We start from the raw sequence: 51,969 nt of genomic DNA on the forward strand, positions 1-51,969 counted from the left end.
CAACAAGATCGCCGCCACCCTGGCGAGCACCGGGACTACCGCTTTTTTCGTACACCCCGCCGAAGCCAGCCATGGCGACATGGGCATGATCACCCGGGACGACATCATCCTGGCACTGTCCAACTCCGGTACCACCAACGAAATCGTGACCCTGCTGCCGCTGATCAAGCGCCTGGGCATCCAGCTGATCAGCGTGACCGGCAACCCGGACTCGACGCTGGCAAAAGCCGCCGAAGTGAATTTGAACGTGCACGTTGCCCACGAGGCCTGCCCACTGAACCTGGCACCGACCTCCTCCACCACCGCTGCCCTGGTGATGGGCGACGCGCTGGCCGTGGCCTTGCTGGAAGCCCGCGGGTTTACCGCTGAAGACTTCGCATTTTCCCATCCAGGTGGCGCCCTGGGCCGTCGACTGCTGCTGAAAGTGGAAAACGTGATGCACGCCGGCGACGAGCTGCCACAAGTCGCGCGCGGCACCCTGCTTAAAGATGCCTTGATGGAAATGACCCTCAAGCGCCTGGGCATGACCGTGATTCTGGAGTCCGACGGGCGCCTGGCCGGGGTTTTCACCGACGGTGACCTGCGCCGCACCCTGGACCGCAACCTCGACATCCAGACAGCAACCATCGACGAAGTCATGACGCCCCACGGCAAGACCGCACGCCCTGACATGCTCGCGGCCGAAGCGCTGAAGATCATGGAAGACCATAAAATTCTGGCGCTGGTGGTGGTCGATAGCGACGACCGCCCGGTAGGCGCCCTGAACATGCACGATTTGCTGCGTGCAGGAGTGATGTAAATGACCACCGACCTGTTGCAACGGGGCAAGCACATCAAGCTGGCGATTTTCGACGTCGACGGTGTGCTGACAGATGGCCGCCTGTACTTCCTGGAAGACGGCAGCGAATTCAAGACGTTCAACACCCTCGACGGCCAGGGCATCAAGATGCTGATGGCGGCGGGCGTGCAAACCGGCATCATCAGCGGTCGCAAGACGCCAGTTGTGGAACGCCGCGCACAAAACCTGGGGATTCCTCACCTGTATCAGGGCCGCGAGGATAAACTGGTGGCTCTGGACGAGCTTCTTGGCCAACTCAACCTAAGCTATGAGCAGGTTGCCTACCTTGGTGACGACTTACCCGACCTGCCGGTGATTCGCCGGGTCGGCCTGGGCATGGCTGTGGCCAACGCGGCGGCGTTCGTTCGCGAGCATGCCCATGGTGTGACGACAGCCCGCGGCGGCGAAGGCGCCGCCCGCGAGTTCTGCGAACTGATTCTGCGCGCCCAAGGCAGCCTCGAAGCGGCCCATGCCGCCTACCTATAGAGCGTTTTATGCTGAGTAAAAAGATTCGCAATTTTCTGATATTTGCCATCATCGCCGCCGTATTTCTCGCGGTCGGTTACTGGAATATCAGCCCGGAGCGCTTCCTCGACAAGCCGGTTGCACAGGTTGACGAGAGCGCTATCGACTATTACGCCATCAACGCCCACAGCATTCAGTACCTGCCGGATGGCAAGGTTCAGTATGAAATGACCTCCGACAAGGTCGAACACTTGAAGGCATCCGAGGTCACCTTATTGACCAAGCCGGACATGAACCTGTATCGCGGTGCCGAATTTCCGTGGCACGTCACCAGCGAACGTGGCGAAGTCAACCCGGACGGCACCCAAGTGGAATTGATTGACTCGGTTCGCGTAGCCCGTACCGACGCCAAGGATCGCGCCACCATTATTACCAGCAGTCGCATGACCGTATTCCCACAGAAGCAATATGCGCAGACCGAGCAAGACGTTAGAATTGACGGCGCTGGCGGTGTATCGACTGGCAAGGGAATGAAAGCGTATTTGAAAGAAAGCAGGATACACCTGCTATCGAACGTAAGAGGACAGTATGAGGCTCGTTAAAACCCTCCCTATTTTGCTCGGCCTGGGCGCAGCACTGGGAAGCGTGAGCGCCTGGGCTCTGCCGAACGATAGCCAGCAACCGATCCACATTCAGGCTGACGATGCGCAGCTGGATGACAAGCAAGGTATCGCGACCTACACCGGCAGCGTGATCATCACCCAAGGCTCGATGAAAGTGACGGGTAATACCGTGACACTGACTCGCACCCCGGCAGGCGATATCGACGTGGTCACTTCGGTCGGCAACCTGGCGTACTTCGAACAACTGCAGAAAGTCGGCGACCCTACTCCGGTCAAAGGCTACGGCAAGACGATCCAGTACCACGCCCAGCAAAACCGTATCGTGCTGATCGACCAGGCCCGCGTCATCAATGACGGCAACACCACCGACGGCGAAAAAATCGTCTACGACACGGTGAAGCAGATTGCCCAGGCCGGTCGTGCCACCGGTTCGAAAATCAGCACGCCGAAGCCGCGTATCGACATGGTTATCCAGCCGAAGCAGAAACCGGGCGCAGCCCAGCCGGCGCCGAAACCTGACGCGAAGAAGGCGAATTAATGGCAACCCTGAAAGCCCAGCATCTGGCCAAGGCCTATAAAAGCCGTCAGGTCGTGCGCGATGTCAGCCTGTCGATCGACAGCGGGCAGATCGTCGGCTTGCTCGGCCCCAACGGTGCCGGCAAGACCACCTGCTTCTACATGATCGTCGGCCTGGTACAGGCCGATCAAGGCCGCGTCCTGATCGACGACCTGGACGTAAGCCACCAGCCTATGCACGGTCGTGCACAGGCGGGTATCGGCTATCTTCCCCAGGAAGCATCGATCTTCCGCAAGCTGTCGGTTTCCGACAACATCATGGCCATCCTCGAGACCCGCAAGGAACTCGACCGCGCCGGGCGCAAGAAAGAGCTGGAAAGCCTGCTGCAGGAATTCCACATCAACCACATTCGCGACAACCTCGGCATGAGCCTTTCCGGCGGCGAGCGTCGTCGTGTGGAAATCGCCCGCGCCCTGGCCACTGCGCCGAAGTTCATCCTGCTGGACGAACCTTTCGCCGGTGTCGACCCGATCTCGGTCGGTGACATCAAGCAGATCATCCATCACCTCAAGGCCAAGGGCATCGGTGTATTGATCACCGACCACAACGTCCGCGAGACCCTCGATATCTGCGAAACCGCGTATATCGTGAACGATGGACAGCTGATTGCCGAAGGTGACTCCGCCACTATCCTGGCCAACGAACTGGTCAAGGAAGTGTATCTGGGTCACGAGTTCCGCCTGTAAACACGGTGGTATCAGGCCATTCGCCATGGAGTGCGGTAGTCAATAAAAACCTCATTATTTTTATTGTTACCGCGCTCTAGGCAAAGCCCCCGATATCAGGCATATAATTTGCTTATGTTTGGCGCTCACGCGCCCTGTCGTGGATGGCGCATTGCGCCGGCGAATAAGGTGTTAAGCCCCTGCCATGAAACCATCGCTAGTCCTGAGAATGGGCCAGCAGCTGACGATGACACCTCAGCTGCAACAGGCCATCCGCCTGCTCCAATTGTCGACCCTGGACCTGCAACAGGAAATCCAGGAGGCCCTGGAGTCCAATCCGATGCTCGAACGCCAGGAAGAAGGCGACGACTTCGATAATGCAGACCCGCTGGCCGACAACATCGAGCAAAAACCCAATCCCGACGTACAGGAACCCTCCTACCAGGAAACCGCCCCCACGGTGGATAACCTTGAGGAAGGCGAATGGAACGAACGCATTCCCAACGAGCTTCCCGTGGACACCGCCTGGGAAGACGTCTACCAGACCAGCGCCAGCAGCCTGCCGAGCAACGATGATGACGAGTGGGATTTCACCACCCGCACGTCCGCCGGCGAGAGCCTGCAGAGCCATTTGCTCTGGCAACTGAACCTGGCCCCGATGTCCGACACCGATCGCCTGATCGCCGTGACCCTGATCGATTGCATCAACAATCAGGGCTACCTGGACGAGACCCTTGAGGAGATCCTCGAGGCCTTCGACCCGGAACTGGACATCGAACTGGACGAAATCGAAGCCGTCCTGCACCGCATCCAGCAATTCGAGCCAGCCGGCATCGGCGCACGCACCCTCAGCGAGTGCCTGTTGCTGCAACTGCGCCAATTGCCGGCCAAGACCCCTTGGCTCGCCGAAGCGCAGCGCCTGGTTACCGACTACATCGACCTGCTGGGCAGCCGCGACTATAGCCAGCTGATGCGCCGTATGAAGCTCAAGGAAGATGACCTGCGCCAGATCATCGAGCTGGTGCAGAGCCTCAATCCGCGCCCGGGCTCGCAGATCGAGTCCAGCGAAGCCGAATACGTCGTGCCCGACGTCATCGTGCGCAAGGACAACGAACGCTGGTTGGTGGAGCTGAACCAGGAATCGGTGCCGCGCCTGCGGGTCAACCCGCAATACGCAGGTTTTGTACGCCGCGCCGACACCAGCGCCGACAACACCTTCATGCGCAACCAATTGCAGGAAGCCCGCTGGTTCATCAAGAGCCTGCAAAGCCGCAACGAAACCCTGATGAAAGTCGCCACCCAGATCGTCGAGCACCAGCGCGGCTTCCTGGAATACGGCGATGAGGCGATGAAGCCGCTGGTACTGCACGACATCGCCGAGGCGGTGGGCATGCACGAATCAACGATTTCCCGGGTGACCACGCAAAAATTCATGCATACCCCACGGGGTATTTATGAACTGAAATACTTTTTCTCCAGCCACGTCAGCACCTCCGAAGGCGGCGAATGCTCGTCCACGGCGATCCGCGCGATCATCAAAAAACTGGTTGCCGCGGAAAATCAGAAAAAGCCGTTGAGTGACAGCAAGATCGCTGGTTTACTGGAGGCACAAGGCATTCAGGTCGCCCGTCGAACCGTCGCCAAGTACCGCGAGTCCCTTGGGATCGCGCCTTCCAGCGAGCGTAAACGTTTGATGTGACGGGCGGGCCATAGCGTTCCAGTGGCGGGTATTCCTACCCGTCGCTTTATGCACTGGCAACGAAGGAGAAGCTGTATGCAAGTCAACATCAGTGGACACCATGTAGAAGTCACCCCTCCATTGCGCGAATACGTCGAGCTGAAGCTGAGGAAGCTTGAGGGCCATTTCGACAAGATCACCAACGTGCAGGTCATCATGAAGGTCGACAAGCTTCAGCAGAAAATCGAAGCGACACTTCAGATACCTGGTGGCGAAGTGGTCGCCAATGCCGAACATGAAGACATGTATGCATCAATCGACTTGCTCACAGACAAGCTTGACCGCCAACTTAAAAAGCATAAGGAAAAGCAGCAGAGCCTTCTTCAAGGCACTGGCCGCTAACACTCCCCACCCATGATCCGACTTGAAACCATCCTGACCCCCGGCCGTTCCCTCGTGAACGTGCCGGGCGGCAGTAAAAAGCGCGCCCTCGAACAAATTGCCAACCTGATCGGCCGCGAAGTGCCCGAAATGGATACGCAAGCTGTGTACGAGGCCCTGATTGCCCGTGAAAAGCTCGGCTCGACCGGCTTTGGCAACGGCATCGCCATTCCTCACTGCCGCCTGCAAGGCTGTGAGTCTCCAGTCAGCGCCCTGCTGCACCTGGACGCCCCTATCGATTTCGACGCCATCGACGGCGCCCCGGTTGACCTGCTGTTTGTACTGCTGGTCCCGCAAGCCGCCACCGATGCGCACCTGGAACTGCTTCGGCAGATCGCCAGCATGCTCGACCGCAAAGAAGTACGCGACAAACTGCGCAGTGCCCCCAGCAATGAGGCGCTCTATCAGGTTGTCCTGGATGAACAAAACGGGCAGTAATCATGCGTTTGATCATCGTCAGCGGCCGTTCCGGCTCAGGTAAAAGCACGGCTCTCAATGTCCTTGAGGACAACGGCTTCTATTGCATCGACAACCTGCCCGCTGGCCTGCTGCCGGAACTGGCGGAACGCGCACTGATTCACACTGAGCTGGCGCAACCGCTGGTCGCCGTATCGATCGACGCCCGCAACCTGCCCAGCCACCTCACCCGCTTCCCGGAGCTGCTCGAAGAAGTGCGGGCCAAGCACATTCATTGTGATGTGCTGTACCTGGACGCCGATGAAGAGACGCTGCTCAAGCGCTTCTCCGAAACCCGTCGACGCCACCCGCTGAGCAGCCCGCATCGTTCGCTGGCCGAAGCCATTGAGGACGAGACCAAGCTGCTGGGGCCGATCATTGACCTGGCCGACCTCAAGATCAACACCACCAGCCTGAACCTGTATCAACTGCGGGATGCGATCAAGCTGCGCCTGCTGAATCAGCCGGAGCCGGGCACCGCTTTCCTGGTGGAGTCGTTTGGCTTCAAGCGCGGCATGCCGGTGGATGCCGACCTGGTGTTTGATGTGCGCTGCCTGCCCAACCCGTACTGGAAGCCGGAACTGCGCGATCAGTCCGGGCTGGACCAACCGGTGGCCGATTACCTGGCGGCGCAACCGGATGTGGAGGAAATGTTCCAGGACATCTCCAGCTACCTGCTCAAGTGGCTGCCGCGTTTTGCGGCGAGCAATCGGGCTTATGTCACCATCGCCATTGGCTGCACCGGCGGCCACCACCGTTCCGTCTACCTGACCGAACGCCTGGGCCAGGTGCTGCAACAAACCCTCAAGAACGTCCAGGTTCGCCACCGCGACCTCAGCTGAAAGGAACACCTCCGCGATGCCCGCTCTGGAAATTGAAATCATCAACAAGCTGGGCCTGCACGCCCGGGCCTCGGCCAAGTTCGTCGGCGTCGCCGGGCAATTCCCTTGCCAGATTCGCGCGGGACGCACCCCCGAATCCATGGTCGACGGCAAAAGCATCATGGCCATGATGATGCTGGCTGCGGGCAAGGGCACGAAGATTCATCTGAAGACCGAAGGCGAGCAAGAGCAGGAAGCGATGGATGCGCTGGTGAAGTTGATCAATAACTACTTCGATGAAGGCGAGTAAACCCGCCTTCATGTGACCGAGTGAAGCCGGATGCGGCTTCACCCCAATGCTGTATCCATCACCATCATCAAGCAGAACCCGATACACAGCCCCAAGCTGGCGAGTTTGTCATGGCCATTGCGCCGCGACTCGGGAATGACTTCGTGAGTCACCACCAGCAGCATCGCCCCCGCCGCCAGTGCCAGCCCCAACGGCAACAGCACCTCCGCCAGGCTTACCAGCCAGGCACACAGCACCGCAAACACCGGCTCTACCAAGCCTGACGCCGCGCCGATCAGGAACGCCTTGACCCGCGACATCCCTGCCCCAGCCAACACCAACGCAATCACCAGACCTTCCGGCACATCCTGCAAGGCAATGCCCATGGCCAAGCTGTCAGCGTCAGGCATACCACCGCCCGCCGAGACCCCCACCGCCATGCCTTCGGGAATGTTGTGGGCAATGATGGCGAACACAAAGAGCCAGATGCGCGGTGGTATCACCGGATGCTCCGGACTGCCCACCAGCATTTCCGGGCTGGCGCCAGAGACCTTGCGATCCACCAGATACAACCCGAATGCGCCCAGCATGATGCCGAAACTGATCAAGCCGCTGGCGGCCCAAGGCGTCAGGCCGAGGCTTTCTGCCGCCGCGATACCCGGTACGATCAGCGAAAACGCGGTCGCCGCCAGCATCACCCCGGCACCGAAACCGAGCAGCGTGTCATTCACCGCCAATGGCATCCGGCGAATCACCAGTACCGGCACGGCGCCCAAGGCGGTGCCAAGCGCGCAAATCGCACCACCTTGCAAGGCCCGCAGGATGCGGGGTTCCAGGTCCAGCCAGGCCAGCCCTTGGGCCACCAGCAATGCAGTTCCTGCCAATAGCAGCAGCGAGCCAAACGCATAGCGAAACATTCGCACGCTGCTGATCGCCAGTGTTTCAGTGCCCATAGTCGGCCTTAGATCTTGTTATAGAGGAGTTTCAGCCCAGCGCAGCCTGGTAGCGTCCGGCAACTTCCGGCCAGTTGATGACGCTGTAGAACGCGTTGATGTATTCCGGACGACGGTTCTGGTACAGCAGGTAATAAGCGTGCTCCCAAACATCCAGGCCGAGGATCGGCGTATTGCCGTTCATCAGCGGGCTGTCCTGGTTGCCGCTGCTTTCCACCACCAGGGTCTTTTGCGGGGTAACGCTCAACCACGCCCAGCCACTGCCGAAACGGGTCAAGGCGGCTTTGGTGAACGCCTCTTTGAAGGCGTCGAAACCACCCAACTGCTCGTCGATGGCTTTGCCCAGCGCACCGTCCGGTTTGCCGCCGCCCTTGGGCGACATAACGGCCCAGAACAACGAATGGTTGGCGTGACCGCCACCCTGGTTGATCACCGCCGCCCGGAGTTTTTCCGGCAATTGCTGCACACTGGACACCAGTTTCTCTACAGGCCAACCGGCAAACTCGGTGCCTTCGACAGCCGCGTTGAGGTTGTTGATGTAGGTCTGGTGGTGCTTGGTGTAGTGAATCTCCATGGTTTGCGCGTCGATATGCGGTTCAAGGGCATCGTAGGCGTAAGGCAGGGCCGGCAAGGTGTAGGACATATCAATGAGCTCCATAAAAAGGGCTGTTGCGGGTCGACGCATCCGATGGCGCCACGTTGCTGCCCAGCAGGCGGTGGGTACGTGGGTACTCACCGTGATCGCTGATGAAATTCAGCAGTTCGACGTAGGTCTTGCTGCTCTGGCGCAATGCCGCTTCCCGCAATAGCGGGTTCAGGCGGGTGTCCTGCATGGTCTGCAACAGGCGCTGGTGAATGGCGCAGAGGTATTCCGCGCTTTCTTCCGGCTGGTTCAGGCGCAGGTGCAGGTCGGCCAGGTTGTGATGGGAAATGACGCAAGCCGCCACCGCTTCGTCGGCGTCCGCCCAGCGCTCAAACAACACTTGAGCCAGGGCCAGGGCTTGCAGATAGGCCTCGCGGGCATCTACCAGCTCACCCGCCATAAAGCAGCGATTGGCCCGTTCGATCGTGCGTTTCCAGTGCTCCATGGTGAGCCTCCAAAGCAGGGTCGGTGATTACACGCCGCCGGCCGTGAGCTTTTCCGGATCCAGCAGGATTTCCAGTTGGCTGCGGGGCAAGTCGGTGTGTTCGAGCGCCACGTCAATCACCGGGCGGCCTTGTTGGTAGGCCTTCTTGGCAATTTCGGCGGCCTTTTGGTAACCGATGATCGGGTTAAGTGCGGTCACCAGGATCGGGTTGCGCGACAGCGCTTCCTTGAGCTTGGCTTCGTTGACCTTGAAGCTGGCAATGGCCTTGTCGGCCAGCAGGCGGCTGGAGTTGGCCAGCAATTCCAGGCTGCTGAGCAGGTTCTGGGCAATGATCGGCAGCATCACGTTGAGTTCGAAGTTGCCGGACTGGCCAGCGATGGTGATCACCGTGTCATTGCCGATGACTTGTGCGGCAACCATGGCGGTGGCTTCCGGGATCACCGGATTGACCTTGCCCGGCATGATCGAGGAGCCCGGTTGCAGCCCTTCCAGCTCGATTTCACCGAGACCGGCTAATGGGCCGGAGTTCATCCAACGCAGGTCGTTGGCGATTTTCATCAAGGATACGGCGGTGGTCTTGAGCTGCCCCGAGACTGCGACGGCGGTGTCCTGGGAGCCGATCAGGGCAAACAGGTTCTTGCCCGGGGTGAACTGGACGTGGGTCAGATTGCTCAGTTGCTGGCTGAAGCGCGCCGCAAACTCCGGATGCGCATTGATCCCGGTGCCGACGGCAGTGCCGCCCTGGGCCAGCGCCTGCAAACTTGGCAGCAGGTCTTGCAGGTGGCCGATATTGGCCTTGAGCTGCTGCGCCCAGCCATTGAGTACCTGGCTCATGCGCACCGGCATGGCGTCCATCAGGTGAGTGCGCCCGGTCTTGACGAAGCGGTGCACCTCTTCAGCCTTGTGTTCGATCACCTGTACCAGGTGCAGCAGTGCCGGGAGGGTTTGCTCATGCAACACCAGCGCCGCGCTGACGTGAATGGTGGTCGGGATGATGTCGTTGCTGCTCTGGCCGCAGTTGACGTGATCGTTGGGGTTGACCGGCTCCCCCAGCAAGCGGCTGGCGAGGGTCGCAATCACTTCGTTGGCGTTCATGTTGGAACTGGTGCCAGAGCCGGTCTGGAAAATATCCACCGGGAAGTGCTGCATGAAGTCACCTTCCAGCAAACCCTGGGCAGCATCGACGATGGCCTTGCCCTGGGCTTCGCTCAGTTGTTTCAGCTCGACGTTAGCCTTGGCCGCCGCAGCCTTGGCCAGGATCAGCGCACGAATAAATTGCGCCGGCATACGCTGGTGACTGATGGGAAAGTTGTTCACCGCACGCTGGGTTTGCGCGCCATACAGGGCCTCGGCGGGCACTTGCAGTTCGCCCATGCTGTCGCGTTCGATACGGGTGTTACTCATCGGAAGATCCTTGCACCAGGTCAGAAACAGAAATGGACGGCAGCAATTCGCAGGTCGCCAATTGCCAGGCAAAGGTCTGCCAGCGCTTGAGGCGGCAGGCACAGTGGGACAGTTTTTCCAGGTCACGCAACGGGCGCCAGGCCTGGTCCAGGCACATGGACCGCCAGTGCCAGGGCAAGGCGATGTCGGAGGCGGTGTCGAGCAGCAAGCGGAATGAGGTTTCGCCGATAGTCCACGGGTGGGTCGCGGTGCAACAGGCGAGGTACCGGCCTTCGGCCAGGTAATGTTCGATCAGGCGGGGCTCGTCGGGATCAAGGCCGCAGCGAATCTGACGACTCATCCAACGCCAGCTTTCCAGGTAGGGATCCTCATGCAGGACGGAACTCATGATCCACACTCACTCGGTAATGATATTTATTATTAAATGATATTGAGAATCAAAACAAGAGCCTGAGCAAATCCCTCGGAATTCCAGGCACAAAAAAAGGCGCGCCATCCAATGGATGGCGCGCCTTTTTTACAGCGTCTTTCGGCGGGTTAGCTGCCGGCGACGGTCATCTTCTCGATCAACACCGAGCCGGTGCGGATGTTGCTACGCAGTTCCAGGTCATTACCCACTGCGACAATCTGCTTGAACATGTCGCGCATATTGCCGGCGATGGTCACTTCCTGCACGGCGAACTGAATCTCGCCGTTTTCTACCCAGAAACCCGCCGCGCCACGAGAGTAGTCGCCCGTAACCATGTTCAAGCCATGGCCCATCAACTCGGTGACCAGCAAGCCACGCCCCATGCGCCGCAGCAGCGCCGCCTGGTCTTCATCGCCATGGGTGATGAACAGGTTGTGCACGCCGCCGGAGTTGGCGGTGCTTGGCAGGCCGAGCTTGCGACCGGCGTAAGTACCCAGCACGTAGGACACCAACTCACCGTTCTCGACGAACGGCTTGGCATAGGTCGCCAGGCCATCACCGTCAAACGACGAGCTGCCCATGGCGCGCATCAGGTGCGGGCGCTCATCGATGGTCAGCCATTCCGGGAACAGCTTCTGGCCAATCGCACCCTCGAGGAACGACGACTTGCGGTACAGGTTGCCGCCGGAAATCGCCCCCAGGAAACTGCCGAACAAACCGCCGGCCAGTTCCGCCGAGAACAACACCGGCACTTCACAGGTCGGTACCGGGCGTGCGCCGAGGCGGCTGGCAGCACGTTGCGCGGCACGCTGGCCGATACTCACCGGGTCCGCCAGCAAATCGCCCTGGCGGTTCACGTCGTACCAGTAATCACGCTGCATCTGGCCATTGGCTTCGGCAATCATCACGCAGCTCAGGCTGTGACGCGTCGAGGCATAACCGCCGATGAAGCCGTGGCTGTTGCCATACACGCGGCAACCCTGATGGGTGCTCAAGGTGGTGCCATCGGCATTTTTGATCCGGCTGTCGGCATCAAATGCCGCCGCTTCACAGGTCAGTGCCTGCTCAATCGCCTGCTCCGGGGTGATGTCCCAGGCATGAAACAGGTCAAAATCCTTCAAGTCCCGAGCCATCAGCGCTGCATCTGCCAGGCCCGAGCTTTCATCTTCAGACGTGTGCTTGGCAATCGCCAGTGCTGCAGCGACGGTTTCGCGAATCGCTTCCGGGCCACTGGCGGAGGTGCTGGCCGAGCCTTTGCGCTGGCCCACGTACAAGGTGATGCCAAACCCCTGGTCGCGGTTGAACTCAACAGTTTCCACTTCCCGCTGGCGTACCGATGTCGACAACCCCTGCTCCAGGGACACCGCCACTTCACAGGCACTGGCCCCCTGGCGCTTGGCCTCGGCAATGATCTGCTCGACTTGTTCCTGCAGTGCCGGTAACGCTTGCGGACCGACGCTTTGGGTTGCACTCATGGTTTTCTCCACTCAAATTCTGCTTTCGGTTAAGGCCTTCTAGCGACCGGGCCGGACAAGCGGCCCCCGACTGGTTATCATGGCGGCGTTTCTTTGCGGACTGCCACCATGGTTGATTCTTACGACGACTCCCTCGATGGGGAGAAAAGCAAATCTCAGGTCAAACGCGAGCTGCATGCTCTGGTTGACCTTGGCGAGCGCCTTACAACACTCAAGCCTGACTTGTGTGCAAAACTGCCATTGACCGACGCCCTGCGCCGGGCTCTGAACGATGCGCCCAAGCACACCGCGAATATCGCGCGTAAACGGCACCTCATGTTTATCGGCAAACTGATGCGCGACCAGGACACTGACGCCATTCTGACTTTGCTCGATCAACTCGATGCCTCCACTCGCCAGTACAACGAGCGTTTCCATAACCTGGAACGCTGGCGTGATCGCTTAATCGCCGGCGATGACGCGGTACTGGAGAAGTTCGTCATCGAGTACCCGGATGCCGATCGCCAACAATTGCGCTCCCTGATCCGTCAGGCCCAGCACGAACTGGCGCAAAGCAAGCCACCGGCCTCCAGCCGAAAAATCTTCAAATACATCCGTGAGCTGGACGATAGTCAACGCGGCCTGCGCTGACCCTCTTCCCCGGGTGGCGACCTTCGCCACCCGAAGCTCCCGTTCTTACGACCCCGTGCCACCCACGGTGATCGCATCAATTTTCAAGGTTGGCTGGCCGACACCCACCGGCACCGACTGGCCATCTTTCCCGCACGTCCCCACACCGCTGTCCAGCGACAGGTCGTTACCGACCATCGACACCTTGCTCATGGCTTCAGGGCCGTTGCCAATCAACGTTGCCCCTTTGACCGGCGCAGTAATCTTGCCGTCTTCGATCAAGTACGCCTCGCTGGTGGAAAACACGAACTTGCCGCTGGTGATGTCCACCTGCCCACCACCGAGGTTGGCGCAGTAGATACCGCGTTTCACCGAGGCGATGATTTCGGCCGGGTCGCTTTCGCCACCGAGCATGTACGTATTGGTCATGCGCGGCATCGGCAAGTGCGCGTAGGACTCGCGACGACCGTTACCGGTGCGGGCCACGCCCATCAGGCGGGCGTTGAGCTTGTCTTGCATGTAGCCCTTGAGCACACCGTTTTCGATCAGTGTGGTGCACTCGGTCGGGGTGCCTTCGTCATCGACGCTCAGCGAACCACGACGCCCGGCCAGGGTGCCGTCATCGACGATGGTGCAGAGCTTGGACGCAACCATCTCGCCCATGCGCCCGCTGTAGGCGGAACTGCCCTTGCGGTTGAAGTCACCTTCCAGGCCGTGGCCCACGGCTTCATGCAGCAGCACGCCGGACCAGCCGGACCCCAGCACCACCGGCAACGTACCGGCCGGCGCGGGGATCGCTTCCAGGTTAACCAGCGCCTGGCGCAGCGCTTCACGGGCATAACCTATGGCGCGGTCTTCGGTGAGGAAATAACGGTAGTCGGTACGCCCGCCGCCGCCATGGCCACCGCGCTCGCGGCGGCCGTTCTGTTCAACGATCACGCTGACATTGAAACGCACCAGCGGCCGCACATCCGCCGCCAGGCCGCCATCGGTGGAGGCCACGAGAATGCGTTCCCACACGCCGGCCATGCTTACGGTGACTTGCTGGATACGCGGGTCCAGGGCGCGGGTCGCGGCGTCTACACGCTTGAGCAGCTCGACCTTTTCGGCGCGGCTGATCACTTCCAGAGGGTTATCCGGCGCATACAACTGGGCCACGTCCTGGGTGCTGAACGCCTGCACCGTACCGTTTTGGCCGGCGCGGGAGATCGAACGCGCCGCGCGAGCCGCCAGGCCCAGGGCTTCAAGGGTGATGGCGTTGCTGTAGGCAAAACCGGTTTTTTCACCGGACTGCGCACGCACGCCCACACCTTGGTCGAGGTTGAAACTGCCTTCCTTGACGATCCCGTCTTCCAGGGCCCAGGACTCGGAAATCTGCCCCTGAAAATACAGGTCGGCAGCGTCGATGCCTGGCCCGGCCAGATCACCGAGGACCGTTTGCAAGCTTTCGATGGTCACGCCACCGGGCGCCAGGAGGTGTTCACTGACTGAGGACAACAACTCGCTCATAGGTTTGGCCTTAAATTCATCGTTCTGAAGCAGGTCGCTGCGCGCCCTGCGAGAAAAAGCGCCGGTGGCCCGCCACCGGCATGCGCGTCCGTATCGACGCCTGTTCACTGCTATCGCGCTCGGCCAACAACACCGCTTCGCCTTGATCCTGTTGTGCCAGCACGCGCCCCCAAGGGTCGATGATCGCTGCATGCCCGAAGGTTTCCCGGGGCCCCGGATGCACGCCACCCTGGGCGGCCGCCAGCAGGTAGCACTGGGTCTCAATGGCCCGGGCACGGATCAGCACTTCCCAGTGCGCAGCCCCCGTTACCGCCGTAAAGGCCGAGGGCGCGGTGATCAGTTCGGCACCCGCCGCGCGCAATTCGCTGTACAGCTCCGGGAAGCGCAAGTCGTAACACACTGTCAGCCCCAGACGGCCGACTGGCGTATCCGCCACCACCACCTGGCTACCATGAGCATAGTCATCGGATTCACGATAACGACCCCGGGCATCGGCCACGTCGACATCAAACAGGTGCAGCTTGTCGTAACGGGCAACGATTTCGCCCTGATCATCGATCAGCAACGAGCAGGCATTGGACTTGGCGTTGGGTTGATCCTTTGGAGGCAGCGGCAAAGTGCCGGCCACTATCCATAAGGTGAGGTCGCGGGCGGTCTGTTTCAACCATGGCAGGATAGGACCTTCGCCCAAGGCCTCGGCGCGACCGATATCGGCCACATCGCGACGGCCCATGGCGGCGAAGTTTTCCGGGAGTACCGCAAGCCTTGCACCACCCGCCGCCGCTTGCTCCAGCAGGCGCCGGGCCTGGGCCAAGTTGGCCAGCACATCGCTTTGGCTGACCATTTGGATTACCGCAAAGGACATGGGCCTACACTCCAGAAAAGGCATGAGGCCATGCTACTCCACAGGTACTCAGTTTGGCTTTTCAAATGGCTTGTCGAAGGTGATTTTCGGGTCCTTCCACGGGCCTTCTACCTTGTACTGCACGCTGGCGAAACGCGAAACACGGTCGCCAATCAGCTTGTCGATCAGGAACAGCGCACCGCCAATGGCCGGCGCGCCGACGATCAGCGCGGCAATCGGCAGGTTGTTGGTGACCGGCAGCGTCACCAGCAGCTTGGCATCGACACGATCAGCCACCAGGTCCAGGGTGCCGTTGATCTCGAGGTTGCTCGACGGGCCGGTCATGGTGATCGGCTCACGGGTCACAAACACGCCATTACTGGCCGCCAGCAAGCCCTTGACCCGGTCATAACTCAAGCCTTTGCCGAGCAAGTCCGAGAAGTCCAGGCGCAGCCGGCGACCGATCGAGTTGAAGTTCAGCAAACCAAACACTCGCAGCGCCTGGGCACCACCATCCACTTCGACGAATTGGCCTTTGCGAAAGCTTGCATCCAGGCTGCCGGAGAAGCGTTTTGGACCGACCCAGGCCGGCGAGCCTGGCCAGCGGCCGTCCACGTCCACATGAAACTCTTCACTGGTCACGCTCGGTGCAAACCCCCAGCCCTTGAGCACGTCCCCAATGTTCTTGCCGTCCAGGCGGCCCTTGTACCAACTGTTGCTGGCCCCGGGAGCGCCCTCCCAACCGCCGGCGCCCTGGAGCAACATGCCCTTGAGGCCCAGATTGAGGCTGTTGAATGCCATGCCTTTGGCCGTCGGCCGCACTTTCAACGACCAGGCACCCACCAGGTCCGGCCCCTGGAACAACTGGTTGATCGCGATATCCAGTGCCGGAATATCCTTGGGATCAACATCAGCCAACGGGTCCGGCGCATTTTCGTCCGCCTGCACCGTCGGATCCACCGCAGGCAATTTTACGTACTGCAAGTTGATCGCAATCGGCGCGCCCTTGGCGTCCGGTAACCCCACGGTGCCCTTGGCCTGCTGGCTGTCGAACTGCAAGCCCCAGGCGGCGGGTTTGCGATCCAGCTGTAGGTTGACCTGATCAAACTGGGTGCCGAAGCCGGTCAGCTTGCCGACCTTGAAGTCGGCCCCGTTCAACAGCTGCTTGGCACTGCCACCCGGATCGTTGCCGGCGTAGCGGTCCACGAGTTTTTTCCAGGGATCAATATCCAGCTCCGACAACACACCGCGGATACGCAGGCCCTTGCCCGCCGGTAACACCGCAGCGCCGTCCCCCAGGAATAGCTCGCCACGGCCATCGGCAAAACTGTCAGCCGGAGCGGCGAAGGTGAAGCTGCCCAGCTCGCCATAATCGAACCAGTAACGGCGCTCCTTACCCTGCAAGGTCATGCGGAACACACTGTCACGGCCCTGGCTCGCCGGCATGCCGAACGGTGCCGGCAGGTCCACGGCCACGCCCTTGAGGTTGGAGCTGACCATCAACTGGCTGTCGGCGCCGTCGAGGTTGAGCTGCAACTGGTAGGGGATATCACCGGACACCGGCAACGGCTGGCTGACCTTCAGCCAGTCAGTCAGGCGCTTGACGGTCACCTGCCCTTTGGCAGTGACACGGGTGTTGAGATCGCCTTGCTTGCCATCGGCAAAAATCTGCGCCGTGATGGGACGATCAAAGGCCTGGGCGCTGATGTTCTGGCCACTCAGCCCCTTGACGCTGTCGAAGCGGAAGTCACCCTTGAGCTGGGTCAGGTCCAATGTCGGCTCAGCCAGTTGCAGGCGAGCCTTGTCGGTCTTGAAGTCCACCACAATCTTGGGATCGGTGCCCTTGGCCAGGGGAACATCCAGGTCCAGCTTGCCTTGCAGATCGCCCTCGCCTTTCCAGCCGGCAAAGGTCGAAGCGGTACCAATCGGTGCTTCCTGAAGGATTTTCAGGCCATCGCCCAGGCCGCCGGCAAAGTTGCCAGTGAGCAGCAGGTGACTGTCCTTGCCTTCCGGCGCATGGGGAATGTTGACGTAGATGTCGTTGACCTTGGTATCGAGTAACTGCCCCTTGCTGGCCAGGATGCGCACGCCGCTCTCCTCGACAAACACTTCACCCTTGACCTTGCTGACGTGCGGCCAGCCCGGCTGGAACGCCAGCTCGGCATCATGCACCTTGAAGAACAGGCTGATATTGCGTGAGGCGGGCAGCGCATCGTGATTCAGCGAGCCTTGGTACTGGAAGAAGCCCTCGTCCACCGCGCCCTTGAGGATCGCGGTGCGCAGCCACTCATCGAGTGCCGGGCTCAATACGGCCGGGAGGTATTTGGGGGTAAAGCGGCCATCGCCATCGACCATACCAACCCGCAGGTCCATGTAGTCTTCCTGGCTATGGTCGAAATGCAGGCGAATCAGGAAGTCGGCTGCAACTTTGCCCTCCTCCCCCAGCACCTTGATGTATGGCGCGATGAGGGTGAAGCCTTCTTTATCCAGCTTCCACGTCAGGCGGGCATTGGCCTGGATGTATTGCCAGGGCTTGGCGAAAATCGGAAACAGGTGCAAGGAGAAATCCTTGCTGTCCATACGCAACTCACCCTTGCCCAGGTCACCGCTGATGCTGCCGCTGACATTGCGCGCGGCCGGTGCGCCGAAGTACGCATCAAAGCCGATACGGTCGAGGTTGGCTGCAAAGCTCACGCGCTGGTCGGTGGTGTCTTGGGGACGGTAATCCAGCAGCACGTTACGCAGCGTACCGGTGGCCTTCAGATGATCCAGCGTGGTGGCCACAGCTTCCGGCAAGGGTGCCAAGGCGTGCAGCAATGGCGTGATCGGCGTCAGGTCGAGGCGATCGGCCTGCAGGTTCCAGACTTCCTGGGCCTTGTCGGTCGCCAGGGTTTGCTGCAGCTGCAGGCGCGATTCCCAGCGGGTTTCGCCGAGGCTCATCGCCAGCGAGTCAAACAGCACCTTGAGGCCGCTGTCACTGCGTTGCAGGTACGCGGTAAGCGCCAGGTTCTCGATGTGCGTCGGCTTGCGATCGGCATAGCTGCCCGTGAGTTGCGGGGCGTTGAGGCGCACGGCAGCACTTTGAACGGTGCCCTTGGCCCAGGTCAGCCAGAATTCGCCGCCGGCTTTGAGCTCGGTGAGCTTCCATTGTTGGGTCAGTTTCGCCGGGATCCATTTTGCCCAGTCACTCTGGGGCAAGCTCAGGTAGGCCTGGGCTTCGCCGTCCTTCCACTGGCTGGCGCGGATTCGGGTCTGCAGGTTCAGCGCCAGGGGCTGGCCGTCGGGCAGGGTCAAGCGCGCATCCAGACGCTGGCGGTTGGCGCCGGTCTGCAGGCTCACGCCGACATAGGTCAAGGTCAGTGGCGCCTGGTCGAATGGCTGCAGCGTCACCTGGCTGTCGAGCAATGAAACCTGCCCGACCATTTGCATGCGCGTCAGCAGTTGTTCGGGATCAAGCGGCTGGTCGTCCTGCACCGGCAGACCTTGCAGCGCCCAATGGCCGTCCTTGTCTTCCTTCACGCTGACTTGCAGGCCGCTGACTTCCAGGTGGGCAATGCGCACTTCGCGCGCGAGCAGGCTGGCCCAGATGTCCGGCACCACTTGTACCTGGTCCAGGCGCAGGGCGCTGGCGCCCTCGCCGACCATCACGTCGTGAGCCATCAATACCGGGGCAAAGCCGCTCCAGCGCCCTTCCAGGCTGCCGATGCTCAGGGGCATATCCAGCGCTGTGCGAGCCTTGGCTTCGATTTCGCCACGGTACTCCGCCACCAGCGGCGTCAATTCACGGCCAAGGCTCACGTACACCGCTGCCAATACCAGCAGCAAGGCGCACAGGCCGAGGCCCCAGCGGGTCAATGCGGCAAAAAAGCGTATCAGACGCTCCATGTCAGGCGACCCTCAAAGGCAATAGTCGGACGGCAGATCAAGGTCTGCCCGTCTCGTTGATAAGAGCTAACGCGAATCAGAGCAGCACCACGTCATATTGTTCCTGTGAATACATGGTTTCGACCTGGAAGCGAATAGTGCGCCCGATAAACCCCTCCAGCTCGGCCACGTTGCCGGACTCTTCATCCAGCAAGCGGTCGACCACCTTCTGGTTAGCCAGAACTCTATAGCCCACGGCCTGATAGGCGCGTGCCTCCCGTAAGATTTCCCGGAAAATCTCGTAGCAAACCGTTTCCGGAGTCTTCAACTTGCCGCGCCCCTGGCAACTGCTGCACGGCTCGCACAGCACTTGCTCCAGGCTTTCGCGGGTGCGCTTGCGGGTCATCTGCACCAGGCCCAGCTCGGTAATACCGATGATGTTGGTCTTGGCGTGATCGCGCTCCAGTTGCTTCTCCAGGGTACGCAACACCTGGCGCTGGTGCTCTTCGTCTTCCATGTCGATGAAGTCGATGATGATGATCCCGCCCAGGTTGCGCAGGCGCAGCTGGCGGGCAATCGCGGTGGCCGCTTCGAGGTTGGTCTTGAAGATGGTTTCTTCGAGGTTGCGATGGCCCACAAAGGCACCGGTATTCACGTCGATAGTGCTCATGGCTTCCGCCGGGTCCACCACCAGGTAGCCACCGGACTTGAGCGGCACTTTGCGCTCGAGGGCTTTCTGGATTTCGTCTTCGACGCCATACAGGTCGAAAATCGGCCGCTCGCCCGGGTAGTGCTCCAGGCGATCAGCGATTTCCGGCATCAATTCGGCAACAAATTGCGTGGTGCGCTGGAAGGTTTCCCGCGAGTCGATGCGAATTTTCTCAATCTTTGGGCTGACCAGATCGCGCAAGGTGCGCAGGGCCAGACCGAGGTCTTCGTAGATCACGCTGGGTGCGCCGATGGTCTTGATCTGCGCGCCGATCTGGTCCCAGAGGCGACGCAGGTAGCGGATGTCCATGAGAATTTCGTCGGCACCCGCGCCTTCAGCGGCGGTACGCAGGATAAAGCCACCGGCCTCCTTGATGCCTTCCAGCGCCACGCAATCGCTGACCACCTTTTTCAGGCGCTCGCGCTCGGCTTCGTCTTCGATTTTCAGGGAAATGCCAACGTGGGCAGTACGCGGCATGTACACCAGGTAGCGCGAAGGGATCGACAGTTGCGTGGTCAGCCGCGCGCCTTTGGAGCCAATCGGGTCCTTGGTGACTTGCACCACCAGGCTCTGCCCTTCATGCACCAGGGCGCTGATGCTTTCAACCGCCGGGCCTTCGCGCAGGGAGATTTCCGAAGCGTGGATAAACGCGGCACGGTCCAGGCCGATGTCAACGAAAGCCGCCTGCATCCCCGGCAACACACGCACGACCTTGCCTTTATAGATATTGCCGACGATCCCGCGCTTTTGGGTGCGCTCGACGTGCACTTCTTGCAGAACACCGTTCTCTACCACCGCCACGCGCGATTCCATCGGCGTGATATTGATCAGAATCTCTTCACTCATGGCTGGGTCTCGTTCAGGCGTTTTCACAATAGTGACCGATCGCTTAAGGCTTGGCGCTGGAATACGGCGTTTAGCGCACGGTAAGGTTTTGCCAACAGGGTATGCCGAATTGGCCCAGCAGTTCTGCGGTTTCGCAGACGGGCAGGCCAACAACGGCGGAGTAGCTGCCATTGAGCCCGGCGACGAACACCGCCGCCAAGCCCTGGATAGCATAGCCGCCCGCTTTGTCCTGGGGCTCGCCGCTGTGCCAATAAGTGGTGGCTTCATCCGCTGAAATCTTGCGAAACCGAACGCGACTGCTGACCAGCCGCGTTTCGCAACGCTGGCCGTCAATCAGGGCGATGGCGGTAAGCACTTCATGTTCACGATCAGAAAGGGCCAGCAACATGGCCAGGGCATCGGCTTGGTCCAGGGGCTTGCCGAGGATTTGGCCGTCGAGGATTACCGCCGTATCAGCCCCAAGCACGCAGACCCCAGTGGCTTCGGCCAGAGCCGCGCGACCGGCCACAGCCTTGCCGCGCGCCAGGCGTTCTACGTAGGACGCGGGCGATTCATGTGTGAGGGGAGTTTCATCAATGGCGGCGCTGACGACGGTGAAAGGCACACCGATCTGTGTCAGCAATTCACGTCGCCTCGGGGAGCCCGAGGCCAGGTAAAGCGAATTCATGCAGACTCTCCCTGTAGGGTTCGATAACCAGGCAGAGCCTCGCGATCCATTCAATTGATTTTGTAGCGACGACGCAACCCACGCAGGCCAAAACTGATCCAGGGCCACAACAGCGCGCTGACCAGCGCCGGTAACACCAGCGCCAAGGTCGGCTGGCGGTTGCCGGTCAAGGCGCTGAGCCACAGCTGTACCAACTGCGCCAGACCGAAGATCACCAGAATCACCAGGCATTGCTGCCACATCGGGAACATGCGCAGCCGCTGCTGCAATGACAGCACGAGGAAGGTAATCAGGGTCAGGATCAGCGCGTTCTGCCCGAGCAAAGTGCCGTACAGCACATCTTCCATCAGCCCCAGGCACATGGCCGTGACCATCCCGACCTTGTGCGGCAGCGCCAGGGCCCAGAACGCCAGCAACAAGGCGAGCCACAACGGACGCAGGATTTCCATGAATTGCGGCAGCGGCGAAACGCTGAGCAGCAAGCCGATGGCAAAGGTCAGCCAGACAATCCAGCCGTTACGCGAATGAGTACCGGCCATTATTCTTCCCTCTGCGGAGTGGTTGCCGGGGCCGCAGCCGGTGGTTTGGTGGCGGCGGGCGGTTTGGCAGCGGCAGGTGTTGCAGCCGCAGGCTTGGCTGGGCGTGCGCTATGGGCCACAGGCTTGACCGGAGTCGCGACCGGGGTTGCCGGGGCTGCCGGAACCACTGCCGGGGCGGCGGGTGCAGCCGGCTTTGGCACCGTCGCAGGAATGATCGGCGCCGTGCCGTTTTGCTTGTCTTCCGCTTCCTGGGCCTGAGCGGCTTCGTTGGCGCGCTCTTCCGGGGTGCGGGTGTCGCTGAACACCAGCAGCAGGTAACGGCTGCGGTTCAATGCAGCCGTCGGCACGGCACGCACGATAGCGAACGGCTGGCCGGAATCGTGGATCACTTCCTTGACCGTCGCTACCGGATAGCCCGCAGGGAAACGCTGACCCAGGCCGGAACTCACCAACAGGTCGCCTTCCTTGATGTCGGCGGTGTCTGCCACGTGACGCAGCTCCAGGCGTTCCGGGTTACCCGTACCGCTGGCAATCGCCCGCAGGCCGTTGCGGTTAACTTGCACCGGAATGCTGTGGGTGGTGTCGGTCAGCAACAGGACGCGGGAGGTGTATGGCATCAACTCCACCACCTGGCCCATCAAGCCACGGGCATCGAGCACCGGCTGGCCAAGGACCACGCCGTCGCGCTCACCCTTGTTGATGATGATGCGATGGGTGAAGGGGTTCGGGTCCATGCCGATTAACTCGGCCACTTCGACCTTCTCGTTGACCAGCGCGGAGGAATTGAGCAACTCGCGCAGCCGAACGTTCTGCTCGGTGAGGGCCGCCAGCTTTTGCATGCGCCCCTGCAACAGCAGGTTTTCGGTCTTGAGTTTTTCGTTCTCGGCCACCAGTTCGGTACGGCTGCCAAATTGACTGGCCACACCCTGATAGAGACGCTGCGGCAGGTCGGTGATCCAGTAAGTCTGCATCAGGACCAGCGACATCTGGCTACGCACTGGCTTGAGCAGTGTGAAGCGGGCATCGACCACCATCAGCGCAACCGATAGCACGACCAGCACCAACAGGCGCACGCCCAATGAGGGGCCTTTGGAAAAAAGCGGTTTAATAAGCCGCTCCTCCCAGGCAAATGTTTTCTTTATTCATACGGCATCAAACCGGCCTGGATGCAGATTGAAGAAGATAAACGCCAACAGGCAGCACTGCAAAGTGCTGCCTGTGAGCGAAACATGGGCAACCCAGCAAACGCTTATTCGCTGGAGAGCAGGTCCATGGTGTGTTTATCCATCATTTCCAGTGCACGGCCACCGCCACGGGCGACGCAGGTCAGCGGGTCTTCAGCGACGATCACTGGCAGACCGGTTTCCTGGGCCAGCAACTTGTCGAGGTCGCGCAGCAAGGCGCCACCACCGGTCAGTACCAGGCCACGCTCGGCGATATCGGAAGCCAGTTCCGGAGGCGATTGCTCCAGGGCGCTCTTCACAGCCTGAACGATGGTGGCCAGGGACTCTTGCAGAGCTTCCAGCACTTCATTGGAGTTCAGGGTGAAGGCACGTGGAACGCCTTCGGCCAGGTTGCGACCGCGAACATCAACTTCGCGAACTTCGCCGCCCGGGTAAGCGGTACCGATTTCCTGCTTGATGCGCTCGGCGGTGGATTCGCCGATCAGGCTGCCGTAGTTACGACGCACGTAGGTGATGATCGCTTCGTCGAAGCGGTCGCCGCCAACCCGTACGGATTCGGCATACACCACACCATTGAGGGAAATCAGGGCGATTTCAGTGGTACCACCACCGATATCCACCACCATCGAACCGCGCGCTTCTTCAACCGGCAGGCCGGCACCGATCGCAGCCGCCATTGGCTCTTCGATCAGGAACACTTCACGGGCACCGGCGCCAAGGGCCGATTCACGGATGGCACGACGCTCCACCTGGGTGGACTTGCACGGAACGCAGATCAGCACACGAGGGCTGGGCTGCAGAAAGCTGTTTTCGTGAACCTTGTTGATAAAGTACTGCAGCATCTTCTCGCAGACGCTGAAGTCGGCAATCACGCCATCCTTCATCGGACGAATGGCAGCGATGTTGCCCGGTGTTCGGCCAAGCATGCGCTTGGCCTCGGTGCCAACGGCAACGACACTTTTCTGATTACCATGGGTCCGAATGGCCACAACCGATGGCTCATTCAGGACGATACCGCGCTCGCGCACGTAAATAAGGGTGTTGGCAGTGCCCAGGTCGATGGAAAGATCGCTGGAAAACATGCCACGCAGTTTCTTGAACATGGGAAAGGGACCCTAGGCAACGCGTGGGTAAAAAAGTGCGGCAAACTCTAACAACGACAGGGATTTTGGGCAAGGCGCCAATGTGCTAAATTGGCCGACTTTCTGTGCACCAACCCCCACAATCGCGGCCATATGACCGTAGAAATGCGGTAGTGTTCCTACAATCTAACACACGGATAGCTTCCGTTCTGTTTTCCACTGGAGAATCCCATGGCGCTTGAACGCTCCGACGTGGAAAAAATCGCTCATTTGGCCTGCCTGGGCCTCAATGAAGCCGATCTTCCACAGACCACCGCAGCCCTCAACAGCATTCTCGGGCTGGTCGACCAAATGCAAGCCGTGAATACCGACGGCATCGAGCCCCTGGCTCACCCGCTGGAAGCCAGCCAGCGCCTGCGCGCCGACGTCGTGACCGAGCGCAATAATCGCGAGGCCTACCAGTCCATCGCGCCAGCGGTCGAAAACGGCCTGTACCTGGTTCCGAAAGTCATCGACTAAAGGGAAAGAGCCTGCAATGCATCAATTGACTCTGGCCGAGATCGCCCGCGGTCTCGCCGACAAAAAGTTTTCTTCCGAAGAGCTGACCAAGACCCTGCTGGCGCGTATCGCCGAGCTGGACCCCAAGGTCAACAGCTTCATCAGCATCACCGAAGAGCTGGCCCTGAGCCAGGCCAAGGCCGCCGACGCACGTCGCGCCAACGGTGAGAACGGCGCCCTGTTGGGTGCGCCGATTGCCCACAAAGACCTGTTCTGCACCCAGGGCATTCGCACCAGCTGCGGCTCGAAGATGCTCGACAATTTCAAGGCGCCCTACGACGCCACCGTGGTTGCCAAGCTGGCTGCTGCCGGGGCTGTGACCCTGGGCAAGACCAACATGGACGAATTCGCCATGGGCTCGGCCAACGAGTCGAGCCACTACGGCGCGGTGAAAAACCCGTGGAACCTTGAGCACGTGCCAGGCGGTTCGTCCGGTGGTTCGGCAGCAGCGGTTGCCGCTCGTCTGTTACCTGCCGCCACGGCCACCGACACCGGCGGTTCGATCCGCCAACCGGCCGCGTTCACCAACCTCACCGGTTTGAAACCGACCTACGGTCGCGTTTCCCGCTGGGGCATGATTGCCTACGCTTCCAGTCTCGACCAGGGCGGCCCTCTGGCTCGCACCGCTGAAGACTGCGCAATTTTGTTACAAGGCATGGCAGGCTTCGATACGCAGGATTCCACCAGCATCGATGAACCTGTGCCGGACTACAGCGCCAGCCTGAATACCTCGATCAAAGGCCTGCGCATCGGCGTGCCGAAAGAGTACTTCAGCGCCGGCCTCGACCCGCGCATCGCCGAACTGGTGCACAACAGCGTCAAGGAGCTGGAAAAGCTCGGCGCCGTAATCAAGGAAATCAGCCTGCCAAACAACCAGCACGCGATTCCGGCCTACTACGTGATCGCCCCGGCAGAAGCGTCCTCCAACCTGTCGCGGTTCGACGGCGTGCGTTTCGGCTACCGCTGCGAAAACCCGAAAGACCTCACCGACCTTTATAAGCGCTCCCGTGGCGAAGGTTTCGGCGTGGAAGTACAACGCCGGATCATGGTCGGTGCCTACGCCCTGTCGGCCGGTTACTACGACGCGTACTACCTCAAGGCGCAAAAGATCCGTCGCCTGATCAAGAACGACTTCATGGCAGCCTTTAATGAAGTCGACGTGATCCTCGGCCCAACCACGCCGAACCCGGCCTGGAAGATCGGTGCCAAGACCGGCGACCCGATCGCCGAGTACCTGGAAGACCTGTACACCATCACCGCCAACCTCGCCGGTCTGCCGGGCTTGTCCATGCCTGCTGGCTTTGTCGACGGTTTGCCGGTGGGCGTGCAACTGCTCGCCCCGTATTTCCAGGAAGGCCGCCTGCTCAATGTGGCGCACCAGTACCAGTTGAACACTGACTGGCACACTCGCACCCCTACCGGCTTCTGAGGAGAACACTATGCAATGGGAAGTCGTGATCGGGCTGGAGATTCATACCCAGCTCGCCACCCAATCGAAGATTTTCTCCGGTAGCGCCACCACGTTCGGCTCCGAGCCCAACACCCAGGCCAGCCTGGTAGACCTGGGCATGCCCGGCGTACTGCCGGTGCTGAACCAGGAAGCGGTGCGCATGGCGGTGATGTTCGGCCTCGCGATTGACGCCGAGATCGGCCAGCACAACGTGTTTGCCCGCAAGAACTACTTCTACCCGGACCTGCCCAAGGGCTACCAGATCAGCCAGATGGAATTGCCGATCGTTGGCAAGGGCTACCTGGACATCCCGCTGGAAGACGGCACTATCAAACGTGTCGGCGTGACCCGTGCGCACCTGGAAGAAGATGCCGGCAAGAGCCTGCATGAAGAATTCAACGGCGCCACCGGCATCGACTTGAACCGCGCCGGCACCCCGCTGCTGGAGATCGTTTCCGAGCCGGACATGCGCAGTGCCAAGGAAGCCGTGGCCTACGTCAAGACGATCCACGCGCTGGTGCGCTACCTCGGCATCTGCGACGGCAACATGGCCGAAGGCTCGCTGCGTTGCGACTGCAACGTGTCGGTGCGGCCAAAAGGCCAGGTCGAGTACGGCACCCGCTGCGAGATCAAGAACGTCAACTCGTTCCGTTTCATCGAGAAGGCGATCAACACCGAAGTGCGTCGCCAGATCGAACTGATCGAAGACGGCGGCAAGGTGATCCAGCAGACCCGCCTGTACGACCCGAACAAAGACGAAACCCGCGCCATGCGCAGCAAGGAGGAAGCCAACGACTACCGTTACTTCCCCGATCCGGACCTGTTGCCGGTAGTCATCGAGGACTCGTTCCTGGCTGACGTACGCGCCACGCTGCCGGAACTGCCGCCGCAAAAACGCGAGCGTTTCCAGGAGCAGTTCGGTCTTTCGGTGTACGACGCAAGCGTGCTGGCGTCGAGCCGCGAGCAAGCCAACTACTTCGAAAAAGTCGTGAGCATCGCCGGCGACGCCAAACTGGCGGCCAACTGGGTGATGGTTGAGCTGGGCAGCCTGTTGAACAAACAGGGCCTGGAAATCGACGAGGCACCGGTATCGGCCGAGCAATTGGGCGGCATGTTGCTGCGGATCAAGGACACCACCATCTCCGGCAAAATCGCCAAGACCGTGTTTGAAGCCATGGCCGCAGGCGAAGGCAACGCTGACGAGATCATCGAAAAGCGCGGCCTGAAGCAAGTCACCGACAGCGGCGCGATTTCGGCAGTGCTCGACGAGATGCTGGCGGCCAACGCCGAGCAGGTTGAACAATACCGTGCGGCGGATGAAGCCAAGCGCGGCAAGATGTTCGGCTTCTTTGTCGGCCAGGCGATGAAAGCCTCCAAAGGCAAGGCCAACCCGCAACAGGTCAACGAACTGCTGAAAAGCAAACTCGAAGGCTGATCCAATGATCGTTCCCACGCTCCGCGTGGGAACGCCTCACAGGACGCTCTGCGTCCGCTTTTGTGACGCGGAGCGTCATCGGCTGCATTCCCACGCAGAGCGTGGGAACGATCATCGGGGACACCTTGAATGAAGCGTCTACTCGGCCTGTTGGCCCTGTTCTCTCTGCTCGCCGGCTGCGCCAGCGGCCTCATCGACCCCAACGGCTACGACGAAACCGGCACCGCTTCCTACTACGGCGCCAAACACCACGGCAACCGTACTGCCAGCGGTGAACCGTTCAACCAGAATGCCTTGACCGCCGCCCATCGTCGCCTGCCCTTCGGCACGCAAGTGAGGGTCACCAACCTCGACAACAACAGAAGCGTCGTTGTCCGCATCAACGATCGCGGCCCGCACACCCGTGGACGTCTGATCGACCTTTCACGCAAAGCCGCCGCACAGCTGGGTATGATAAGCAGCGGCACCGCACGTGTTCGCGTGCAAGCCCTCAGCAACTGACCGACGGAGCCCTGGCCATTTCCGCATTAACCGCCCTCTCGCCCTTTAGCGTGATCGAACTGATCAGCGGCCTGCTGCTGTTGATCTTCGGAGCCGAAGTATTGGTGCGCGCCGCCGTGCGCCTGGCGGCCAGCCTCAAGGTGCGCCCACTGATCATCGGCCTGAGCATCGTCGCCTTCGGCAGCAGCGCGCCACAGATGGCGATCAGTTTGCAAGCCACCCTGGCGGACAACACCGACATCGCCGTCGGCAGTGTGATCGGCAGCAGTATCTTCAATACCCTCGTGACCCTTGGCCTGGCAGCCCTGATCATTCCGCTGCGGGTTTCGCGGCAACTGGTGCGCCTGGACATCCCGATGATGATCCTCGCCAGCCTGCTGGTGTTTGTGCTCGCCGCCAATGAAGAGCTGACGCCGGTCGATGGCCTGTTGCTGTTGGTGGCCCTGATTGCCTACCTCAGCGTGTTGCTCTACCAGACCCGCCATTCCCGCCGCCCCCGCACCCGGGACACCGTGGTGCAAGCGCCGTGGCTGAGCAGCGTGCTGCTGATGATCGGCGGGCTGTTGATCCTGGTACTCGCCGGGCATCTGGTGCTGGGCGCTGCAGTGGACGTGGCCTCCGACCTCGGGCTGTCGGAGCGCATCATCGGCCTGACGCTGATTGGCGTCGGCACCTCCCTGCCCTGCCTGGCCACCTCGTTGATCGCCGCCCTGCGCGGCCAGCGGGAAATTGCCGTGGGCAACGTGATCGGCAGCAACCTGTTCAACCTGCTTGGGGTGCTGGGTTTTACTGCCCTGGTGGCGCCCTCGCCGCTGTCAGTGTCGCCCAACGCCCTGGATTTCGACTTGCCGGTGATGCTTGGCGTCATCGCACTGTGCCTGCCGGTGTTTTATTCGGGCTACCGCGTCACTCGGGCGGAAGGCCTGGTGTTCCTGGGCCTGTACCTGGTGTACGGGCTGCATGTGGTGTCGTTCACGTTCGGCATGCCGCTGGCCAACAAGCTTGAACAACTGATGCTGTATTACGTCCTGCCAGCGCTGGTGGCTTTCCTGTTGTTCACCTCGCTGCGAGCCTGGCGCCGCCAACACAAGAGGGAATCGCAATGACCGAACAGAAAAAGCCCGGCGTTGAAGTGCGCCGCCAGGTGATGGGTGATGTGTTTGTTGATCGGGCGCTGGGCAATGCCACCGAGTTCAGCCAGCCGCTGCAGGATTTCGTCAACGAGCATGCCTGGGGCAGCGTGTGGAACCGCGAAGGCTTGCCGCTGAAAACCCGCAGCCTGATCACCCTCGCCGCGCTCACCGCGCTGAAGTGCCCGCAAGAGCTCAAGGGCCACGTGCGCGGCGCACTGAACAACGGTTGCACCGTGGAGGAGATTCGCGAGGCGCTGCTGCATTGTGCGGTGTATGCCGGCGTGCCGGCGGCGATTGACGCTTTCCGCGCCGCTCAGGAAGTGATCGACAGCTACCAGAAAGACGCCTAGATCCAGCCGCCCGCCTGCAGCACGAAAATCCCGATATTCGTGGTCACCGCCGCCATCAAGGTGGTGATCACGATAATCGCGGCCGCCAGCTCATGATTGCCCTCCGCCGCCCGTGCCATGACAAAACTGGCCGCTGCCGTGGGCGCACCGAAGTACAGGAACAGAATCCCCAGCTCCGGCCCACGGAACCCCAGCAGCCACGCGCCAAAGGTAGCGAGCACCGGCAGCCAGATCATCTTCATCAGGCTGGCACTCAGGGCCATGTCCCCGCTTTTGCGCAGTGCCGCCAGCGACAACGTGCCGCCGATGCAGATCAATGCCAATGGCAAGGTCATGTCCGCCAAATATTGCCCGGAAGATTCCAGCCAGTCGGGCAGGCCAATCTGGAAATACGCGAAGGGCGCCGCCACGATCACGCTGATGATCAGCGGGTTGGCCAGCACACTCTTGAAGATGCTCCACGGGTCGGACTTGATCACCGGGCTGTACACCGCCAGCACAATGGTCGACAGGGTGTTGTAGAACAGGATCACCAACGCCGCGAGCACCGCGCCAAGGGAAATCCCGTAGTCGCCGTACATGCTGGCCGCCAGGGCCAGGCCGATCACCCCGTTGTTACCGCGAAATGCGCCTTGGGCGTAAATGCCACGGTCTACACGCGGGCACCGAAAGATCGCCCAGCCCCAGGCCAGGGCGAAGCTCAACATCGTGGCGACGGCGAAATAGATCAGCAGGCCGGGCTTGAGGGCCGAATGCAGGTCGGCGTGGAGAATCCCGAGGAACAGCAACGCCGGCATGGTGACGTTGAACACCAGAGACGAGGCGGTGTGGATAAAGTTGTCGTTGATCCAGTTGATGCGCTTGAGCAGGACGCCCAGGAACAGCATGGCAAACACCGGCGCGGTGATGTTCAGGGTTTGTAGGAAGATAGCCAGCATGCCGGGGAGAACCTTGGGTGGGCGTCGGTAGGTGGCTAATGATAAGCCACCTAGCGCCCTTATGGTGGGAGCTCGCCCTAATGCCAGTCAGTTAAGCGACAGTCCCGAGCTGTAAATACCCTGTGGCGAGGGAGCTTGCTCCCGCTGGACTGCGCAGCAGTCCCMTTTTTKGGGGCGCTTCGCACCCCAGCGGGAGCAAGCTCCCTCGCCACAAAAAGCACTCTCGGTGGACAGATCAGGTAATCGGCGCAGGGTTGAACAACGTAATGTCGTTATGCAGCTTGTGCTGCTCCGCCCACGTCTGCTTCTTGCCGCTGGCCACGTCCAGATAGAAGTGGAACAACTCCCAACCCAGCTCCTCGATCGTCGCCCGCCCGGTGGCGATCCGCCCGGCGTCGATGTCAATCAGGTCAGGCCAACGCTGGGCCAATTCCGTGCGCGTCGAGACCTTCACCACCGGCGCCATCGCCAGCCCATAGGGCGTGCCACGCCCGGTGGTGAACACATGCAAATTCATCCCCGCCGCCAACTGCAACGTACCGCACACAAAATCACTGGCCGGCGTGGCGCAAAAGATCAGGCCCTTGCGATTGAACCGCTCGCCCGGGCCAAGCACGCCATTGATCGCACTGCTGCCCGACTTGACGATAGAACCCAGCGACTTCTCGACGATATTCGACAACCCACCCTTCTTGTTCCCCGGCGTGGTGTTGGCGCTGCGATCTGCCTCGCCCTTGGCCAGGTAGCGGTCGTACCAGTCCATTTCCCGCACCAGCTCCCGGGCTACATCCTGGTTTTCTGCACGGGAAGTCAGCAGGTAGATGGCATCGCGCACTTCGGTCACTTCGGAAAACATCACCGTCGCGCCCGCCCGCAGCAGCAGATCCGAGGCATAACCCAACGCCGGGTTGGCAGTAATGCCGGAAAACGCATCACTGCCACCGCACTGCATGCCAAGAATCAACTCCGACGCCGGGACGGTTTCCCGCCGGCGCAGGTCGAGTTTCTTCAGGCGTGTTTCGGCCAATGCCATGATCTGTTCGATCATTTCGGTAAAGCCGTGGCTGGAGTCCTGCAACCGATACAGCCACGGCTCACTCAGATCCACCGAGCTGTCGTTGTCATGCATCACCTGCCCGGCCTGCAATTTCTCACAACCCAGGCTGATCACCAGGGCTTCACCGCCCAGGTTCGGGTTGCGCGCCAAGTTGCGCACAGTGCGAATCGGGATGTAGGCGTCGGTGGCCGTAATCGCCACGCCGCAGCCGTAGCTGTGGGTCAGCGCCACCACGTCATCGACGTTCGGGTACTTGGGCAGCAACTCGTCCTTGATGCGCTTCACCGCATGGTCCAGCACGCCCGTGACGCACTGCACCGTGGTGGTGATGCCGAGGATATTGCGCGTGCCGACGGTGCCGTCGGCATTGCGATATCCCTCGAAGGTAAAACCCTCCAGAGGCGCCTGGGCCTCGGGCACTTCGGTGGACAGCGGCAAGCTGTCCAGCGGTGGCGCGGTGGGCATGCGCAGTTGATCTTCCTGGACCCAACTGCCGCGAGGAATCGGCGCCAGGGCGTAACCGATGGTCTGGCCGTAGCGAATAATCTGACCGCCTTCGGGGATGTCTTCCAGGGTCACTTTGTGGCTCTGAGGGATGAAATCCACGGTCACCAGGCCGTCCGGGAACTCGGTCCCGGCCGGTACGCCTTGGTCGTTGACCACGATCACTACGTTGTCGCGCTCGTGCAGGCGAATGGAGCGCGGCGAGTCGGCATGTTCAATCAACTGCATCACGGGGCCCCTCAGGAATGCGCTTCGGTTAGGTTAGTCAACTCAGGCCCTTTGCTTGGCGGCTCTTTGAGGACTACTCGCTTGATCGGGCCGACGATGACCAGGTAGCTGAATACCGCTACCAACGCGTTGGCGCCGACGAACACCAAAGCCCACTTGAACGAACCGGTGGTGGCGATGATGTAGCCGATGACAATCGGCGTGGTGATCGACGCCAGGTTACCGAAGGTGTTGAACAAGCCACCACTGAGACCGGCGATTTGTTTGGGCGAGGTGTCGGACACCACAGCCCAACCCAGTGCGCCAACGCCTTTACCGAAGAAGGCCAAGGCCATGAAGCCCACCACCATCCATTCAACGTCGACGTAGTTACACGCAATGATGCTGCTGGAAACCAGCAAGCCCGCGATGATCGGTGCCTTGCGGGCAAACGTGAGTGAATGCCCTTTACGCAGCAGGTAGTCGGAAATCACCCCACCCAGCACGCCACCGACAAACCCGCAGATCGCCGGCAACGAGGCGACGAAACCGGCCTTGAGGATGGTCATGCCACGGTCCTGCACCAGGTAAACCGGGAACCAGGTCAGGAAGAAATAGGTGATGCCGTTGATGCAGTACTGGCCCAGGTACACGCCGAGCATCATGCGGTTGGTCAGCAACTGACGGATGTAATCCCACTTCGGGCCGTCGGTTTTCTTGCCCTTGCCTTTGTCCTGGTCCATATCGACCATCGCACCATTGGCGGCGATGTGATTGAGTTCGGCTTCGTTAATCATCGGGTGTTGGCGCGGGCTGTGGATAACTTTCAGCCAGATCAGCGAGAACACGATGCCGATCACACCCATCACGATAAACACGTGCTGCCAGCCGAAGCGGTAGACGATCCAGCCCATCAACGGCGCGAACAGCACCGTGGCGAAATACTGCGCCGAGTTGAAGATCGCCGAAGCCGTACCGCGTTCGGCGGTCGGGAACCAGGCGGCAACAATGCGCGCGTTACCTGGGAAGGATGGCGCCTCAGCCAAGCCCACCATGAAGCGCAGCATAAACAGCGCAACCACTGCGGTGGAGACACCGAACTCACCGACATAGCCTTGCAGCACGGTGAACAGTGACCAGGTGAAGATGCTCAGGGCGTAGACTTTTTTCGAGCCGAATCGGTCCAGCAGCCAGCCGCCGGGAATTTGCCCGGCCACGTAGGCCCAACCGAATGCGGAGAAGATATAACCGAGGGTGACCGCGTCGATGCCGAGGTCTTTTTGCAGGCTGGAGCCCGCGATTGCGATGGTGGCCCGGTCGGCGTAGTTGATCGTGGTCACCAGGAACAGCATGAGCAGGATCAAATAGCGGACATGGGTCGGCTTGGTCGCTTGCATGAAAATGTACTCCCACTAATTATTTTTTTTGCGGGTAATCAAATTGTAAGCCTGTGGCGGGCACAGACCCGCCACAGGATGTTGCCGTTACGAACCGATGTAGCTGGTTTTCACCACGGTGTAGAACTCTTGCGCATAGCGACCTTGCTCACGCGAGCCGTAGGATGAACCCTTACGGCCACCGAATGGAACGTGGTAATCCACGCCGGCAGTCGGCAGATTGACCATCACCATCCCGGCCTGGGAATGACGCTTGAAGTGGTTGGCATACTTCAGCGACGTGGTAGCGATACCGGCCGAGAGACCGAACTCGGTGTCGTTGGCCATCGCCAGCGCCGCCTCGTAATCCGCCACGCGCACAACGTTGGCCACCGGGCCGAAGATCTCTTCGCGGCTGATGCGCATTGCGGCTTCGCTGTCGGCAAACAGTGTCGGCGCGAGGAAGTAGCCTTCGGTGTCGCACGTCACCAGTTCACCACCGCTGACCAACCGGGCACCTTCGCTTTGGCCGATGTCGATGTACTTCAAGTCTTGGTCCAACTGGGCCTGGGAAACCACCGGGCCGATGTCGGTGCCGGTTTTCAGCGCGTGGCCGACCTTGATCGACTTCATCCGCTCAGCCATGGCCGCGACGAACTGGTCGTGAATCCCGGCGGTGACGATAAAGCGGCTGGACGCGGTGCAACGCTGGCCGGTGGAGTAGAACGCGCTCTGCACCGACAGCTCGACGGCTTGCTTGAGGTCGGCGTCGTCGAGAATGATCTGCGGATTCTTGCCGCCCATTTCCAACTGCACCTTGGCCTGGCGCGACACGCAGCTGACAGCGATCTGGCGACCTACACCCACCGAGCCGGTGAAGCTGATGCCGTCGACTTTCGGGCTGTTGACCATGGCATCACCCACCACACGGCCGCTGCCCATCACCAGGTTGAACACACCGGCGGGGAAGCCGGCGCGGGAGATGATTTCGGCCAGGGCCCAGGCGCAGCCCGGTACCAGTTCAGCCGGCTTGAGCACCACGCAGTTGCCGTAGGCCAGGGCCGGCGCGATCTTCCAGGCCGGGATGGCAATCGGGAAGTTCCACGGGGTGATCAGGCCAACGACACCCAACGCTTCGCGGGTCACTTCGACATTGACGCCCGGACGCACCGACGGCAAGTAGTCGCCGGACAGGCGCAGGCATTCACCGGCGAAAAATTTAAAGATGTTACCGGCGCGGGTCACTTCGCCGATGGCTTCCGGCAAGGTCTTGCCCTCTTCCCGGGCCAGCAGAGTGCCGAGCTCTTCGCGACGGGCAAGGATCTCGGTGCCGACTTTATCCAGCGAATCATGACGCGCCTGGATGCCAGAAGTGGACCACGCCGGGAATGCAGCGCGCGCAGCGTCGATGGCGGCGTGAACCTGGGCGAGGTCGGCCTTGGCGTATTCGCCAATGACATCAGACAACTCCGACGGGTTGATATTGTCCGAATAGTCGGCGCCGGCAACCCACTGGCCACCGATGTAGTTTTCAAAACGCTTGGCTTGGGACACGAATTCTCTCCTGACGCAAAAAGCCGCTGATTACTCAGCGGCCTTGGTGATGGGTTATTGCGCGCCTTGCTTGTCGATCAGCGCGGCCAGGGCTTCGTATTCTTCCGGCAGCAGATCGGTCAGCGGCGTACGCACGGGGCCGGCGTCATAGCCGACGATTTTCGCCCCGGCCTTGACGATGCTCACGGCGTAACCGGCCTTGCGGTTACGGATGTCGAGGTACGGCAGGAAGAAGTCGTCGATGATCTTGCCGACGGTGGCGTGATCTTCCCGGGCAATGGCGTGGTAGAAATCCATCGCGGTTTTTGGAATGAAGTTGAACACCGCCGAGGAGTACACCGGCACGCCCAGGGCCTTGTAGGCAGCGGCGTAAACCTCTGCAGTCGGCAAGCCGCCCAGGTAGCTGAAACGGTCCCCGAGACGACGGCGGATCGACACCATCAATTCAATGTCACCCAGGCCGTCCTTGTAGCCGATCAGGTTCGGGCAGCGCTCGGCCAGGCGTTCCAGCAGCGGCGCGGTCAAGCGGCAGACGTTGCGGTTGTAGACCACGACGCCGATCTTGACCGACTTGCACACCGCTTCAACGTGGGCGGCAACCCCGTCCTGGCTGGCTTCGGTCAAGTAGTGCGGCAGCAGCAGCAGGCCTTTGGCACCAAGACGCTCGGCTTCCTGGGCGTACTCGATGGCCTGGCGGGTCGCACCGCCGACACCGGCAAGAATCGGCACGCTGGTGGCGCAGGTATCAACGGCGGTTTTCACCACTTGCGAATATTCGCTGGCCGCCAGGGAGAAAAACTCACCGGTGCCGCCAGCGGCGAACAAGGCAGTAGCGCCGTAAGGGGCGAGCCATTCCAGGCGCTTGATGTAGCCCGCCTGGTGGAAATCACCCTGGGCGTTGAAATCGGTCACCGGGAAAGACAGCAGACCGTGAGAGAGGATGGACTTCAGTTCTTGTGGATTCATTATTCGAACACCCTGGGCGAAGACTTTCTGTTGAGAGATTACGGATGGTTATCTTGATGTCGTACGTCATCGTACAACTATAAAAACATTCGTCAACTGCAATTCATCGACCTTCATGCGGGTCAGGCCTCAACGCGACGTTCTTGACGTAGGAATTTTTTCCTCTATGCTCGATTTAACTGTATATACATACAGTTATTACGGAAAGTTCCTACGACATAGCAAGGAGCTAACATGTCAGATCTTGAACTCGCCACACCTGAAAAACGACCACCCACCCTGCGCTTCGAAGGCGGTGAACACACCGCCATTGGCGACGACACCCTGTTGCGCTTCGTCAAGGGCGCCCCGGCGATTCCCGCCCGGCAGGTCGAATTGCACCTGCCCAACGGCCTGGCCCTGAGCTATGGTCAGATCATTGCCCTGGGCGGCGATTTCTATGGCATTCCCGGGCGCCCCATCAACGAGGGCGCATCGCCTGCTGACCGCGTGCAGCGCTTTACCGATGCGTTCAACTCGTTGGCGGTATTACCGGCGTCGCGAGAGGAAGCGGGCAAGATCCTCGCGGTGATGCAAAAGGAGATCAACGCGGTTAACCAGGCGATCAAGGACGGCAAGCAACCCCATGAAGCCTATGACGCGCTGGGTGACACCTTGTCCGAGGAATGGAACCGCATCACCGGCGGCGGCAGCGCCGTTTCGGCGCTGGTTCCCTTGGGGCGCTACCTGAAACTGGCGGCAGACAATGCCGATCACTTCGGCGAATGGGCCTTGGCAGCGTATCTGGCGGGGCATACGGCAGCCCTGCAACAAGCGGTCGTGGCCCATCAGACCGGCACCGATCAGGCGCTGGAACTGGCTTATGCCATGAACAGCTTTGCTGATCACTTCTTGACCGATCTGTTTTCTGCCGGCCACCTGCGGGTACCGCGCAAACAACTGGCGGCGGTGGTGACACCGGGTGAACTGGGCTCGCTGATCAGCCGCTTCATGCACGATGAAGACAGCAAATTCGGGCTCAATGTGCGCAATGCCCTGGGTGATCAGTGGCACGCCTACGGTGATAAACGCTACTTCGACAGCAGCGACGCGGCCAACCGGGCCATGGTCAAACGTGCCGTGCAGGCCTCGTCCGATGAAATCTTTGAAGCCTTTATCAGCGGCGTGGCGCCCTCCCCGGCCAACTTCAAGGCGCCGCTGTATGTGCCGGACCTGAACGCCGCACAAAACCCGGCGAATAACTTCTCACCGCTGTTCAAGGCTGAAGGCGACAAGGTGCTGCGGCGCAAGGACGTCAACAACCTGAATGACAAGCAGTGGACGAATGACTGGTGGGGTTGGAGTACCTACCTGCTGCTGAAGGACTACAAGCCAAATCAGCCGGCCTGAAAGACATGAGTTAAGCCTTGTGCATTAACCTGTGGCGAGGGAGCTTGCTCCCGTTGGGCTGCGAAGCAGCCCAAGCGAGAACACGGGGTTCTTTCAGACAGAACTCGGGGGAATGGATTTGGGGCCGCTGCGCGGCCCAACGGGAGCAAGCTCCCTCGCCACAATGAGCTTTCAAGCCACACTCTTACTTCCAGCCTGGAATTAGCCGCGCTGGGCTTCTGCCTCTTCATGGGCATGGCGCAGCCGCTCACGGCTGTTGGTCAGGTGCAAACGCATGGCCGCCCGTGCCGCATCCGAATCCTGGCGAGCGATCGCCTCATAGATCTCTTCGTGTTCGCGGCTCAGGCGGCTCATGTAGTGCTGCTGGTCATCATGGGCCAGGCGTGCCGAGTTCAGCCGCGTGCGTGGAATGATGCTGGTGCCCAGGTGGGTCATGATGTCGGTGAAGTACCGGTTGCCGGTGGACAGGGCAATCTGCAGGTGGAACTGGAAGTCCGACGCTACCGCATCACCGGCGTGGGCTGCACTTTCGTTCAAGGCATCGAGGGCCGCACGCATGCCGGCCAATTGCTCGTCGCTACGACGCTGGGCGGCAAGGCCCGCAGACTCCACTTCCAGGCTGATGCGCAACTCAAGGATGGCCAGCACATCCCTCAGCGTCACCACGGTGGCCGGGTCGATCCGGAAACCGCTGGGGCTTGGCGTATCCAGCACAAAGGTGCCGATACCGTGGCGGGTTTCCACCTGCCCGGCCGCCTGCAATCGCGAGATGGCTTCACGCACCACGGTGCGGCTGACCCCATGGGCGTCCATGATGGCCGACTCGGTGGGCAGTTTGTCGCCCCGTTTGAGTTGGCCGTCGCGGATCTGCTCGGACAACACCGTGACCAATTCCTGGGCAAGGCTGCGGCGCTTGCGGGGAAGACGAGGGGCGGCGCTGGAGTTTTCCATGATGAATCATCTATCTCGGCGATCTGAAGCACGCATGATAGCCCATGGCGGTTGTACGATCACCGTCCTGTCATGACTTTCATCTATATCCGGCGGGGTTTTCGCCAGGCAAAAAAATACCCCGGCATCGCCGAGGCATTTTCAACACTGACCCAAGGGCCTGCGCCTTATTACTTCACCACTTTCAGGCTCGGCCGACCGCTTGGGCGCGGCGGCTCGGAATCCGGCGGCGGCACATCATCTTCGCCTTCGAGCTCAATCGCTTCGTCATCCTCAAGGGACGACTCCAGATCAAACACCATGCCCTGGCCATTTTCCCGGGCGTAAATCCCGAGGATGGCGCCGATGGGCACGAACAGCGTATGCGGCACACCGCCGAAACGCCCTTCAAAGCTGACCGCTTCATTGTCCATGTGCAGGTGTCGCACGGCACTGGGTGAAACGTTCAGGACGATTTGTCCGTCACTGGCAAAACCTTGCGGTACCTGAACCGCGGGAAACTCGGAATTGACCAGCATGTGCGGGGTGCAATCGTTGTCCACTATCCACTCATAGAGCGCGCGGACCAGGTAAGGTCGACTGGAGTTCATCAACGGCTCCTTAAGCCTTAGCGCATATCGCGTTCGACACCAGACAGACTCGCCTGGAAAGCCTCACGCGCAAACTGGCGCTCCATGTAATCAAGCAGCGGCTTGGCAGGCCGCGGCAATTCAATGCCCAAAATCGGCAAGCGCCAGAGTATGGGTAATAGGCAGCAATCCACCAGACTTTGTTCCTCGCTGAGGAAAAAAGGTTTGTCGGCAAATAACGGCGAAACACCGGTCAGGCTCTCGCGCAATTCCTTGCGCGCCTGGACCCGGGCGGCTTCTTTGCTGCGTGAATCCAGAATCAGGTCCACCAGGCCACACCAGTCACGCTGGATCCGATGGATCAGCAGGCGGCTGTTGGCACGCGCCACCGGATACACCGGCAACAACGGCGGATGGGGATAACGCTCATCCAAGTATTCCATCACCACGGTTGACTCCCACAACGCCAGGTCACGATCGACCAGGGTGGGCAAGCTGCCGTAAGGGTTCACTTCGATCAGTTTCGGCGGGTGACGACCAGCCTCCACAGTAATGATCTCTGCGCTGACACCCTTCTCTGCGAGCACGATGCGTACTCGGTGGGAATAGTGGTCGGCGGGGTCGGAGTAACAGGCCAACCGATTGGTCACGCCCATGGCGGTCCTCCTCGCTTGTTGAAATTATCGGAAGCTCAAAAACGAGCGCGCCCAGTGAGCATCTCCGTGACGCCTGGATAGACCAGACTTACCTTCAGAGATGCCGCTGGGCGCGCAAGATTAACAGCAATTACTTACAGTTGGGTCAATGCACATCCTTCCAGTATTCGCGTTTCAGCAGATAGGCGAACACGAAGAAGAAGGCCAGGTACAGCAACACATAGGTACCAATGCGCTGATGCTGCAGCTTCACTGGGTTGGCCGAGTAGGCCAGGAAGGTCACCAGATTCTTGACCTTCTCGTCGAACTGCTCTTCGTTCAGCGCGCCGGTCTTCGGCATTATGGTCAGCTGATCGCACGCTTCATGAGTCAAAGGCGTACCGGTGAGCGGATCATACTGCTTCTTGCCGTCTTCGACGATTTGTACTTGCTTGCATCCTACCACTTGGCGGCCTTGCAGGCCGACCAGAACGTTAGGCATACCGACGTTCGGGAACACTTTGTTGTTCACGCCGTAGGGACGCGACGGGTCTTCGTAGAAGGATTTCAGGTAGCCGTAGAGCCAATCGGTGCCACGCACACGGGCCACCAGGGTCAGGTCGGGCGGTGCAGCCCCGAACCAGGTCTTGGCGTCGGCAGGTTGCATGCCGATGGTCATGTGGTCGCCGATCTTCGCACCGGTGAACACCAGGTTCTTGAGCATCACGTCGTGCGGGATGCCCAGGTCATCGGCAACGCGCTCGTAACGCTGGAACTTGGCACTGTGGCAGCCCATGCAGTAGTTGGCGAACGTACGTGCGCCGTCTTGCATGGCAGCCTTGTCCGACACGTCGATGTCGACTTTTTCCAGCTCTGGGCCGTGTTCAGCGGCGAAAGACAGCAGCGGCAGGGCCGCAAGAATGAATGCAACGAATAATTTTTTCATCAGCCAGTCACCCTATCCGGTACCGGTTTGGTCTTCTCGAGCCGGGTGTAGAACGGCATCAGAATGAAGTAGGCGAAGTACAGGAAGGTGCAGACCTGCGACAGCAACGTACGCTCCGGGGTCGGCGCCAATACGCCCAGTACGCCCAGGATCACGAACGAAATGCAGAACACCCACAGCCAGATCTTGCTCAGCCAGCCCTTGTAGCGCATGGATTTGACCGGGCTACGGTCTAGCCAAGGCAGCACGAACAGCACCGCAATCGCCGCGCCCATGGCGATCACGCCCATGAGTTTGTCGGGAATCGCCCGCAAGATCGCGTAGAACGGGGTGAAGTACCAGACCGGGGCAATGTGTTCCGGGGTCTTGAAGGCGTTCGCCTGTTCGAAGTTCGGTTTCTCGAGGAAATAACCGCCCATCTCCGGGAAAAAGAACACGATCGAGCAGAAGATGAACAGGAACACCACCACGCCGACGATATCTTTCACGGTGTAGTACGGGTGGAACGGAATGCCGTCCAGCGGTACGCCGTTTTCGTCCTTGTGCTTCTTGATGTCCACGCCGTCGGGGTTGTTCGAACCCACTTCGTGCAGTGCCAGGATGTGCAGCACCACCAGGCCGAGAATCACGATCGGCAAGGCCACCACGTGCAAGGCGAAGAAGCGGTTCAGGGTGATCCCGGAAATCAGGTAGTCACCACGAATCCACTGGGTCAGGTCGTTGCCGATGACCGGGATCGCGCCGAACAGCGAGATGATCACCTGGGCGCCCCAATAGGACATCTGGCCCCACGGCAGCAGGTACCCCATGAAGGCCTCGGCCATCAGCGCCAGATAGATCAGCATGCCGAACACCCATACCAGCTCGCGAGGCTTCTGGTACGAGCCGTAGAGCAAGCCGCGGAACATGTGCATGTAGACCACGATGAAGAACGCCGAGGCGCCGGTGGAGTGCAGCAGACGCAGGATCGAGCCGTACTCGACGTCGCGCATGATGTATTCGACGGAGGCGAAGGCTTCTTCGGCCGACGGGGTGTAGCTCATCGTCAGCCAGACACCGGTAACGATCTGATTGACCAGTACCAAAAGTGCCAGGGAGCCAAAGAAATAGAAGAAGTTGAAGTTCTTCGGTGCGTAGTACTTGCTGAGGTGGTCTTCCCACATTTTGGTCGCGGGAAAGCGCGCATCCACCCAATCCATGAACTTGCTCATCAGGCTTTCTCCCCCTCGTCGACGCCAATGACAATGACACTGTCAGTCTCGTAGTGATGTGGCGGAACTGGCAGGTTCAGTGGTGCGGGTTGTGACTTGTAGACGCGGCCAGCGAGGTCGTAGTGAGAACCGTGGCACGGGCAGAAATAGCCCCCGACCCAGTCCTTGCCCAGGTCCGCGGGCGCCACTTCCGGGCGGAAGGTGGGAGAGCAACCCAAGTGGGTGCAGATACCGATCAGCAGCAAAATCTCCGGCTTGATCGAGCGAATTTCCTTATCGACGTAAGCGGGTTGGTCGGAATTCTTCGAGTCGGGGTCAGACAGCTGGCCCTCGATCTTCTTCAAATTTCCCAGGATTTCCTCGGTACGACGAACGATGAACACTGGCTGACCGCGCCACTCAGCAATCATTTGCTGGCCTGGATCGATCTTGCTGACATTCACCTTCACCGGTGCACCTGCGGCTTTCGCCTTGGCACTGGGAAACCATGACCCCACGAACGGGACCGCAGCCCCCACCGCTCCTGCAGCACCCACCACGGATGTGGCTGCTACCAAGAAGCGACGCCGGCCTGCATTCACGCCGTCATTGCTCATTCAGTCCTCTCCCATCAGCTTTGTGGCCTGTTAAATCAGGCGTCTACTAAGTGTTAAATCTGAACTTATAAAAATTTTGCCGAATGGTAATGAAAAGCCCCACGTCTGACAAGGTAATTACCCCCAGCACTGGCTCCAAGCCTTTGAGTATAGGGGCTCTACGGATGTGGCAAGTTGTCACAGAGATTTTTTTACATAAATAGCAGGCAATAAAAAACGCCCAGCTCCGTGAGGAGGCTGGGCGTTTTCTGGAACGTAAAAGCGAATTAACGCTTCGAGTACTGCGGACGCTTACGCGCTTTACGCAGACCAACTTTCTTACGTTCAACTTCACGAGCATCGCGAGTCACGAAGCCAGCTTTGCGCAGAGCGCCACGCAGGGTTTCGTCGTACTGCATCAGAGCGCGAGTGATACCGTGGCGGATTGCGCCAGCTTGACCACTTACACCGCCACCGATAACGGTGACGTAGATGTCGAACTTTTCAACGGTCTCGGTCAATTCCAGCGGCTGACGAACTACCATGCGGGCAGTTTCGCGACCGAAGAAATTTTCCAGAGTGCGGTTGTTGATCGAGATGTTACCAGTACCCGGACGCAGGAAAACGCGAGCGGTAGCGGTTTTGCGACGGCCAGTGCCGTAATTTTGAGTCGCCGACATAATGAACTATTCCGTTAAAACTTCAGTTCTTGGGGCTGCTGAGCAGCATGAGGGTGAGCAGCGCCCGCATAGACTTTCAGCTTGCGATACATGTCGCGACCCAGTGGGCCCTTCGGCAGCATACCTTTGACCGCGATTTCAATCGGGGCTTCAGGCTTTTTGGAGATCAGGCCTTCGAAGTTCGAAGACTTGATACCGCCTGGGAAACCGGAGTGACGGTAGTACATTTTGTCTTGCGCTTTGTTGCCGGTAACACGTACCTGCTCAGCGTTGATGATGACAATGTAGTCACCGGTATCAACGTGAGGGGTGTACTCAGGCTTGTGCTTGCCACGCAGACGGCTGGCGACTTCAGTGGCCAGACGACCCAGGGTCTGACCAGCGGCGTCGACGACAAACCAGTCGCGCTGAACTGTTTCTGGTTTTGCAGTAAAAGTTGTCATTCTTTAATAGCCTCAGGGGCCGCCCTGTAAATTAGACGGCGGATCTTACTGAATAGTGCGTACTTTGACAAGTCAAAGGCAGCCGGATACAGACGCTATCGGGGGCTCGGGTCGGCGCGTCCGTTCAACGGCAAGATTCTTCGGCAGGCGGCGCATCACTTCCACTGCAGAAAGAGGTGGGCAATTATGCAGATTGCCAAAAAAATTTCAACCTGCTTTTATGATTGTTTTCCCTGAAGGAGTACCCGATGGACTATCGACAGCTGGGCCGAACCGATCTTAACGTGAGCGCGATAGCCTTGGGCACCATGACCTGGGGCGAGCAGAACAGCGAGGCAGAGGCCTTCGCACAGATCGAACGGGCCAAGGCCGCGGGAATCAACTTCCTCGATACCGCCGAAATGTACCCGGTGCCGCCCAAGGCAGACACCTACGCCACCACCGAGCGCTACATCGGTAATTACTTCAAAAGTCGCGGCGACCGTGCCGACTGGATCCTCGCCAGCAAGATCGCCGGCCCCGGCAACACCATCGACTACATCCGCGATGGCAGCCTCAAGCACAACCGCAAGCACATCGTCGAAGCCCTGGATGCGAGCCTCAAGCGCCTGCAAACCGACTGGATCGACCTCTACCAATTGCATTGGCCCGAGCGCAGCACCAACTTTTTCGGACAGCTGGGCTACAAGCACAAGGCCGAAGAGGACCTGACGCCGCTGGAAGAAACCCTCGAAGCGCTGGATGAGCAGGTCAAGGCCGGCAAAATCCGCCACATCGGCCTGTCCAACGAAACCCCGTGGGGCACCATGAAATTCCTGGCCCTGGCCGAAGCCCGTGGCTGGACCCGCGCCGTGTCGATCCAGAACCCCTACAACCTGCTCAACCGCAGCTTTGAAGTGGGCCTGGCGGAAATCGCCATCCGTGAGCAATGTGGCTTGCTGGCGTATTCGCCACTGGCGTTCGGCATGCTCAGTGGCAAGTACGAAGGTGGCGCACGCCCGGCCAAGGGTCGCCTGAGCCTCTATAGCCGCTTCAGCCGCTACTTCAACCCGCAGTCGGAAGCTGCGTGCAGCCGTTACGTGGCTCTGGCCCGTGAGCACGGCCTGGACCCGGCGCAGATGGCATTGGCGTTTGTGACCCAGCAACCGTTCGTGACCAGCAACATCATTGGCGCCACGACGCTGGAGCAGCTGGACAGTAACATCGCCAGTGCCGATCTGAAACTGTCGGATGAGGTACTGGCGGGGATTGAGGCGATTCAGAAGGATCATCCGAATCCTGCGCCTTGATTGACCCTGTGGCGAGGGGGCTTGTCCCCCGTTGGGCTGCGAAGCGGCCCCAAAACCTGCCACCTCAATCTGCCAGAAAGAATGAGGTGCTTTTATTGGGACTGCTGCGCAGCCCAACGGGGGACAAGCCCCCTCGCCACATAAATCTCACTGCGCCGTCAAAGCGCCCGCGCAATAATCTCCTTCATGATCTCATTCGTCCCCGCATAAATCCGCTGCACCCGCGCATCCGCCCAGGCCCGCGCAATCGGGTATTCCCACATGAAGCCGTAGCCACCGTGCAACTGCACGCACTCATCCAGCACCTTGCATTGCAGGTCCGTGGCCCAGTATTTGGCCATCGCAGCCGTGGGCACATCGAGCTTGCCTTCCAGGTGCAGTTCCATGCACTTGTCGACAAACACCCGGCCGATCTGGGTTTCCGTGGCGATTTCCGCCAGTTTGAACCGTGTGTTCTGGAAGTCGATGATCGCCTTGCCGAACGCCTTGCGGTCGCGGGTGTACTCCAGTGTCCATTGCAACGCCGCCTCGGCTGACGACAACGCTCCGATGGCCACCGTCAAACGCTCCTGCGGCAACTCCTGCATCAGATAGGCAAAGCCCATCCCCGCCTGCCCCAGCAGATTCTCCTTGGGTACCCGCACATCCTGGAAGAACAGCTCCGACGTATCCTGGGCCTTCATCCCGACCTTCTCCAGGCGCTTGCCCTTGTCGAAGCCCGGCGTATTGGCTTCCACCAGGAACAGGCTCGTACCCTTGGCACCTGCCTTGGGATCAGTCTTGGCGACAACGATCACCAGGTCCGCCAGGAAGCCATTGGTAATGAACGTCTTCGAACCGTTGATCACGTATTCATCACCATCCAGCACGGCAGTGGTCTTGACCCCTTGCAGGTCGGACCCGGCCCCCGGCTCGGTCATGGCGATGGCCGTGACCATCTCCCCGGAGATCAGCTTGGGCAGGTACTTGTGCTTCAGCGCCTCACTGCCGTAATGCAGGATGTACGGCGCGACGATGTCCGAATGCAGGGAGAAACCAATCCCGGTCAGCCCCAGGCGGCTGATCTCTTCGATCACCACGGCGCTGTAGAGAAAGTCCGCCCCGAGGCCGCCGTACTCTTCCGGCAAATGCGAGCAGAGCATCCCCGCCTCCCCTGCCTTGTTCCACAGGTTACGGTCGATATAGCCCTGCTTTTCCCATTGCCCGTGGAACGGCGCCGCGTCTTTTTCGAGGAAGGTACGCACGCTCTGGCGGAAGAGTTCGTGCTCCGAGCTGAACAAGGTTCTGGGAATCATGGGTCACCTGCGTGAATTGTCGGACAAGACCGGGATCACAGAGCCTAAGCCGCGAAGGCGTCACAGGACACTGGACACATGCGACAAAAAATAAGACGATCCAGCCGTCTGGTGACCACTTTCCCCTATAAGAATAAATGAAATTATGTCTAACCAAATCTCCACGCCCTTGCGGCGCGTCAGCATTTTGGCCATTGATCGGGTATTCGCTTCAACCCTCATGCAAGCCAAGGATTTCTTCCACCTCGCGAGCCTGCGCTACGGCAAACAGCTGGGCCAGGGCCTTACTCCCGCTTTCGAAACGCGCCTGGTCAGCCCCGATGGGCAATCGGTGCGCAGCTTCAGCGATGTGATCATGCCGGTGGACGGCGGCCTCGAAAACGCCGACATCATCGTGCTCCCGGCCTTCTGGGACGACTTCGACTCACTGTGCCAACGCTACCCACAAGTGCTGCCTTGGCTGCGCGAACAACATGCCCGTGGCGCCGTGCTGTGCGGCGAAGCCACCGGCGTGTTCTGGCTCGCCGAAGCCGGCCTGCTGGACGGCAAGGAAGCGACCACCTACTGGCGTTTCTTCAACGCCTTCAGCGAACGCTTTCCCAAGGTGCAACTGAACCAGGACAAGCACCTGACCGACGCCGACAACCTCTACTGTGCCGGCGGCACCACCTCGGCCTGCGACCTCTACATCTACCTGATCGAACGCTTCTGCGGCGCCAACATCGCCCAGGCGGTGGCCCGCGACATCCTCTATGAAGTGCAGCGCAGCTACGCCCCCGGGCGCATCGGTTTTGGCGGCCAGAAGCTGCACCAGGACGTGATCATCCTGCAGATCCAGCATTGGCTCGAAGAGCACTTCGCCGACAAGTTCCGCTTTGAAGACGTGGCCCGGGAACACGGCATGAGCATCCGCAACTTCATGCGGCGCTTCCAGACCGCCACGGGCGACAAGCCGCTGCATTACCTGCAACGCCTGCGCATCGAGACGGCCAAGGGGTTGCTGTCCGGTAGCCGCAAAAGCATCAAGACCATCAGCTACGAAGTGGGCTACGACGACGCGAGCTTCTTTGCGCGGCTGTTCCGGCAGCACACCGAGCTGTCGCCCAACCAGTACCGCCAGCAGTTCCAGCAGGCGGCATAGGTCGCCCTTACTGTAGGAGCGAGCTTGCTCGCGAAGGTCGTTAACGAAAACGCGGGGCATCTGAAGCCCCGCGCTGTCATTGAGTTCTTCGCGAGCAAGCTCGCTCCTACAGAGGGCAAGCGGTTACGGCTTGTGCGCCCGCGACAGGAACTCGTGGGACTGCATTTCGAGCAAGCGGCTCAAGGTCCGTTGGAACTCGAAGTTCAAGCGACCGCCGGTGTAGAGGTCCTTGAGCTCGACTTCCGCCGAGATGATCAGCTTGACGTTACGGTCGTAGAATTCGTCGACCATGTTGATAAAGCGCCGCGCGATGTCGTCGGTGGTTACGGTCATCTGCTCAACGCCGCTCAAGATCACCGCGTGGAAGATCTTGCCCAGTTCGATGTAGTCGTTCTGGCTGCGGGGGCCATCGCACAGTTCGCGGAAGTCGAACCAGGCCACGTCGTCGCAGGTACGCAGCGCGATGATTTCGCGGTTTTCGATGATCAACTTGTCGTTTTCCACCGCCTGGGTGCATTCCGGCGTCAGGGCACGGAAGCTCTTGCGCAGGCTTTCCTCGGCCACTTCATTGAGCGGGAAGTGGAACAGTTCGGCTTGCTCAAGGTGACGCAGGCGATAGTCGACGCCGCTGTCGACGTTGACGATGTCGGTGTTCTGCTTGATCAGGGCGATGGCCGGCAGGAAGCGCGCGCGTTGCAGGCCGTCCTTGTACAGGCCGTCGGGCACGATGTTCGAAGTGGCAACCAGGGTCACGCCATTCTTGAACAGCTCTTCCATCAGGGTGCCGAGGATCATCGCGTCGGTGATGTCGGACACGAAGAACTCATCGAAACAGATCACCCGCGCTTCATCGGAGAAGCGCTTGGCGATGATGGTCAGCGGGTTCTTTTCACCCGGCAGGGTCTTCATCTCTTCGTGCACGCGCTTCATGAAGCGGTGGAAGTGAGTACGGACCTTTTCCTTGAACGGCAGGGCTTCAAAGAAGGTGTCGACCAGGTAAGTCTTGCCCCGGCCGACGCCACCCCAGAAGTACAAGCCCTTGACCGGCGTATGGTCTTTCTTGCCAAACAACTTGCTGAACATGCCCGGCTTGTTCTGCGAGGCCTGGACCAGATCGTCGTACAGGCGCTGCAAATGGCGCACCGCAGTTTCCTGGGCAGCGTCATGGAAGAAGTCGGGGCGTTTCAGATCAGCTTGATATCGTTCTAGGGGCGTCATAATTCGTTAGCAAGGCAACAAAAACGGGCCGCCACTGTAACGACGGCCCTGAAGAATGGCAATCAACCCTTGGTCGGGTTAATCCTCGATTGGGGTCAACGCAACGCGCAAGGCTTCGATAGCGGCATCGCGCGAGGCACTGTCGGCGAACGCCGGGCTATCGGCGACGGCAGCACCTTCCAGCCACACACTGAAGCTCAGGGCCTCGCTGCGGACATCCAGCGCCTGACCCGATTGCAGTTGCTTGGTCACTGCACCTGCAGTCTTACCGTCGACAAAGTTACGCGACAGCAGCAGTTGTTCGCCTTCGGCCGCCAGCAAACGGAAGCGGAAGCTGCCGTCGTCTTCGCGGAAGCTGACAAAGCGCGCGGCTTTCGCAGCTTTCTTCTTGGTGGTGGCGGCAACGGCGACCGGGTTGACGAACGAACGCAGGCCTACCGCTTCACGCAGCTCGGCCAGGAACGGTGCAGCCACGGCGCGGGCTTTCTTGGCACCGATCAGCAGCAGGTCTTCCATGTCCGACGGGCGCGACATCAGTTGGTGGTAACGCTCACGCGCTTCCCCCAGTTGGCCGTCCAGCAGCTGGAACAGACGGTTCTTCGCCTCGCCCCAGCCCAGGCCTTGCAGCAGTTCGCCGCGGAACTCTTCTTCCTGAGCCTTGGTGGCAAAGGCCTGGTACAGGGTGAACAAGTGGGAGTTGTCCGGATCTTTCGCTTCGCCCGGCGCACGGGAGTCGGTGACGATCCGCGAGATCGCGTCCTTCATGTCTTTGGCACTGGTGAACAACGGAATGGTGTTGTCGTAGCTCTTGGACATCTTGCGGCCATCCAGGCCCGGCAAGGTGGCGACGCTTTCTTCGATCAGCGCTTCGGGCATGGTGAAGAATTCTTTACCGTTGCCGAACAGGTGGTTGAAGCGCTGGCCGATGTCGCGGGCCATTTCCACGTGCTGGATCTGGTCACGACCGACCGGCACCTTGTGGGCGTTGAACATCAGGATGTCCGCGGCCATCAGTACCGGGTAGCTGTACAGGCCCATGGTGATGCCCGCATCCGGGTCTTCGCCGCTTTCCAGGTTCTTGTCCACCGAGGCCTTGTAGGCGTGCGCACGGTTGAGCAAGCCCTTGGCCGCCACGCAGGTCAGCAGCCAGGTCAGCTCGGGGATTTCCGGGATGTCGGACTGGCGATAGAACGTTACCCGGTTCACATCCAGGCCACCGGCCAGCCAGGTCGCAGCGATTTCCATGCGCGAGCGCTGGATGCGCTGCGGGTCATCGCACTTGATCAGGGCGTGGTAGTCGGCCAGAAAGTAGAAGGAGTCGGCATTGGCGTCCTGGCTGGCAAGGATCGCCGGGCGAATCGCGCCGGCGTAGTTGCCCAGGTGCGGTGTGCCGGTGGTGGTGATGCCGGTGAGGATGCGGGTACGGGTCGTCATGGGTAATCGCTTGTCATCAATTCGAAAGACGTGGCAGCACAAGATCCTTGAGATCGGTCAGCTTGCCATGAAAAAAGTGTCCGCATTCTGCCACTTTCAGCAGCTCATGGGGGCGATTCAGGGCCGCGGACCAGTCGTAGACGAGTTGCGGGTCGACCACTTCGTCGGTTTCCGGCTGGATCACGGTCAATGGGCAGCCTTGTGGCAGCACGTCGTTATCCTGCAGGCGCATCACGGCCGCAGCCACCATGAACAGGTGTGCAAGTTTTTCGCCCTTGGCTTCCAGGCGGCCGCCGAGGGTGGCCGCCACAAACCCACCGAAGGAAAAACCCAGCAGGGTAATCGGCAGGTCGGGATGTTTTTCACGCAGCCAGGTGGCCGCGGCTTCGGCGTCGTCGACTTCACCGGTGCCCATATCGTGCGTACCGGCGCTGGCGCCGACACCGCGATAATTGAAACGTAACGTGATCAAGCCAGCATCCCGCGCAGTGCGTTGCAGGGTCGATACGACTTTGTTGAGCATGGTGCCGCCCTGCACCGGGTTAGGGTGGCAGATCAGCGCCAGGCCACGTGGCTCGGGGTGATCCAGATACAGGGCTTCCAGTTGGCCTACCGGGCCATCGATCAAAACAGGGGTTTCACGCATCAGCAAGGAAGGAACTCCGTGACCTCTCAAGGGGTCGACTCGTCTAGCTAAAAGTCTGTGCATGGCATCATTGCGAGCTTAATCGCGGTATACAGCGCAGGTCCGAGCCGTTAACGTAAAGCAAAGCCGTTTATAGAGGAAGGACTCGTGGAACACTCGCTCTTAGTTTGGTTGTTGCCGACTCTCGCCTTGGTTGCCGGTGTCGCCATTGGATTCCTGGTTGCCCGCCTGCTGCCGAATGCCGCGCCTAACCGCACGCAGCGTCAGTTGGATGACATTCAGGAACGTTTTGACAGTTATCAGAACGAGGTTGTTACCCACTTCAACAGCACCGCGACCCTGGTGAAAAAGCTCACTCAGAGCTATCAGGAAGTACAGGATCATCTCGCCGAGGGTGCCAACCGCCTGGCCCTGGACGACATCACCCGCCAGCGTCTGCTGGCCGCGCTGCATTCCGATGCACCGCAAGCGCCACGGGAACGCCTGACCCCACCTAGGGAAAACCAGGAACCGCCACGGGACTACGCGCCAAAAACGCCAAACGCCCCGGGGATGCTGGATGAGCATTACGGCTTGAAGAAGTAATACCTTTTCAAGCGACACTAAAAAGCCCGGCTGATTGATGATCAGCCGGGCTTTTTTTGTTTGGCTTCGTTGGTATGGGGTGGGTACATATCCGTTGCTGTGGTCGGGGCTGCTATTGGTTCCGCTCTTACAGCGGCTCACTTTTGAAAAGCGCAAAAGTAAGCAAAACGCTCTTGCCCCACCACTCGGCACCTCGCCTAGGCTCGGTGTGCCCTCACTCCGGCTTTGGACCGTGGGCCGCCGCGATGGGCCATCCTTGGCCCAGCGCGGCTAACCCGGCGTCCTGCCGGGTTACCCACGCTCCAAAGCCTACGTTCGGCCAGCGTGGTTTAACGGGGCGCCTAAGATCAAGATCAAAAGCAGATCAAGAGCACAGCGGCCTACCGGCCGGCTTGAGTGTGGTGAAGCAACAGCAGGAGCAACAGCAAAACCAGAAGCGGTCACGGTCCAAATGTGGGAGCGGGCTTGCTCGCGAAGGTCGTTAACGATGACGCGGGCATCCTGATTCAACGCGGCGCTCTCAGGTTTTTCGCGAGCAAGCCCGCTCCCACAGAAAAGCAGCTCTGCTTTCGCTCTGGATCTTGCCTCTGCTTTTAACACTCAAGCCGGCCGGGAGGCCGCTGTGCTCTTGCTTTTGATCTGCTTTTGATTTTGATCTGACTGCCCCATTCAGCCCGAGGCCGAACGCAGGTATTGCGGAGCGGGTAAACCGGCAGGACGCCGGTTTAGCCGCGCCGGGCCATGGATGGCCCGTCGCGGCGGCCCGCGGAGYAATGCCGGAGTGAGGGAACACCGAGCCTAGGCGAGGTGCCGACAGGCGGGGCAGAGCGTTTTGGTTACTTTTGCGCTTTTCAAAAGTGACCCGCTGTAAGAGCGGAACCCTAGGTGGCCGTTACCT

Annotated in this window: 52 protein-coding genes (1 of these 52 cut by a window edge); 21 read left to right on the forward strand and 31 right to left on the reverse strand. The window is 60.2% G+C overall.

Features of this window, described 5'->3' with window-relative positions:
* From AU074_RS09005 to AU074_RS09050, 10 genes are all read left to right on the forward strand, one after another.
* Positions 1-799, forward strand: partial view of a KpsF/GutQ family sugar-phosphate isomerase gene (locus AU074_RS09005; RefSeq protein WP_076014424.1) — the 3' portion only. The gene continues 176 nt to the left of window position 1, outside the view; only the last 799 of its 975 coding nucleotides appear in the window; its start codon lies beyond the left edge, outside the window; its stop codon occupies positions 797-799.
* Entirely contained in the window at positions 800-1,324 is a 525-nt protein-coding gene (locus AU074_RS09010; RefSeq protein WP_076014425.1) for an HAD family hydrolase, read from the forward strand. It begins immediately after the preceding gene.
* Between the two features lie 8 nt (positions 1,325-1,332).
* Entirely contained in the window at positions 1,333-1,905 is a 573-nt protein-coding gene (lptC, locus tag AU074_RS09015; protein WP_076014426.1) for an LPS export ABC transporter periplasmic protein LptC, read from the forward strand.
* Positions 1,892-2,464, forward strand: a complete 573-nt coding sequence (lptA, locus tag AU074_RS09020; protein ID WP_023659193.1) for a lipopolysaccharide transport periplasmic protein LptA — start codon at positions 1,892-1,894, stop codon at positions 2,462-2,464. Before lptC ends, lptA begins: the two co-directional genes overlap by 14 nt.
* Positions 2,464-3,189: an LPS export ABC transporter ATP-binding protein gene (lptB, locus tag AU074_RS09025; RefSeq protein ID WP_003216119.1), complete on the forward strand. Its 726-nt coding sequence runs from the start codon at positions 2,464-2,466 to the stop codon at positions 3,187-3,189. Before lptA ends, lptB begins: the two co-directional genes overlap by 1 nt.
* Before the next feature lie 184 nt (positions 3,190-3,373).
* Entirely contained in the window at positions 3,374-4,867 is a 1,494-nt protein-coding gene (locus AU074_RS09030) for an RNA polymerase factor sigma-54 (protein WP_026078000.1), read from the forward strand.
* Between the two features lie 75 nt (positions 4,868-4,942).
* A complete protein-coding gene (hpf, locus tag AU074_RS09035; protein WP_017477729.1) occupies positions 4,943-5,248 on the forward strand; it encodes a ribosome hibernation-promoting factor, HPF/YfiA family in 306 nt (101 codons plus the stop codon).
* 12 nt (positions 5,249-5,260) lie between these two features.
* Positions 5,261-5,725, forward strand: coding sequence for a PTS IIA-like nitrogen regulatory protein PtsN (gene ptsN, locus AU074_RS09040; protein WP_017477730.1), 465 nt, complete (start codon positions 5,261-5,263; stop codon positions 5,723-5,725).
* Positions 5,726-5,727: 2 nt separating this feature from the next.
* Entirely contained in the window at positions 5,728-6,585 is an 858-nt protein-coding gene (gene rapZ, locus AU074_RS09045; protein ID WP_027604814.1) for an RNase adapter RapZ, read from the forward strand.
* Positions 6,586-6,601: 16 nt separating this feature from the next.
* Positions 6,602-6,874, forward strand: a complete 273-nt coding sequence (locus AU074_RS09050; RefSeq protein WP_017138240.1) for an HPr family phosphocarrier protein — start codon at positions 6,602-6,604, stop codon at positions 6,872-6,874.
* A 38-nt stretch (positions 6,875-6,912) separates the two neighbouring features.
* Here the strand turns inward: AU074_RS09050 and AU074_RS09055 are convergent, their stop codons facing one another.
* From AU074_RS09055 to pmbA, 6 genes are all read right to left on the reverse strand, one after another.
* A complete protein-coding gene (locus tag AU074_RS09055) occupies positions 6,913-7,806 on the reverse strand; it encodes a ZIP family metal transporter (protein ID WP_076014427.1) in 894 nt (297 codons plus the stop codon).
* 31 nt (positions 7,807-7,837) lie between these two features.
* The gene (locus AU074_RS09060; RefSeq protein WP_076014428.1) at positions 7,838-8,449 is read right to left on the reverse strand and encodes a superoxide dismutase; all 612 of its coding nucleotides are present in this window, start codon (positions 8,447-8,449) and stop codon (positions 7,838-7,840) included.
* 1 nt (position 8,450) lies between these two features.
* Positions 8,451-8,894 carry a hypothetical protein gene (locus AU074_RS09065; protein WP_003216099.1) on the reverse strand — a complete coding sequence of 148 codons (444 nt, stop codon included), beginning with the start codon at positions 8,892-8,894 and terminating at the stop codon, positions 8,451-8,453.
* A gap of 27 nt (positions 8,895-8,921) precedes the next feature.
* Complete coding sequence (locus AU074_RS09070) at positions 8,922-10,298, reverse strand: aspartate ammonia-lyase (protein ID WP_076014429.1); 1,377 nt, start codon at positions 10,296-10,298, stop codon at positions 8,922-8,924.
* Positions 10,291-10,686: a FagA protein gene (locus tag AU074_RS09075; protein WP_076014430.1), complete on the reverse strand. Its 396-nt coding sequence runs from the start codon at positions 10,684-10,686 to the stop codon at positions 10,291-10,293. The genes AU074_RS09070 and AU074_RS09075 overlap by 8 nt, the downstream gene beginning before the upstream one ends.
* 149 nt (positions 10,687-10,835) lie before the next feature.
* Entirely contained in the window at positions 10,836-12,182 is a 1,347-nt protein-coding gene (gene pmbA, locus AU074_RS09080) for a metalloprotease PmbA (RefSeq protein WP_076014431.1), read from the reverse strand.
* Positions 12,183-12,290: 108 nt separating this feature from the next.
* Here pmbA and yjgA point away from each other — a divergent pair, with 108 nt between their 5' ends.
* Complete coding sequence (gene yjgA, locus AU074_RS09085; protein ID WP_003216092.1) at positions 12,291-12,812, forward strand: ribosome biogenesis factor YjgA; 522 nt, start codon at positions 12,291-12,293, stop codon at positions 12,810-12,812.
* Between the two features lie 45 nt (positions 12,813-12,857).
* On the opposite strand, the gene tldD is transcribed toward yjgA, so the two are convergent.
* The 8 genes from tldD to mreB form a co-directional block, all read right to left on the reverse strand.
* Positions 12,858-14,300 (reverse strand): metalloprotease TldD, encoded by a 1,443-nt coding sequence (gene tldD, locus AU074_RS09090; RefSeq protein ID WP_076014432.1) that lies wholly within the window; start codon positions 14,298-14,300, stop codon positions 12,858-12,860.
* 16 nt (positions 14,301-14,316) lie between these two features.
* Positions 14,317-15,165 carry a carbon-nitrogen hydrolase family protein gene (locus AU074_RS09095; RefSeq protein WP_076014433.1) on the reverse strand — a complete coding sequence of 283 codons (849 nt, stop codon included), beginning with the start codon at positions 15,163-15,165 and terminating at the stop codon, positions 14,317-14,319.
* A gap of 48 nt (positions 15,166-15,213) precedes the next feature.
* Positions 15,214-19,029: a YhdP family protein gene (locus AU074_RS09100; RefSeq protein WP_076014434.1), complete on the reverse strand. Its 3,816-nt coding sequence runs from the start codon at positions 19,027-19,029 to the stop codon at positions 15,214-15,216.
* 76 nt (positions 19,030-19,105) lie between these two features.
* Positions 19,106-20,563, reverse strand: a complete 1,458-nt coding sequence (rng, locus tag AU074_RS09105) for a ribonuclease G (protein ID WP_076014435.1) — start codon at positions 20,561-20,563, stop codon at positions 19,106-19,108.
* 70 nt (positions 20,564-20,633) lie between these two features.
* Complete coding sequence (locus AU074_RS09110) at positions 20,634-21,230, reverse strand: nucleoside triphosphate pyrophosphatase (RefSeq protein ID WP_076014436.1); 597 nt, start codon at positions 21,228-21,230, stop codon at positions 20,634-20,636.
* A gap of 50 nt (positions 21,231-21,280) precedes the next feature.
* Positions 21,281-21,769, reverse strand: a complete 489-nt coding sequence (gene mreD / locus AU074_RS09115) for a rod shape-determining protein MreD (RefSeq protein WP_010170623.1) — start codon at positions 21,767-21,769, stop codon at positions 21,281-21,283.
* Positions 21,769-22,878, reverse strand: a complete 1,110-nt coding sequence (gene mreC, locus AU074_RS09120) for a rod shape-determining protein MreC (protein ID WP_076014437.1) — start codon at positions 22,876-22,878, stop codon at positions 21,769-21,771. The genes mreD and mreC overlap by 1 nt, the downstream gene beginning before the upstream one ends.
* 140 nt (positions 22,879-23,018) lie before the next feature.
* A complete protein-coding gene (gene mreB / locus AU074_RS09125; RefSeq protein ID WP_002555108.1) occupies positions 23,019-24,056 on the reverse strand; it encodes a rod shape-determining protein MreB in 1,038 nt (345 codons plus the stop codon).
* 210 nt (positions 24,057-24,266) lie between these two features.
* Between mreB and gatC the strand changes: the two genes are divergently transcribed.
* The 6 genes from gatC (at position 24,267) to AU074_RS09155 (ending at position 29,462) form a co-directional block, all read left to right on the forward strand.
* Entirely contained in the window at positions 24,267-24,554 is a 288-nt protein-coding gene (gene gatC, locus AU074_RS09130; protein ID WP_003216077.1) for an Asp-tRNA(Asn)/Glu-tRNA(Gln) amidotransferase subunit GatC, read from the forward strand.
* Positions 24,555-24,570: 16 nt separating this feature from the next.
* Entirely contained in the window at positions 24,571-26,022 is a 1,452-nt protein-coding gene (gatA, locus tag AU074_RS09135; protein ID WP_076014438.1) for an Asp-tRNA(Asn)/Glu-tRNA(Gln) amidotransferase subunit GatA, read from the forward strand.
* A gap of 10 nt (positions 26,023-26,032) precedes the next feature.
* Positions 26,033-27,478, forward strand: a complete 1,446-nt coding sequence (gatB, locus tag AU074_RS09140) for an Asp-tRNA(Asn)/Glu-tRNA(Gln) amidotransferase subunit GatB (RefSeq protein ID WP_076014439.1) — start codon at positions 26,033-26,035, stop codon at positions 27,476-27,478.
* Between the two features lie 129 nt (positions 27,479-27,607).
* Positions 27,608-27,979 (forward strand): septal ring lytic transglycosylase RlpA family protein, encoded by a 372-nt coding sequence (locus AU074_RS09145; RefSeq protein WP_076014440.1) that lies wholly within the window; start codon positions 27,608-27,610, stop codon positions 27,977-27,979.
* Between the two features lie 59 nt (positions 27,980-28,038).
* The gene (locus tag AU074_RS09150; protein WP_076014453.1) at positions 28,039-29,085 is read left to right on the forward strand and encodes a calcium/sodium antiporter; all 1,047 of its coding nucleotides are present in this window, start codon (positions 28,039-28,041) and stop codon (positions 29,083-29,085) included.
* Positions 29,082-29,462 (forward strand): carboxymuconolactone decarboxylase family protein, encoded by a 381-nt coding sequence (locus AU074_RS09155; protein WP_063027132.1) that lies wholly within the window; start codon positions 29,082-29,084, stop codon positions 29,460-29,462. The genes AU074_RS09150 and AU074_RS09155 overlap by 4 nt, the downstream gene beginning before the upstream one ends.
* Here the strand turns inward: AU074_RS09155 and AU074_RS09160 are convergent.
* The 5 genes from AU074_RS09160 to kdgD all read right to left on the reverse strand — a co-directional run bounded on the left by AU074_RS09160 (position 29,459) and on the right by kdgD (position 36,064).
* Positions 29,459-30,400 (reverse strand): AEC family transporter, encoded by a 942-nt coding sequence (locus AU074_RS09160; protein WP_076014441.1) that lies wholly within the window; start codon positions 30,398-30,400, stop codon positions 29,459-29,461. The two genes, AU074_RS09155 and AU074_RS09160, sit on opposite strands and share 4 nt — an antisense overlap.
* Positions 30,401-30,635: 235 nt before the next feature.
* Positions 30,636-32,189: a galactarate dehydratase gene (gene garD, locus AU074_RS09165; RefSeq protein ID WP_076014442.1), complete on the reverse strand. Its 1,554-nt coding sequence runs from the start codon at positions 32,187-32,189 to the stop codon at positions 30,636-30,638.
* An 11-nt stretch (positions 32,190-32,200) separates the two neighbouring features.
* Positions 32,201-33,565: an MFS transporter gene (locus tag AU074_RS09170; RefSeq protein WP_076014443.1), complete on the reverse strand. Its 1,365-nt coding sequence runs from the start codon at positions 33,563-33,565 to the stop codon at positions 32,201-32,203.
* 87 nt (positions 33,566-33,652) lie between these two features.
* Complete coding sequence (locus AU074_RS09175; RefSeq protein WP_076014444.1) at positions 33,653-35,098, reverse strand: aldehyde dehydrogenase family protein; 1,446 nt, start codon at positions 35,096-35,098, stop codon at positions 33,653-33,655.
* Positions 35,099-35,152: 54 nt separating this feature from the next.
* Complete coding sequence (gene kdgD, locus AU074_RS09180; protein ID WP_003216058.1) at positions 35,153-36,064, reverse strand: 5-dehydro-4-deoxyglucarate dehydratase; 912 nt, start codon at positions 36,062-36,064, stop codon at positions 35,153-35,155.
* Between the two features lie 234 nt (positions 36,065-36,298).
* On the opposite strand from kdgD, the gene AU074_RS09185 reads away from it, so the two are divergent.
* Positions 36,299-37,453, forward strand: a complete 1,155-nt coding sequence (locus AU074_RS09185) for a phospholipase (RefSeq protein ID WP_076014445.1) — start codon at positions 36,299-36,301, stop codon at positions 37,451-37,453.
* A 201-nt stretch (positions 37,454-37,654) separates the two neighbouring features.
* Here AU074_RS09185 and AU074_RS09190 read toward each other — a convergent pair whose 3' ends face one another.
* The 8 genes from AU074_RS09190 to rplM all read right to left on the reverse strand — a co-directional run bounded on the left by AU074_RS09190 (position 37,655) and on the right by rplM (position 43,463).
* Positions 37,655-38,404 (reverse strand): FadR/GntR family transcriptional regulator, encoded by a 750-nt coding sequence (locus AU074_RS09190; RefSeq protein ID WP_008437251.1) that lies wholly within the window; start codon positions 38,402-38,404, stop codon positions 37,655-37,657.
* A 170-nt stretch (positions 38,405-38,574) separates the two neighbouring features.
* The gene (locus AU074_RS09195) at positions 38,575-38,994 is read right to left on the reverse strand and encodes a ClpXP protease specificity-enhancing factor (protein ID WP_003216051.1); all 420 of its coding nucleotides are present in this window, start codon (positions 38,992-38,994) and stop codon (positions 38,575-38,577) included.
* 17 nt (positions 38,995-39,011) lie between these two features.
* Complete coding sequence (locus AU074_RS09200) at positions 39,012-39,629, reverse strand: glutathione S-transferase N-terminal domain-containing protein (protein ID WP_010170749.1); 618 nt, start codon at positions 39,627-39,629, stop codon at positions 39,012-39,014.
* A 145-nt stretch (positions 39,630-39,774) separates the two neighbouring features.
* A complete protein-coding gene (locus AU074_RS09205; RefSeq protein WP_076014446.1) occupies positions 39,775-40,554 on the reverse strand; it encodes a cytochrome c1 in 780 nt (259 codons plus the stop codon).
* A complete protein-coding gene (locus tag AU074_RS09210) occupies positions 40,554-41,765 on the reverse strand; it encodes a cytochrome bc complex cytochrome b subunit (protein ID WP_076014447.1) in 1,212 nt (403 codons plus the stop codon). Before AU074_RS09210 ends, AU074_RS09205 begins: the two co-directional genes overlap by 1 nt.
* Positions 41,765-42,361, reverse strand: coding sequence for a ubiquinol-cytochrome c reductase iron-sulfur subunit (gene petA, locus AU074_RS09215; RefSeq protein ID WP_003216040.1), 597 nt, complete (start codon positions 42,359-42,361; stop codon positions 41,765-41,767). Before petA ends, AU074_RS09210 begins: the two co-directional genes overlap by 1 nt.
* 266 nt (positions 42,362-42,627) lie before the next feature.
* A complete protein-coding gene (gene rpsI, locus AU074_RS09220) occupies positions 42,628-43,020 on the reverse strand; it encodes a 30S ribosomal protein S9 (protein WP_003216038.1) in 393 nt (130 codons plus the stop codon).
* Between the two features lie 14 nt (positions 43,021-43,034).
* Complete coding sequence (rplM, locus tag AU074_RS09225; protein ID WP_003216032.1) at positions 43,035-43,463, reverse strand: 50S ribosomal protein L13; 429 nt, start codon at positions 43,461-43,463, stop codon at positions 43,035-43,037.
* 248 nt (positions 43,464-43,711) lie between these two features.
* Between rplM and AU074_RS09230 the strand changes: the two genes are divergently transcribed.
* Positions 43,712-44,752 (forward strand): NADP(H)-dependent aldo-keto reductase, encoded by a 1,041-nt coding sequence (locus tag AU074_RS09230; RefSeq protein WP_076014448.1) that lies wholly within the window; start codon positions 43,712-43,714, stop codon positions 44,750-44,752.
* Positions 44,753-44,910: 158 nt separating this feature from the next.
* Here AU074_RS09230 and AU074_RS09235 read toward each other — a convergent pair whose 3' ends face one another.
* Entirely contained in the window at positions 44,911-46,047 is a 1,137-nt protein-coding gene (locus AU074_RS09235; protein WP_003216028.1) for an acyl-CoA dehydrogenase family protein, read from the reverse strand.
* Between the two features lie 220 nt (positions 46,048-46,267).
* Here AU074_RS09235 and AU074_RS09240 point away from each other — a divergent pair, with 220 nt between their 5' ends.
* Positions 46,268-47,188, forward strand: coding sequence for a GlxA family transcriptional regulator (locus AU074_RS09240; RefSeq protein ID WP_172834601.1), 921 nt, complete (start codon positions 46,268-46,270; stop codon positions 47,186-47,188).
* Positions 47,189-47,311: 123 nt separating this feature from the next.
* On the opposite strand, the gene zapE is transcribed toward AU074_RS09240, so the two are convergent.
* From zapE to AU074_RS09255, 3 genes are all read right to left on the reverse strand, one after another.
* The gene (gene zapE, locus AU074_RS09245; RefSeq protein WP_076014449.1) at positions 47,312-48,406 is read right to left on the reverse strand and encodes a cell division protein ZapE; all 1,095 of its coding nucleotides are present in this window, start codon (positions 48,404-48,406) and stop codon (positions 47,312-47,314) included.
* Positions 48,407-48,484: 78 nt separating this feature from the next.
* Positions 48,485-49,840 (reverse strand): tryptophan--tRNA ligase, encoded by a 1,356-nt coding sequence (locus AU074_RS09250; protein WP_076014450.1) that lies wholly within the window; start codon positions 49,838-49,840, stop codon positions 48,485-48,487.
* Positions 49,841-49,856: 16 nt separating this feature from the next.
* Entirely contained in the window at positions 49,857-50,486 is a 630-nt protein-coding gene (locus AU074_RS09255; protein WP_076014454.1) for an alpha/beta hydrolase, read from the reverse strand.
* A 147-nt stretch (positions 50,487-50,633) separates the two neighbouring features.
* Here AU074_RS09255 and AU074_RS09260 point away from each other — a divergent pair, with 147 nt between their 5' ends.
* On the forward strand, positions 50,634-51,071 hold the full coding sequence (locus tag AU074_RS09260) for a YhcB family protein (RefSeq protein ID WP_010170781.1): 438 nt from the start codon (positions 50,634-50,636) through the stop codon (positions 51,069-51,071).
* Positions 51,072-51,969: the final 898 nt, after the last annotated feature.

It is taken from the genome of Pseudomonas sp. ATCC PTA-122608, from assembly GCF_001952855.1.
GTDB lineage: Bacteria > Pseudomonadota > Gammaproteobacteria > Pseudomonadales > Pseudomonadaceae > Aquipseudomonas.

Excerpts from the sequence above, each read along its gene's own strand:
- AU074_RS09010 (WP_076014425.1), top strand. The coding sequence starts at position 800 with ATGACCACCGACCTGTTGCAACGGGGCAAGCACATCAAGCTGGCGATT.
- lptC (WP_076014426.1), top strand. The coding sequence starts at position 1,333 with ATGCTGAGTAAAAAGATTCGCAATTTTCTGATATTTGCCATCATCGCC.
- lptA (WP_023659193.1), top strand. The coding sequence starts at position 1,892 with ATGAGGCTCGTTAAAACCCTCCCTATTTTGCTCGGCCTGGGCGCAGCA.
- lptB (WP_003216119.1), top strand. The coding sequence starts at position 2,464 with ATGGCAACCCTGAAAGCCCAGCATCTGGCCAAGGCCTATAAAAGCCGT.
- AU074_RS09030 (WP_026078000.1), top strand. The coding sequence starts at position 3,374 with ATGAAACCATCGCTAGTCCTGAGAATGGGCCAGCAGCTGACGATGACA.
- hpf (WP_017477729.1), top strand. The coding sequence starts at position 4,943 with ATGCAAGTCAACATCAGTGGACACCATGTAGAAGTCACCCCTCCATTG.
- ptsN (WP_017477730.1), top strand. The coding sequence starts at position 5,261 with ATGATCCGACTTGAAACCATCCTGACCCCCGGCCGTTCCCTCGTGAAC.
- rapZ (WP_027604814.1), top strand. The coding sequence starts at position 5,728 with ATGCGTTTGATCATCGTCAGCGGCCGTTCCGGCTCAGGTAAAAGCACG.
- AU074_RS09050 (WP_017138240.1), top strand. The coding sequence starts at position 6,602 with ATGCCCGCTCTGGAAATTGAAATCATCAACAAGCTGGGCCTGCACGCC.
- AU074_RS09055 (WP_076014427.1), bottom strand. The coding sequence starts at position 7,806 with ATGGGCACTGAAACACTGGCGATCAGCAGCGTGCGAATGTTTCGCTAT.
- AU074_RS09060 (WP_076014428.1), bottom strand. The coding sequence starts at position 8,449 with ATGTCCTACACCTTGCCGGCCCTGCCTTACGCCTACGATGCCCTTGAA.
- AU074_RS09065 (WP_003216099.1), bottom strand. The coding sequence starts at position 8,894 with ATGGAGCACTGGAAACGCACGATCGAACGGGCCAATCGCTGCTTTATG.
- AU074_RS09070 (WP_076014429.1), bottom strand. The coding sequence starts at position 10,298 with ATGAGTAACACCCGTATCGAACGCGACAGCATGGGCGAACTGCAAGTG.
- AU074_RS09075 (WP_076014430.1), bottom strand. The coding sequence starts at position 10,686 with ATGAGTTCCGTCCTGCATGAGGATCCCTACCTGGAAAGCTGGCGTTGG.
- pmbA (WP_076014431.1), bottom strand. The coding sequence starts at position 12,182 with ATGAGTGCAACCCAAAGCGTCGGTCCGCAAGCGTTACCGGCACTGCAG.
- yjgA (WP_003216092.1), top strand. The coding sequence starts at position 12,291 with ATGGTTGATTCTTACGACGACTCCCTCGATGGGGAGAAAAGCAAATCT.
- tldD (WP_076014432.1), bottom strand. The coding sequence starts at position 14,300 with ATGAGCGAGTTGTTGTCCTCAGTCAGTGAACACCTCCTGGCGCCCGGT.
- AU074_RS09095 (WP_076014433.1), bottom strand. The coding sequence starts at position 15,165 with ATGTCCTTTGCGGTAATCCAAATGGTCAGCCAAAGCGATGTGCTGGCC.
- AU074_RS09100 (WP_076014434.1), bottom strand. The coding sequence starts at position 19,029 with ATGGAGCGTCTGATACGCTTTTTTGCCGCATTGACCCGCTGGGGCCTC.
- rng (WP_076014435.1), bottom strand. The coding sequence starts at position 20,563 with ATGAGTGAAGAGATTCTGATCAATATCACGCCGATGGAATCGCGCGTG.
- AU074_RS09110 (WP_076014436.1), bottom strand. The coding sequence starts at position 21,230 with ATGAATTCGCTTTACCTGGCCTCGGGCTCCCCGAGGCGACGTGAATTG.
- mreD (WP_010170623.1), bottom strand. The coding sequence starts at position 21,769 with ATGGCCGGTACTCATTCGCGTAACGGCTGGATTGTCTGGCTGACCTTT.
- mreB (WP_002555108.1), bottom strand. The coding sequence starts at position 24,056 with ATGTTCAAGAAACTGCGTGGCATGTTTTCCAGCGATCTTTCCATCGAC.
- gatC (WP_003216077.1), top strand. The coding sequence starts at position 24,267 with ATGGCGCTTGAACGCTCCGACGTGGAAAAAATCGCTCATTTGGCCTGC.
- gatA (WP_076014438.1), top strand. The coding sequence starts at position 24,571 with ATGCATCAATTGACTCTGGCCGAGATCGCCCGCGGTCTCGCCGACAAA.
- gatB (WP_076014439.1), top strand. The coding sequence starts at position 26,033 with ATGCAATGGGAAGTCGTGATCGGGCTGGAGATTCATACCCAGCTCGCC.
- AU074_RS09145 (WP_076014440.1), top strand. The coding sequence starts at position 27,608 with ATGAAGCGTCTACTCGGCCTGTTGGCCCTGTTCTCTCTGCTCGCCGGC.
- AU074_RS09155 (WP_063027132.1), top strand. The coding sequence starts at position 29,082 with ATGACCGAACAGAAAAAGCCCGGCGTTGAAGTGCGCCGCCAGGTGATG.
- AU074_RS09160 (WP_076014441.1), bottom strand. The coding sequence starts at position 30,400 with ATGCTGGCTATCTTCCTACAAACCCTGAACATCACCGCGCCGGTGTTT.
- garD (WP_076014442.1), bottom strand. The coding sequence starts at position 32,189 with ATGCAGTTGATTGAACATGCCGACTCGCCGCGCTCCATTCGCCTGCAC.
- AU074_RS09170 (WP_076014443.1), bottom strand. The coding sequence starts at position 33,565 with ATGCAAGCGACCAAGCCGACCCATGTCCGCTATTTGATCCTGCTCATG.
- kdgD (WP_003216058.1), bottom strand. The coding sequence starts at position 36,064 with ATGAATCCACAAGAACTGAAGTCCATCCTCTCTCACGGTCTGCTGTCT.
- AU074_RS09185 (WP_076014445.1), top strand. The coding sequence starts at position 36,299 with ATGTCAGATCTTGAACTCGCCACACCTGAAAAACGACCACCCACCCTG.
- AU074_RS09190 (WP_008437251.1), bottom strand. The coding sequence starts at position 38,404 with ATGGAAAACTCCAGCGCCGCCCCTCGTCTTCCCCGCAAGCGCCGCAGC.
- AU074_RS09195 (WP_003216051.1), bottom strand. The coding sequence starts at position 38,994 with ATGAACTCCAGTCGACCTTACCTGGTCCGCGCGCTCTATGAGTGGATA.
- AU074_RS09200 (WP_010170749.1), bottom strand. The coding sequence starts at position 39,629 with ATGGGCGTGACCAATCGGTTGGCCTGTTACTCCGACCCCGCCGACCAC.
- AU074_RS09205 (WP_076014446.1), bottom strand. The coding sequence starts at position 40,554 with ATGAAAAAATTATTCGTTGCATTCATTCTTGCGGCCCTGCCGCTGCTG.
- AU074_RS09210 (WP_076014447.1), bottom strand. The coding sequence starts at position 41,765 with ATGAGCAAGTTCATGGATTGGGTGGATGCGCGCTTTCCCGCGACCAAA.
- petA (WP_003216040.1), bottom strand. The coding sequence starts at position 42,361 with ATGAGCAATGACGGCGTGAATGCAGGCCGGCGTCGCTTCTTGGTAGCA.
- rpsI (WP_003216038.1), bottom strand. The coding sequence starts at position 43,020 with ATGTCGGCGACTCAAAATTACGGCACTGGCCGTCGCAAAACCGCTACC.
- rplM (WP_003216032.1), bottom strand. The coding sequence starts at position 43,463 with ATGACAACTTTTACTGCAAAACCAGAAACAGTTCAGCGCGACTGGTTT.
- AU074_RS09230 (WP_076014448.1), top strand. The coding sequence starts at position 43,712 with ATGGACTATCGACAGCTGGGCCGAACCGATCTTAACGTGAGCGCGATA.
- AU074_RS09235 (WP_003216028.1), bottom strand. The coding sequence starts at position 46,047 with ATGATTCCCAGAACCTTGTTCAGCTCGGAGCACGAACTCTTCCGCCAG.
- AU074_RS09240 (WP_172834601.1), top strand. The coding sequence starts at position 46,268 with ATGCAAGCCAAGGATTTCTTCCACCTCGCGAGCCTGCGCTACGGCAAA.
- zapE (WP_076014449.1), bottom strand. The coding sequence starts at position 48,406 with ATGACGCCCCTAGAACGATATCAAGCTGATCTGAAACGCCCCGACTTC.
- AU074_RS09250 (WP_076014450.1), bottom strand. The coding sequence starts at position 49,840 with ATGACGACCCGTACCCGCATCCTCACCGGCATCACCACCACCGGCACA.
- AU074_RS09255 (WP_076014454.1), bottom strand. The coding sequence starts at position 50,486 with ATGCGTGAAACCCCTGTTTTGATCGATGGCCCGGTAGGCCAACTGGAA.